This is a genomic window from Streptomyces sp. ISL-94, assembly GCF_018614075.1.
In the GTDB taxonomy this organism is placed as follows: Bacteria; Actinomycetota; Actinomycetes; order Streptomycetales; family Streptomycetaceae; genus Streptomyces.
This window is the reverse complement of the sequence record NZ_JAGGOZ010000029.1, coordinates 126,561-177,149: the sequence shown is the minus strand read 5'-3', so window position 1 is coordinate 177,149 and position 50,589 is coordinate 126,561. Positions and strand designations below refer to the sequence as shown.

Annotated in this window: 46 protein-coding genes and 3 pseudogenes; 25 read left to right on the top strand and 24 right to left on the bottom strand. The window is 74.6% G+C overall.

What is annotated here, in order from left to right; translation table 11 throughout:
• Window positions 1–25: 25 nt before the first annotated feature.
• Complete coding sequence (locus J7E94_RS12185) at window positions 26–1,186, bottom strand: IS30 family transposase (protein ID WP_215014844.1); 1,161 nt, start codon at window positions 1,184–1,186, stop codon at window positions 26–28.
• A 20-nt stretch (window positions 1,187–1,206) separates the two neighbouring features.
• On the opposite strand from J7E94_RS12185, the gene J7E94_RS12180 reads away from it, so the two are divergent.
• Entirely contained in the window at window positions 1,207–1,581 is a 375-nt protein-coding gene (locus J7E94_RS12180) for a hypothetical protein (protein ID WP_215014842.1), read from the top strand.
• Here the strand turns inward: J7E94_RS12180 and J7E94_RS12175 are convergent.
• Window positions 1,544–2,932: a helix-turn-helix transcriptional regulator gene (locus J7E94_RS12175; RefSeq protein WP_215014840.1), complete on the bottom strand. Its 1,389-nt coding sequence runs from the start codon at window positions 2,930–2,932 to the stop codon at window positions 1,544–1,546. The genes J7E94_RS12180 and J7E94_RS12175 overlap by 38 nt on opposite strands.
• A gap of 181 nt (window positions 2,933–3,113) precedes the next feature.
• On the opposite strand from J7E94_RS12175, the gene J7E94_RS12170 reads away from it, so the two are divergent.
• Window positions 3,114–4,460, top strand: a complete 1,347-nt coding sequence (locus J7E94_RS12170) for a M64 family metallopeptidase (protein ID WP_215014883.1) — start codon at window positions 3,114–3,116, stop codon at window positions 4,458–4,460.
• Between the two features lie 12 nt (window positions 4,461–4,472).
• Here the strand turns inward: J7E94_RS12170 and J7E94_RS12165 are convergent, their stop codons facing one another.
• Window positions 4,473–5,303, bottom strand: coding sequence for a DUF1206 domain-containing protein (locus J7E94_RS12165; protein WP_215014838.1), 831 nt, complete (start codon window positions 5,301–5,303; stop codon window positions 4,473–4,475).
• Between the two features lie 9 nt (window positions 5,304–5,312).
• The gene (locus J7E94_RS12160; protein WP_215014836.1) at window positions 5,313–5,969 is read right to left on the bottom strand and encodes a TetR/AcrR family transcriptional regulator; all 657 of its coding nucleotides are present in this window, start codon (window positions 5,967–5,969) and stop codon (window positions 5,313–5,315) included.
• 165 nt (window positions 5,970–6,134) lie between these two features.
• On the opposite strand from J7E94_RS12160, the gene J7E94_RS34460 reads away from it, so the two are divergent.
• From J7E94_RS34460 to J7E94_RS12150, 3 genes are all read left to right on the top strand, one after another.
• Window positions 6,135–6,377: a hypothetical protein gene (locus J7E94_RS34460; RefSeq protein WP_251056510.1), complete on the top strand. Its 243-nt coding sequence runs from the start codon at window positions 6,135–6,137 to the stop codon at window positions 6,375–6,377.
• A gap of 9 nt (window positions 6,378–6,386) precedes the next feature.
• Window positions 6,387–7,703 (top strand): APC family permease, encoded by a 1,317-nt coding sequence (locus J7E94_RS12155; RefSeq protein WP_308344931.1) that lies wholly within the window; start codon window positions 6,387–6,389, stop codon window positions 7,701–7,703.
• Between the two features lie 80 nt (window positions 7,704–7,783).
• Entirely contained in the window at window positions 7,784–8,896 is a 1,113-nt protein-coding gene (locus J7E94_RS12150; RefSeq protein WP_215014834.1) for an agmatine deiminase family protein, read from the top strand.
• An 80-nt stretch (window positions 8,897–8,976) separates the two neighbouring features.
• On the opposite strand, the gene J7E94_RS12145 is transcribed toward J7E94_RS12150, so the two are convergent.
• Entirely contained in the window at window positions 8,977–9,168 is a 192-nt protein-coding gene (locus tag J7E94_RS12145) for a DUF6381 family protein (RefSeq protein WP_215014832.1), read from the bottom strand.
• A 168-nt stretch (window positions 9,169–9,336) separates the two neighbouring features.
• On the opposite strand from J7E94_RS12145, the gene J7E94_RS12140 reads away from it, so the two are divergent.
• From J7E94_RS12140 to J7E94_RS12130, 3 genes are all read left to right on the top strand, one after another.
• Window positions 9,337–10,182 (top strand): class II glutamine amidotransferase, encoded by an 846-nt coding sequence (locus tag J7E94_RS12140; protein WP_215014830.1) that lies wholly within the window; start codon window positions 9,337–9,339, stop codon window positions 10,180–10,182.
• A 191-nt stretch (window positions 10,183–10,373) separates the two neighbouring features.
• On the top strand, window positions 10,374–10,871 hold the full coding sequence (locus tag J7E94_RS12135) for a pyridoxamine 5'-phosphate oxidase family protein (RefSeq protein ID WP_215014828.1): 498 nt from the start codon (window positions 10,374–10,376) through the stop codon (window positions 10,869–10,871).
• Window positions 10,872–10,972: 101 nt separating this feature from the next.
• The gene (locus J7E94_RS12130; RefSeq protein ID WP_215014826.1) at window positions 10,973–11,209 is read left to right on the top strand and encodes a hypothetical protein; all 237 of its coding nucleotides are present in this window, start codon (window positions 10,973–10,975) and stop codon (window positions 11,207–11,209) included.
• 51 nt (window positions 11,210–11,260) lie between these two features.
• On the opposite strand, the gene J7E94_RS12125 is transcribed toward J7E94_RS12130, so the two are convergent.
• From J7E94_RS12125 to J7E94_RS12115, 3 genes and pseudogenes are all read right to left on the bottom strand, one after another.
• The gene (locus tag J7E94_RS12125) at window positions 11,261–11,482 is read right to left on the bottom strand and encodes a helix-turn-helix transcriptional regulator (protein ID WP_215014824.1); all 222 of its coding nucleotides are present in this window, start codon (window positions 11,480–11,482) and stop codon (window positions 11,261–11,263) included.
• Window positions 11,482–11,586, bottom strand: a pseudogene (locus J7E94_RS12120) (DUF2975 domain-containing protein); the annotation flags it as partial. The gene J7E94_RS12125 and the pseudogene J7E94_RS12120, both read right to left, overlap by 1 nt.
• Window positions 11,587–11,620: 34 nt before the next feature.
• Window positions 11,621–12,367 carry a VOC family protein gene (locus J7E94_RS12115; RefSeq protein WP_215014881.1) on the bottom strand — a complete coding sequence of 249 codons (747 nt, stop codon included), beginning with the start codon at window positions 12,365–12,367 and terminating at the stop codon, window positions 11,621–11,623.
• Between the two features lie 377 nt (window positions 12,368–12,744).
• Here J7E94_RS12115 and J7E94_RS12110 point away from each other — a divergent pair, with 377 nt between their 5' ends.
• Complete coding sequence (locus J7E94_RS12110; RefSeq protein ID WP_215014822.1) at window positions 12,745–13,278, top strand: GNAT family N-acetyltransferase; 534 nt, start codon at window positions 12,745–12,747, stop codon at window positions 13,276–13,278.
• A gap of 81 nt (window positions 13,279–13,359) precedes the next feature.
• Here J7E94_RS12110 and J7E94_RS12105 read toward each other — a convergent pair whose 3' ends face one another.
• Window positions 13,360–13,641 carry a hypothetical protein gene (locus J7E94_RS12105; protein ID WP_215014821.1) on the bottom strand — a complete coding sequence of 94 codons (282 nt, stop codon included), beginning with the start codon at window positions 13,639–13,641 and terminating at the stop codon, window positions 13,360–13,362.
• Complete coding sequence (locus J7E94_RS12100; protein WP_251056509.1) at window positions 13,638–14,366, bottom strand: HNH endonuclease family protein; 729 nt, start codon at window positions 14,364–14,366, stop codon at window positions 13,638–13,640. Before J7E94_RS12100 ends, J7E94_RS12105 begins: the two co-directional genes overlap by 4 nt.
• Before the next feature lie 202 nt (window positions 14,367–14,568).
• Here J7E94_RS12100 and J7E94_RS12095 point away from each other — a divergent pair, with 202 nt between their 5' ends.
• Genes J7E94_RS12095 through J7E94_RS12075 form a run of 5 tightly spaced genes read left to right on the top strand, consistent with a single transcriptional unit; the run spans window position 14,569 to window position 27,236 of the window.
• Window positions 14,569–15,435, top strand: coding sequence for a DUF4132 domain-containing protein (locus J7E94_RS12095; protein WP_215014820.1), 867 nt, complete (start codon window positions 14,569–14,571; stop codon window positions 15,433–15,435).
• Between the two features lie 53 nt (window positions 15,436–15,488).
• Window positions 15,489–20,396 (top strand): DNA-binding protein, encoded by a 4,908-nt coding sequence (locus tag J7E94_RS12090; RefSeq protein WP_215014819.1) that lies wholly within the window; start codon window positions 15,489–15,491, stop codon window positions 20,394–20,396.
• Between the two features lie 35 nt (window positions 20,397–20,431).
• Window positions 20,432–21,598: an AAA family ATPase gene (locus tag J7E94_RS12085; protein ID WP_215014818.1), complete on the top strand. Its 1,167-nt coding sequence runs from the start codon at window positions 20,432–20,434 to the stop codon at window positions 21,596–21,598.
• Entirely contained in the window at window positions 21,595–25,455 is a 3,861-nt protein-coding gene (locus J7E94_RS12080; protein ID WP_215014817.1) for a DUF5682 family protein, read from the top strand. Before J7E94_RS12085 ends, J7E94_RS12080 begins: the two co-directional genes overlap by 4 nt.
• Window positions 25,456–25,460: 5 nt before the next feature.
• Window positions 25,461–27,236, top strand: a complete 1,776-nt coding sequence (locus tag J7E94_RS12075; protein WP_215014877.1) for an SWIM zinc finger family protein — start codon at window positions 25,461–25,463, stop codon at window positions 27,234–27,236.
• On the opposite strand, the gene J7E94_RS12070 is transcribed toward J7E94_RS12075, so the two are convergent.
• Entirely contained in the window at window positions 27,155–27,709 is a 555-nt protein-coding gene (locus tag J7E94_RS12070) for an HAD domain-containing protein (protein WP_215014815.1), read from the bottom strand. The two genes, J7E94_RS12075 and J7E94_RS12070, sit on opposite strands and share 82 nt — an antisense overlap.
• A gap of 72 nt (window positions 27,710–27,781) precedes the next feature.
• On the opposite strand from J7E94_RS12070, the gene J7E94_RS12065 reads away from it, so the two are divergent.
• On the top strand, window positions 27,782–28,402 hold the full coding sequence (locus J7E94_RS12065) for a hypothetical protein (protein ID WP_215014813.1): 621 nt from the start codon (window positions 27,782–27,784) through the stop codon (window positions 28,400–28,402).
• Here the strand turns inward: J7E94_RS12065 and J7E94_RS12060 are convergent.
• A complete protein-coding gene (locus tag J7E94_RS12060) occupies window positions 28,386–30,005 on the bottom strand; it encodes a carboxylesterase/lipase family protein (protein ID WP_251056508.1) in 1,620 nt (539 codons plus the stop codon). The two genes, J7E94_RS12065 and J7E94_RS12060, sit on opposite strands and share 17 nt — an antisense overlap.
• Before the next feature lie 176 nt (window positions 30,006–30,181).
• On the opposite strand from J7E94_RS12060, the gene J7E94_RS12055 reads away from it, so the two are divergent.
• Window positions 30,182–30,775 carry a hypothetical protein gene (locus J7E94_RS12055; protein ID WP_215014811.1) on the top strand — a complete coding sequence of 198 codons (594 nt, stop codon included), beginning with the start codon at window positions 30,182–30,184 and terminating at the stop codon, window positions 30,773–30,775.
• A 51-nt stretch (window positions 30,776–30,826) separates the two neighbouring features.
• Here the strand turns inward: J7E94_RS12055 and J7E94_RS12050 are convergent, their stop codons facing one another.
• From J7E94_RS12050 to J7E94_RS12040, 3 genes are all read right to left on the bottom strand, one after another.
• Complete coding sequence (locus J7E94_RS12050) at window positions 30,827–31,858, bottom strand: NAD(P)/FAD-dependent oxidoreductase (RefSeq protein ID WP_215014808.1); 1,032 nt, start codon at window positions 31,856–31,858, stop codon at window positions 30,827–30,829.
• On the bottom strand, window positions 31,855–32,409 hold the full coding sequence (locus tag J7E94_RS12045) for an isoprenylcysteine carboxyl methyltransferase family protein (RefSeq protein WP_215014873.1): 555 nt from the start codon (window positions 32,407–32,409) through the stop codon (window positions 31,855–31,857). Before J7E94_RS12045 ends, J7E94_RS12050 begins: the two co-directional genes overlap by 4 nt.
• A gap of 144 nt (window positions 32,410–32,553) precedes the next feature.
• A complete protein-coding gene (locus J7E94_RS12040) occupies window positions 32,554–33,615 on the bottom strand; it encodes a type III polyketide synthase (protein ID WP_215014806.1) in 1,062 nt (353 codons plus the stop codon).
• Window positions 33,616–33,691: 76 nt separating this feature from the next.
• On the opposite strand from J7E94_RS12040, the gene J7E94_RS12035 reads away from it, so the two are divergent.
• On the top strand, window positions 33,692–34,579 hold the full coding sequence (locus J7E94_RS12035) for a UbiA family prenyltransferase (protein ID WP_308344924.1): 888 nt from the start codon (window positions 33,692–33,694) through the stop codon (window positions 34,577–34,579).
• 71 nt (window positions 34,580–34,650) lie between these two features.
• Here the strand turns inward: J7E94_RS12035 and J7E94_RS12030 are convergent, their stop codons facing one another.
• Together J7E94_RS12030 and J7E94_RS12025 are read right to left on the bottom strand one after the other, a co-directional pair.
• On the bottom strand, window positions 34,651–35,685 hold the full coding sequence (locus tag J7E94_RS12030) for a PHP domain-containing protein (protein WP_215014804.1): 1,035 nt from the start codon (window positions 35,683–35,685) through the stop codon (window positions 34,651–34,653).
• Window positions 35,686–35,763: 78 nt separating this feature from the next.
• A complete protein-coding gene (locus tag J7E94_RS12025; RefSeq protein WP_215014802.1) occupies window positions 35,764–36,243 on the bottom strand; it encodes a MarR family winged helix-turn-helix transcriptional regulator in 480 nt (159 codons plus the stop codon).
• A gap of 128 nt (window positions 36,244–36,371) precedes the next feature.
• On the opposite strand from J7E94_RS12025, the gene J7E94_RS12020 reads away from it, so the two are divergent.
• Both J7E94_RS12020 and J7E94_RS35925 read left to right on the top strand, forming a co-directional pair.
• Window positions 36,372–36,782, top strand: coding sequence for an organic hydroperoxide resistance protein (locus J7E94_RS12020; protein ID WP_215014800.1), 411 nt, complete (start codon window positions 36,372–36,374; stop codon window positions 36,780–36,782).
• Between the two features lie 122 nt (window positions 36,783–36,904).
• Window positions 36,905–37,321 (top strand): FAD-dependent monooxygenase, encoded by a 417-nt coding sequence (locus tag J7E94_RS35925; protein WP_374224428.1) that lies wholly within the window; start codon window positions 36,905–36,907, stop codon window positions 37,319–37,321.
• Between the two features lie 42 nt (window positions 37,322–37,363).
• Here the strand turns inward: J7E94_RS35925 and J7E94_RS12005 are convergent.
• Window positions 37,364–37,740 (bottom strand): annotated as a pseudogene (locus J7E94_RS12005) (DUF6204 family protein).
• A gap of 162 nt (window positions 37,741–37,902) precedes the next feature.
• Here J7E94_RS12005 and J7E94_RS12000 point away from each other — a divergent pair.
• From J7E94_RS12000 to J7E94_RS11990, 3 genes are all read left to right on the top strand, one after another.
• A complete protein-coding gene (locus tag J7E94_RS12000) occupies window positions 37,903–39,186 on the top strand; it encodes a VWA domain-containing protein (protein WP_215014798.1) in 1,284 nt (427 codons plus the stop codon).
• Window positions 39,186–40,001, top strand: coding sequence for a hypothetical protein (locus tag J7E94_RS11995; protein ID WP_215014796.1), 816 nt, complete (start codon window positions 39,186–39,188; stop codon window positions 39,999–40,001). The genes J7E94_RS12000 and J7E94_RS11995 overlap by 1 nt, the downstream gene beginning before the upstream one ends.
• Window positions 40,002–40,099: 98 nt before the next feature.
• Window positions 40,100–41,830 carry a serine/threonine-protein kinase gene (locus J7E94_RS11990; protein ID WP_215014794.1) on the top strand — a complete coding sequence of 577 codons (1,731 nt, stop codon included), beginning with the start codon at window positions 40,100–40,102 and terminating at the stop codon, window positions 41,828–41,830.
• Window positions 41,831–41,922: 92 nt separating this feature from the next.
• Here the strand turns inward: J7E94_RS11990 and J7E94_RS34450 are convergent, their stop codons facing one another.
• From J7E94_RS34450 to J7E94_RS34440, 3 genes and pseudogenes are all read right to left on the bottom strand, one after another.
• Window positions 41,923–44,715: a serine hydrolase gene (locus tag J7E94_RS34450; protein ID WP_251056507.1), complete on the bottom strand. Its 2,793-nt coding sequence runs from the start codon at window positions 44,713–44,715 to the stop codon at window positions 41,923–41,925.
• 216 nt (window positions 44,716–44,931) lie between these two features.
• Complete coding sequence (locus tag J7E94_RS34445) at window positions 44,932–45,174, bottom strand: discoidin domain-containing protein (protein ID WP_308344920.1); 243 nt, start codon at window positions 45,172–45,174, stop codon at window positions 44,932–44,934.
• A 350-nt stretch (window positions 45,175–45,524) separates the two neighbouring features.
• Window positions 45,525–46,235: pseudogene (locus J7E94_RS34440) on the bottom strand (mycodextranase); the annotation flags it as partial.
• 101 nt (window positions 46,236–46,336) lie between these two features.
• Between J7E94_RS34440 and J7E94_RS11975 the strand changes: the two are divergent.
• The gene (locus tag J7E94_RS11975; RefSeq protein ID WP_215014792.1) at window positions 46,337–47,056 is read left to right on the top strand and encodes a lysophospholipid acyltransferase family protein; all 720 of its coding nucleotides are present in this window, start codon (window positions 46,337–46,339) and stop codon (window positions 47,054–47,056) included.
• Here J7E94_RS11975 and J7E94_RS11970 read toward each other — a convergent pair.
• The 3 genes from J7E94_RS11970 to J7E94_RS11960 form a co-directional block, all read right to left on the bottom strand.
• Window positions 46,993–48,561, bottom strand: a complete 1,569-nt coding sequence (locus J7E94_RS11970; RefSeq protein ID WP_215014790.1) for an oleate hydratase — start codon at window positions 48,559–48,561, stop codon at window positions 46,993–46,995. The two genes, J7E94_RS11975 and J7E94_RS11970, sit on opposite strands and share 64 nt — an antisense overlap.
• A gap of 103 nt (window positions 48,562–48,664) precedes the next feature.
• Window positions 48,665–48,880, bottom strand: a complete 216-nt coding sequence (locus J7E94_RS11965) for a hypothetical protein (protein WP_215014788.1) — start codon at window positions 48,878–48,880, stop codon at window positions 48,665–48,667.
• 211 nt (window positions 48,881–49,091) lie between these two features.
• A complete protein-coding gene (locus tag J7E94_RS11960) occupies window positions 49,092–49,523 on the bottom strand; it encodes a GNAT family N-acetyltransferase (protein ID WP_215014786.1) in 432 nt (143 codons plus the stop codon).
• Window positions 49,524–49,992: 469 nt separating this feature from the next.
• Between J7E94_RS11960 and J7E94_RS11955 the strand changes: the two genes are divergently transcribed.
• Entirely contained in the window at window positions 49,993–50,181 is a 189-nt protein-coding gene (locus J7E94_RS11955; protein ID WP_215014784.1) for a hypothetical protein, read from the top strand.
• Between the two features lie 139 nt (window positions 50,182–50,320).
• Window positions 50,321–50,589: serine hydrolase domain-containing protein (locus tag J7E94_RS11950; RefSeq protein ID WP_215014782.1), on the top strand; the 269-nt coding region annotated here is incomplete at its 3' end.

The following is a 50,589-nucleotide window of genomic DNA, read 5'->3' as shown; positions in this document are numbered from 1 at the left end:
GGCGGTTTCTAGCAGTGGTTGCGAATTAGCAGGTCAATGGCTGTGTGAGCCATTCTTTCATGGCTTCGGCGGGGGTCTTGTCGCCGAGGACGAGGCGGGGTCGGCGGTTGAGTTCGCGGGCGACGTCCCGGAGATCGCGGGCGGTATGGACGGACAGGTCGGTGCCCTTGGGGAAGTACTGCCGGAGCAGGCCGTTGGTGTTCTCGTTCGTGCCGCGCTGCCAGGGCGAGTGAGGGTCGCAGAAGTAGATCCGGAAGCCGGTCAAGGTCTCGATGTCCTGGTGCAGAGTCAGCTCGCGACCCTGGTCCCAGGTGAGGGTCTTGCGTATCTGTGACGGGAGGTGGGCGGTCTGCGCGGCGATGGCGTTGCGGACCTGTGGGGCCTTCCAGCCGTGTGGCAGGTGGATGAGCTGAACATAGCGGGTGGTGCGTTCGACCAGGGTGCCGATGGCTGAGCCCTGGCCGCGGCCGATGATGAGGTCGCCTTCCCAATGCCCAGGTATTTTACGGTCGTTGACCTCGGCTGGGCGCTGGTGGATCAGCGTCATGTTCTTGATCTTGTTGGGTGACGGGACGCCTCGTCGCTGCTTCTTGCGGCGGGTGCGGCCGGTGCGGAGCTTGCCGGGTTTGCGGCCGAGTAGGCCGGCGAACAGAGCACGGTAGATCGTCTCCGAGCAGGCCCGCATCGCCGGGTCGCCCGCGTGGGCGCGGGCGAGGAAGCGTGCGATCTGCGGGGGCGACCACTTCTCGGTGAGCTTCTCGCGGATGAGCGTACGGAGCTCCGCGCCGGCACGGATTTTCTCTTCCTTGGGGCGCTGTCGGCGCAACAGGGCCTGGTTGTGTGCCCACCAGGGGTTGTAGCGGCCGTCGGGCTTGCTGTTGCGCTTGATCTCCCGGTAAACGGTCTGGAAGCTCGTCCCGACCGAGGCCGCGATCTCCTTCGCGCTCTGCTGGGTCTGGAGGCCGTCGGCGATGGCGATGCGGTCGTCCTGGGTGAGGAAGCGCGGTGATATCGGGCCGTGGTCGGGAACGATCATGCTTCCAGCATCTATGAACCACAGCGAGCCACAGCTGGTGGAGACCCCGACCACCCGGGCGGCGGCCGCGCCTTTGTGGCCCTCCCGCAGCAGCTCGAAGTACCGCTTCTTGACAGTGGTCGGCAGCTTGTTGGGGGCGTACTTCGTCATCCGAACACTCCTGATCAGAGGTGTTCGCAACCACCGATAGAACTCAAGAGGTCTCCAGCGCCGCCGCCATCGAGGAGACCTGCTACGAGCTGGGCTCGGCCATGGGCGTCGCCATCCTCGGCTCCACCGCGGCCGCCCTCTACCGGGGCAACCTGCCCGTCCTCGACCTCGACGGGCCGAGCGCCGCGGCGGCGCGGGACTCCGTCGGCGAGGCCGCCCACACCGCGGAACGGCTGGGCGGGGCCGTCGGGCAGGCCCTGATCGACACCGCCTCGCACGCCTACACCCTGGCGATCACCCCGGCGTTCCTGCTGGCCGCAGCTCTCGCGGTCGCAGCGGCGGCCACCACCTGGGCGCTCATTCCGCGCGATCTCCAGCCCACCGAGAACCACTGACCCCCTCGGACCGGAACACGGGAGCGGCGGGCGCCGGGCCCAGGGTGGTGGTGCCCGGCGCGGACCGGTGGCCCAGGCCCGTGCGGTACGCGTCCAGGGCCGCCTCGACCCGCCCGGTACGCCGCAGCAGGTCGCCCAGCAGCCGGCACAGATCGGCGAGGTCGCCCGTGGCCCCGCTGCGCTCCAGCAGGGCCAGCGCCTGGACGTAGTGCTCCTCGGCGGACTCGGGCTCGCCGCGCTCCTCGGCCATCAGTCCGAGGAGCCGGTGCGCGCCGCCCGCGTGCACGGCGCCGTGGCTGTCCCCCAGATCCCCCGGAGCCAGCAGCGCCGACAGCAGCGCGGCGGCTTCCCCGTACCGGCCGAGCCGGCGCAGTACGTCGGCCAGCTCGACCTCGACCTGGGCCGTGTAGAGGGCGGCGCGGCGGGCCGACAGCATCTCCCGGGCCGTACGCAACTCCCGCTCGGCCGCCTCCAGTTCGCCGTTCTGGGCTTGGACGTAGCCGCGCATCCAGTGGCAGTGCGCCAGATCGGTCCGCAGCCGCAACTGCCCGTAGATCGCCTGGGCCTTGGCGAGGGAGGCGTCGGCATCTGCCCCCCGGCCCTCGGCGAGGAAGGTCCGCGCCACCTGCCGGTGCATGCCCGCGACCAGCGCCGGATCGCTGACCTGCGGAGCCAGCGCGAGGGCGAGCTCGGCCGCGTGGGCCGCGCGGGCGTGCGCGCCCATGTCGATGTACGGCCCGATCACCGCCGCGTACAGCAGCACCAGCGCCTCGGGGTCGGCCAGCCCGCTCGTGCTCAGCTCGTCGATGGTGGATTCGAGGAGGTAGCAGGCATAGCGCAGCTCGCCGGCGAGCAGGTGCGCGACGGCGCGGCCGCGGATCGGGCGGGCCCGGCGGGGGAGGGGCTCGCCGGCCAGCAGGCGCTCCGCTGCCTCGAAGTGGCCTATGGCTTCGGGTAGTTCCCCGGTCTCCAGGGCGCAGTCGCCGAGTCCCAGTCGTGCCTCCGCCTGTTCGGAGGCGAGTTCGAGGCCTTCGGCTTCGGCGAGCAGCTGCCGGTAGCGGGCGGCGGCCTCGTCGGCGGCGCCCGTGGCGAGCGTCTGCTGGGCGTCGGCCAGGGCGAGCCGCAGCTCGGTGGCCAGGTGGGCCGGGCGGCCGGTGGCGAGTTCCTCGTACGAGGTGTTCAGGCGCCCGGCGAGGAAGCGCAGCGCGGTCTCGGAGGGGCGGACCTTGCCCGACTCCAGCGTGGAGATGTAGGCGGCCGTATATCTGGGCTCTGCCAACTGCCGCTGCGTCATGCCACGTTCGGTGCGCATGCGCTGAACTCTGCGCCCGATGCGGGCCGGTTCGTCCACGAAGTCCCCCTGGTTGCTCGAACTCCCCAGTATTCAGGGGGACCGGGCCATTGCGCACGCCTTCCGCGGCACCTAATTTAAGCAGCCGATTCAGCGTGCTTATCTCGCTGCTTAACCACGTTCCCCGGGGGAGGACTTGATGAGTCCAGCCATGCGCAGTACAGCCCTGCGCCGTCCGGCCATGCGCCGGCCGGCCGCCCGCTCTGCCGTGCGCGGAGCCTTCGCCGCGGCCTGCGCGGCCGCGATGCTGCTGGCCGCCGGCCCGGCGCGGGCGGTCGACGCGCCGCCCAACCCGCGGGTGGAGGTGGAGATACCGGGGCCGGAGCACGGCGGCGAGGCCGGCTCCGGGCACACCTTCGTACCGGCCGCGGGCGTCCGGGCGAAGAGCGCGGGGCGGCTCTCCGAGGCGCAGCGGTCAGCCGACGGCGCCGTCGCCAAGGTGGTCGACAACGGGCCCACCGCCGACCGCCTCGACGTGGTCGTCGTCGGCGACGGCTACACCGCCGCCGAGCTGGACCGGTTCCACACCGACGCCCGGCAGAAGTGGGCCGAGGTGACCGCCGTGGAGCCGTACACCACCTACCGCAACCTGTTCAACGTCTGGACGGTCGACGCGGTTTCCGCCGAGTCGGGTGTCTCCGGAGACCCCGACCGGGCCACGGTCCGCGACACCGCCCTCGGCTCGTACTTCTGGTGCGAGGAGATCGAGCGGCTGCTCTGCATCGACCAGCCCAAGGTCGACGCGTACGTGGCGAAGGCCCCGGCGGCGGACCTCGTCATCGTGCTGGCCAACAGCGCGAAGTACGGCGGCGCGGGCTACAACGAGCGCAGCGCCACCCTCGGCTACGAGGGGATATCCACGGCCTCGGCGGGCCACGCGAAGTCCGGGCAGGTCGCCATCCACGAGACCGGCCACTCGCTCGGCAAGCTCGCCGACGAATACTTCTACACGGGCCTGCCGGACTACGAGAAGTACACCGGCCCCGAGCCCGCCGAGTCCAACACCTCCGCCCTGCCCGCCGGCCGGATGGCCGCGGAGCGGGCCAAGTGGTACCGCTGGCTCGGCGAGGAGTCCCCGGACGGCGGCACCGTCGGCGCCTACGAGGGCGGCGGCTACTTCGCCACCGGGCTCTACCGGCCCACGGACAACTCGATCATGCGGGTCCTGGGCAAGCCCTTCAACCTCCCCGGTGTCGAGGCGATGATCGCCGGGTTCCACCGGCACGCCAGGACGGTCACCCCGCTGACCCCGACCGACCGCACCCTGCGGGCGCGCCACACCGCGAAGGCGGCCGTGCCGGTGCTGGCGGGTGCGGACGGGCGGCAGCTGGTGGTCCGGTGGTACCTGGACGGCCGGGAGCTGAAGAGGTTCGCGGGCCGGACGGAGGTGGCCGTCGCGGAGCTGTGGCTGTTCGACCTGCGCACGCACCGGCTGTCCGTCACGGCGGAGGACCGCACCCCCTCGGTGCGCGACCCGAAGATCGCCGAGACCCTGCGCTCCAGGGTCGAATGGACCGTCAGGCTCTAGCGGTCGCCCGGCTCAGACCCGGCGCCAGCAGGCCAGGGCCCAGCAGAACAGCCCGAACAGCACGAGCCCGGCGGCGACCAGCACGAGGAGCCACGGTCCCGCCGGGGTCTGGGCGAAGGCGCGCAGGGTGTCGTCGAGGCCCTTCGCCTCCGCCGGGTCGTAGCGCACGGCGGCGTACACGACGAAGGCGCCGGCCGCGGCGAAGACGGCGCCCCGGGCCACGCCGCCGGTGACGCCGAGGAACTCGACGGCCTTGCGGACCCCCGCGGGCGTGCCGTACATCGCCAAGTCCTTGCGGAACGTGCGCCGGGCCGCCTGTACGGCGATCACGATGCCGCCGATGGCGATCGCCGCGCCCGCCGCGGCCACCCACCACGGGCCGCCGGGCAGGTCGAGCACCTTGGCCGTCACGTCACGCGACTGCTCGTCGCCGGACCGCCCGCTGCCTGACCCGGCGGCGAAGGACAGCACGGAGAACGCGACGACGGCGTAGAAGACGGTCCGGGCCACCGCCGCCAGCCGCTTGCCGGCCTTGCGGCCGTCCGGGCCGGCCGCGCCGAACACCGCCTCCGACAGCCGCCACAGCATCATGCACACCAGGCCGATTCCGACGGCCCATACGAGGAAACCGCCGAAGGGCTTCTCCGTCAGCTCCTGCAACGCGCCCTCGCGGTCCGCCTCTTTCCCGCCCTCACCGAACGCCACACGGATGGCCAGCACGCCGACCAGCACGTACAGCACTCCGCGCGCCAACAGTCCGCTGCGGGCCACCACCTCCCGGCCCATTCCGCCCGGGGCCGCCGCGGTCCGTGCACCCTCGCGTGTCGCTTCGCCGCTCGTCATGCCACGCGGCTACCCGGGCGCGACGGCTCCATGCCCGCGGGACGACCGTGCGGCCAAGCCGTCGAGGACCAGTCCGAGGCCCAGTTCGAAGCCGCGGTCGTCCAGCTCGGCCAGGCCGGCGCCGGTGGCCGCGGCGCCGGTCAGCGACTCGGCCAGGGCCGGGTAGTCGGGCCGGTACTCCCCGGCCGGGCGGGTGAAGCCCGCGGTGAAGGTCTCCAGCGCCGAGCCGAGGACCAGGTAGTCGATGGCGGCGGCGGCCTCGGCGGCGCGCGCCGGCGTGCAGCCCGCGCGGATCAGGGCGGCGAGCAGCGCGTCGTAGCCGCGCAGGGCCGGGGCCGCCTCGACCCCGCGCCGCGCCGCCGGGGCGATCGCGTTCGGGTGGCGCAGGTACACCTGGCGGTAGCCGCGCGCGTAGGCCGCGATCCCCTCCCGCCAGTCGGGCCCGTCGAGCGGGCTCAGGTCGATCTCCTCGTTGATCAGCTCCGAGACCGCGTCGAGGACGTCGTCCTTCGACGCGACGTGGTGGTACAGGGATGCGCCCCGGACCCCGAGCCGGTCGGCGAGCGTCCGCATCTTCAGCGCCTGGGGGCCCTCCTCGTCGAGGAGTTCGAGGGCCGCGCGCGCGATGTTCCCACGGCTGAGCAGCGGCTGGTTCGGTCGGCCCACGGTGTGATCCCCCTCGTCATCGGCCGCCAGGTTACCCGCACGGAGGACTTCCCAAGGGGTCCGCGTCGGGTTATGGTCCCCGCATTCCCGCAACCTAACAACGTTAGATTTAGCTTGCGGGACGCGTCGGCCGACCGGCGCGTCCTGCCTTGCGAGAGGTGCGCCATGCCCGACCTTGCCCCCGCACGCCCTGAACCGGGCGGCCCAGGTGCCGACACCGACGCCGCCCGCCTCGCGGATCTCGGCTACACCCAGGAGCTCAGCCGCAGCCTGGGCATCCTGGGGAACATCGCGATGGGCTTCGCCGTCGTATCGCCCGTCGTCGCCCTGTACGCCGTCTCGATGGTCGGCACGATGATCGCCGGGCCCGCCTGGATCTGGGCGCTGCCGATCGTGCTCCTCGGCTAGTGCCTGGTGGTGAACGTCTACTCGGAGCTGGCCTCCCAGTGGCCGCTCGCCGGCGGCCCGTACCAGTGGGGCCGGCGGCTGCTCGGGCCGTCCTTCGGCTGGATGAGCGGCTGGGTGTGGCAGTTCGCCGTGATGTTCGGCAACACCACCGTCGCCTACCTGGCGGCCCCCTGGGCCTTCGCCCTCGCCGGGGCGACGCCCACGCCGGGCTCCCTGGTCGCCGCGGCCGCCGGGATCCTGCTGGTGTGCATGCTGGTCAACGCGTACGGGATCAGGATCCTGAGCTGGTTCGTCTCGCTCGGCATCGCCGCCGAGGCCATCGCCTCCGTGCTGGTCGGCTTCGCGCTCCTGCTGTTCTTCCGCGAGCACGGATTCTCGCTGTTCACCGAGACGCTCGGGGCCGAGGAGCTGTCCGGCGGATCGACCGTCGTCGCCTTCCTCGCCGTCCTGGCCGTCGCCGGCTGGGGGTTCATCGGATTCGACGCCTGTGTCTCGACCGCCGAGGAGACCAAGGACGCAGGCCGGCAGGTGCCCCGCGCCATGTGGTGGGCGCTGCTCAGCGTCGGCCTGGTGGTCATCCTCAACGCGATGGCGGTCGCCCTCGCGCACCCCGCGCCGCAGGCCGTCGTCGCGGGCGAGGACCTCGACCCGGTGACCACCGCCGTCACCACCGCCTTCGGGTCCTGGTCCGACAAGCCCTTCGTGGCCGTGGTCCTCGTCGGCTTCCTCGCCTGCGCCATGGCCTCCCAGGGCGGGGCCGCCCGCGGGGTGTACTCGCTGGCACGCGACGGGGTCTTCCCCTTCTCCCGCCAGGTGCGCAAGGTCAACAGCCGGCAGGCGCCCATCGGCGGACTCCTCGCCTCGACCCTCGTCAGCTGTGCGGGGCTGCTGCTCGGCCTGAACGCCACCGCGATCGGCAGCCTGATCGCTTTCGGCACCGCCGCCACTTTCCTGCCGTTCTTCCTGGTCAGCCTGGCCGCCCTGATCGCGCGCCTGCGCGGCACCTGGATTCCCTCCGGTCACATCCGGCTGGGCGGCAAGGGCACCTTCCTGAACGTCCTGGCCGTCCTGTGGACCGCCTTCGAGGTCGCCAACGTGTGCTGGCCGCGGGCCGTCCTCGCCCCGCCGGGAGCCCCCTGGTACCAGATCTGGGCGGGCCTGCTGGGAACCGGCGTGGTGATCACCGCCGGGCTGGTCTACCTGGTGGTCAAGAAGCCGCAGAACGCCCTGCGCGCAGCCCAGGCCCGCGAGGAGAGCGGCCGGAGCGAGCAGAGCGACCGGAACGAAGACGGGCCGGCGGACGTGCTCGCCGTCGACCACACCTGATCCCCCGCTCCCCAGCCAACCCCCCGTCCCCAGGGTCATCCGGCCCTGTCCGCAAGACATCCCACCGAAGGAGAAGTGTCATGGACCTGCCACGAATGACGCGCCGCGGCTTCGGCGCCGCCGCCCTCGCGGCCGCCGCCCTCCCCCTGCTCGGCCGTACCGCCTTCGCCTCGCCGAGCGAGGACCCGCACCACGCATCCGCCGAATGGGAGCCGCACGCCGCCTGCGTGATGGCCTGGCCGTGGGACCGACAGGTCGGGTGGGGCGGGCTGCTCGCCGACGTCCAGGCCGAGATAGCCGGCATCGCCCGGGCCATCGCCCGCTTCGAGCCGGTGGTCATGGTCGCCGAACCGGGCCAGGCCGCGCAGGCGCGCCAACAGTGCGGCAGCGCGGTCACGGTCATCGAGTACCCGGTCAACGACTGCTGGACCCGGGACACCGGCCCGATCTTCGCGGTCAACGCCGGGAAGACCCACCGGATCGGCCTCGACTTCGCGTTCAACGGCTGGGGCAACAAGTACCCGTACGACAAGGACGACTTCCTCCCCGTCGGCGTGTGTGCGTACCTGGGCGACACCCGCAAGCCCGTCGACATGGTCCTGGAGGGCGGGTCCGTCCTCACCGACGGGCAGGGCACCCTCATCACCACCGAGGAGTGCCTGCTCAACCCCAACCGCAACCCCGGCATGACCCGCGCGCAGATCGAGGCCACGCTGCTCGCCTCGTTCGGAGCGAGCAAGCTCATCTGGCTGCCGTACGGGCTCTACCACGACGACATCACCAACGGGCACGTCGACCTCGTCGCCGCCTACCTGGGCCCGGCGAAGATCCTGCTCCACACCCAGCCCGACCCGGCCAACCCCAACCACGCCCGGATGGCCGCCAACAAGGCGGTCCTCGACGCCGCGACCGACGCCTGCGGCCGGCCCTTCCAGGTGGTGGAGATGCACCACCAGCCGCACTTCCGCCAGAGCGGGCTGACCGTCGAGACCTTCAGCTACACGAACTACTACCTGACCAGCGGCAGCGTCGTCGTACCCACGGCCGGGGAGCCGGCCGACTCCCTCGCCCTCGCACAGTTCGCCACCCTCTTCCCCGGGCGCGAGGTCGTCGGCACCAGGGCGCGCGTCCTGGCCTGGGGCGGTGGCGGCGTCCACTGCGTGACCCAGCACGTCCCGGCGGTCGCCGGCTGAGAGCCCGCCGGCCGGTGTCCGCGGCGACGGGGGATCGCGGCGGCCACCGGCCGGTGTCACACGGGGACTGGGCGAAGGGGCTACATGGGGTCCATGCCCCGGTCGTCCATCAGGCCGCTCTCCTGCTCGCTCTGCTCCTGGAGGCGGCGGGCCTTCTCCTGCAGCCGCCGGCGCTCCTCGGGGTCGGTCGAGCGGGCGGCCGCATCGTTGAGCTCCTGGGCCTTGGCACGCATCTGCTGGGACCGGCCGCGGGATTCGCCTGAAACGCTCATGATCACTCCTTGATCCGTGGGGGAGAGCGGGCGGATTCAGCGAACCAGCAGCGCACGGAGCCCGCATCTCGAACGGTCACCGAGCGTGATCCGTCCGGCCGGTCGGGCGCGCCCGACCCCATGGCCTGGCTTAGGCTCGGACCAGGCCGAGAAGGGGATGGTGCTCACATGTGTCGCTGGCTGGCCTACTCAGGTTCGCCCCTGCTCCTCGACGCCGTGCTCTACCGCCCGGAGCACTCGCTCATCAATCAGAGCCTGCATGCCCGGATGGGCGTGGAGACCACCAACGGCGACGGCTTCGGCATCGGCTGGTACAGCGCGGACCGCAGCGGCGACGGGACCCCCGCCGTCTTCCGCGACACCGCGCCCGCGTGGAACAACCGCAACCTGCGCGAGCTGGCCGGCCACGTCCGCTCGCCGCTGTTCTTCGCGCACGTACGGGCCTCCACCGGGTCGGCGATCCAGCAGACCAACTGCCACCCCTTCCGGCACGGGCGCTGGCTGTGGATGCACAACGGGGCGATCACCGACTTCGGCCGGCTCCAGCGGGATCTGTGCATGGCGGTCGACCCGGCCCTCTTCCCCTGCATCGAGGGCTCCACCGACTCCGAGGTGATGTTCTACCTCGCGGTCACCTACGGCCTCGACCAGGACGTGCCCGGGGCGGTCGCGCGGATGGCGGGCCTGGTGGAGCGGCTCGGCAAGGAGCACGGGGTGGCGGACCCGCTCCAGATGACGGTGGCGGTGAGCGACGGGGAGCGCGTCTGGGCCTTCCGGTACTCGACCCGGGGCAGGTCCAGGTCGCTGTTCTACAGCAGCGCGGCCGAGACCGTACGCCACCTCCACCCCGAGCTGGCCTTCCTCGCCGAGGTCTCCGACGCGACGCGGCTCGTGGTGTCCGAGCCCCTGGGAGACCTCCCCGGACTGTGGAACGAACTGCCCGAGGCGAGCTACACGGTGATCCCCGGGGCTCCGGGGGAGGACTACCTCCCCTTCGTCCCGGAGCCGCCCTGACCAGGCCTCGGGTTGCGCGGTGGTGGCGGCCGTCCGATAGTCCACGGTACGGACGCGCGCGAGGAGACCGGGAAGGCGCTCACCATGGCGGACACCGAAGCAAGGGCCGGAACGACCTCCGAGGACAGCGCCGGTGTGGTGGCCGCGGCCCGGGCAGGGCTCGACGACCCGGCGAGGGGCGGGGCCTGACCGTGGATCCGAGCGAGGTCACCGAGGTTCTGAACCGCCCGATCAGCCGGGAGCTCCTGGCGCGCGACCTGACGCGCCTGGCCTATGTCGCCGAGGACGGCACGCCGCGGGTCGTCCCGATCGGCTTCGCCTGGAACGGCTCGGAACTCGTCATGTGCACACCGAAGAACGCCCCGAAGCTCGCGGCCCTGCGGCGCCACCCCGCGGTCGCCCTCACGATCGACACCGAGGTGCACCCGCCGTTGATCCTGCTGATCCGCGGCCAGGCCGAGCTGGATCTCGTCGAGGGCATTCCGGAGGAGTTCCTCCAGTCGTCCGGGTCCTACCGGATGACGCCCGAGCAGCGGGTCGAGTGGGAGACCGAAGTCCGTTCGCTCTACGACGGCATGGTCCGGATCGTCGTCACGCCGACGTGGGCGAAGCTGATCGACTTCGAGACGACCCTGCCCAGCGCGGTCGAGGAACTCGTCCGGCAGCGGGAGGCACGCGAACGCTCCTGACGTCCGGCGAGGGCCGGGACGCGCGCGGCCGGGCGCAAGCGGTCGGCTTTCGCTCCGTGTCGCCGCGCCCGCCGGAGGCCACGACCTGGAACCGTCTGCGCATGACCGAAAGTTCCAGTCCGTACATCTCAGCGGCCCGGGTCACCGTCCTGAGAGTGCATCCCGGCAACCCGCCCTTTCGCATCGTGGAAGTCGACGGGGAAGTCGCCGGCAGGGCGACATCGATGACGGACGTGCTCTTCGTTGCCGCGGCCGCAGGCGTCACCGTCCACGACCTCGACGACCCGGAGGCGGTCCGCTGGGTGGGCGGCGGCAAGTACACCTGGCGCCCGCACTAGGGGCTCTCGGCGGCCCGGGCCGGGCGGTGCCTGTCGTTGCCGCCGGTTCCGTCACCCGTCCGTACCGTCCCCGGGTTCCCAGCGGAGCAGGTCTCCCGGCCGGCAGTCGAGTGCCTCGCAGAGCGCGGCGAGCGTCGCGAAGCGAACTGCCTTGGCCCGGCCGTTCTTGAGCACCGCCAGGTTCGCGGGCGTGATGCCGACGCGCTCCGCGAGCTCGCCCACGGACATCCTCCGCCTGGCCGGCATCACGTCGATGTCGACGGCGATCGGCATCAGATCACCTCGTCCAGCTCTGCCTGCGACTGCGCCGCCTCGACGTCCCGCGCGACCGCCTGGGCCAGCAGCATCCGCAGGACGAACACGACGAGTGCGACTCCAGCCGAGGAGAGGGATGCGCTCCGCGCTGTGGTCCTAGTCCACGTCCGCCGCGAGGGACGTGGTGAGCGTGAACAGTGCTCCGTCCGGGTCGCGCAGCGCCACCCACCGTTCCGTGGCGTTCGAGGTGATGTCCGAGACGGTACGCCCGCCCAGCGACACGGCGGCCTCGACGGCGGGCTTCAGCCGGGGCACGCGGAAGTGGACGTGCCAGCGGGGCCGGGTGTGCGGGGAGTAGGAGGCGAGCTCCACAGGGCCGCTGTTGAGGCGGGCCACGGGCTCGCCGCCCTGCCTCAGGACCACCTGGTCCTCCTCGTACGAGACCTCGCAGCACCCGGTGCGGCCGGTGGCCCACTCCAGTACCGCTCCGTAGAACATCGCCGCGTCGAAGGCGTTCCTGGTGCGCAGCTCCAGCCAGGCAGGCGCCCGGCCCCGGCCCACCCGCCAGTCGCGGGACACGGCGCCCTCCCAGATCCCGAAGACCGCCCCGTCCGGATCGGCGACCAGCGCCGCGCGGCCGCCGGTGGGGAAGGAGACCGGCCCGACCGCGATGGTGCCGGTGCGCTCCCGGATGCGGTCCACGGCCACGTCGGCGTCGTCGACGGCGAAATACGGGGTCCAGGCCACCGCGACCCCCAGGTCGCCCGCCAGCGCCCCGATGCCGGCCACCGGGACCCCGTCCATCTCGGCGACCGAGAAGGCCTCGCCCAGCCGGGCCGGCCGGAAGGCCCACCCCGCGACCGCGCCGTAGAAGCGCTGTGACGTCGCGAGGTCGCGGGCCATCAGACTCACCCAGCACGGGGCCCCGAAGACCTCGCGCGTAGAAAGCTCCACCAGTCGCTCCGTCCCTCGGGGGTCCCCGTCTCATTCTGGTCCTTTTCGGGACGGTCTTCGAGCGAAGCGCGCCCCCGCACGGCGGTGCACCCCCTGATCTCGGAAGCCGGACGCCCCGCGGGCCCCCACGCGTGGCCGGCGGAGGTGCCGGCGCTGCGGGCGCCGGCACCGGCGGCTGGGAGGACGCGCCCTGCGATCCGGCGGCCCTCACCGTGAAGACGTGAGTACGGCTTCGAAGTGACGTGGGGTCCCGCCTCGCGCCACCCCGCGGTCCGGCGGCAGCGGCCGATTACCGCAGGTCCGGCGAATTTCGGCAGGATGGGGGCATGACCGAGATCCGCACCCCCCGACTCCTCCTCCGCCGCTGGACCGACGACGACCTCGTCCCCCTGTCGGAGATCAACGCCGACCCGGAGGTGATGCGCTGGATCGGCGACGGCTCCGTCCTCGACCTGGACCAGACGGCGGAGGCCATCGAGCGCTGGGAGGAGGAGTGGGACGAGGAGGGCTTCGGTCTCTTCGCCGTCGAGCTCCTGGGCTCCGGCGAGCTGATCGGGGTCGTCGGCCTCTCGGTGCCGGAGTACCTGCCCGAGGTGCTGCCGGACGTGGAGATCAGCTGGCGGCTCGGCCGCCAGTACTGGGGTCAGGGCTACGCCTCGGAGGCCGCCCAGGCCACCCTGGAGTTCGCCCTCCAGGACCGGGGCCTGGACCGGGTCGTCGCCATCAACCGGGCGGGCAACGAGGACTCCGAGAACGTGATCCGCAAGCTGGGCATGGTGCAGGAGCGCGACACCACGGACCCCCGTTACGGACACCTCCTCCAGATCCACGGCATCGACCTCACGGAGTACGAGGCCTGATCCGGCCGCCGGCGTCGACAGACGGCGCCGGTCGGACACCGGCACCCGCGCGCCGGTGGCCCGCTGTCCTCCGGGCCGCGCTCAGGCGGGTGCGGTGCCCGGAGCCTGGGCCGCGCCGCCGGCGCGGATCGCGGCGACGGCGGCGGTGTGCAGGGCGGCCGGGTCGCCGTGGTGGGGGAGCGGGCTGCCGGTGAGCGTGTACCACTCGTCGGCGTCCTTGTACTGGACGTCGAAGCGGACCAGATCCCCGGCGACCGCGGTGGTGCGCAGGGTGAGCGGACCGGTGATCACGCCGACCTCGTCGGTCATCGCGCCTCCCGGCCCGGCGAGCACCTCGTCCTGCCACTGCTTCGCCCCGGTCATGACGCGCAGGTGTCCAGCATGGTGGTGAGCATCTTCTTCTCCGGTTCGGTGACGGTCAGGCCGTAGGAGGATTTGACGGTGGTCCAGGCCCGCCCGTACTGGCACCAGCTCGCACGGTCCGGCGGCTGCCACAGGTCGGGGCTCTGGTCGCCCTTGGAGCGGTTCGAGGCGGCGGTCACGGCCAGCAGCTGAGGGCGGGTCAGGTCGTTGGCGAACGCCTTGCGCCGGGCGGCGTCCCAGCCGGCCGCGCCGGACCGCCAGCCCTCGGCCAGAGGCACCATGTGGTCGATGTCCATCGCGGCGGCGTCGGTGACGGCCACCCCGTCGTACAGGCTCTTCCACGTGCCCGACACGGCCCGGCACTCCGCGTCCTGCGTGACACCGGTGCCGTCGCGCTTGAGGACGACCTCGCGGGTGTCGCACTTGTTGCCCTGCTGCGCCCAGTGCGTGAACTTGTCGCGGCTGTACCCGGCCATCGTGCCGACCGGCGCCACCTTCAGCCCGGCCAGCCGGGTGCGTGCCACAGCGGTGCTGACCATGCCCGGCAGCACGTCCCCACCGGTGGGCTTGGCGTCGTCGGCCGGCGGGGAGGACGACCGGGAAGCGGACGGCCTCGCGCCGGTCTCCGCGCCCCCACCCGCTGCGTCCGGGCCGGAACAGCCGGCCACCGCCAGCAGCAGCGCCGCCGCCAGGACCGCACCGGGCACCGGTATCTGACGCGCCATGACCCCACCCCACCATCGAATCCGCCGCCAACGTCCCCTGAACAGTACCCAGAACCGGACAATCAAGCGGACATCCACCCTCCGCCCGGCGTTGTCAGTACCTCTCGCTAGTCTCCCGGCATACCGCAGCTCAGGGGGGCTTTGACCCCGCTGTCAGGCTGCGCGAAAACGGTCGGGACAGGCGGGGAAGGGTTACGGGCTGATGGCATGGCTGGCAGCGGGCGAGGGGTACGAGATCGCCCTGATCGAGGGGCGGGTGGCGGCGCGGTCCACCACCGGCCGGGCGGCGGGACGGCAGTTGAAGACCCTGCCCCGGGCCCTGAAGGACCATCCCGAGGTGGACCGGCTGCGCCGGCTCGCCGCATGGCTCGACCGGCACGCCGCGGCCTGCGTCGCGCAGGTGGACACCTGGATGGTCTCCTCGCTGCCGGTGCCGACGGCGCTGCTCGCCCGGCTCTGGCCCGACGAGGCCTGGCAGGACGCCCTGCGCGACCTGGCCGTCGTCGGCGAGGACCCGGACGAGGCGGGCTTCCTGCGGGACGCCACCGACTCCGGTGAGCTGAAGGTGGTCAACCTCGACGGCGAGACCGTACGGCTCTCCCCGCGCACGGTGACCCTGCCGCACCCGGTGCTGCTGCCCGACCTGGACGACGTACGGGACTTCGCGGCCGAACTGGGCATCGCGCAGCGCGTCGAGCAGATCCACCGCGCCACCTGGCTCAAGCCCGAAGGGCTCGCCGCCACCGCCACCGAGGTACGCGACTACGCGGGCGGAGCCTTCCCCACCCGCTTCAGCCTCGCGGCCCGGGCGACGGCACTCGGCTACCGGGTCTCCGGCGGCTACGCCACCTGCAAGGTCCGTGACGGCGGCCGCGGGACCGAGGCGGCGGTGTGGATCGGCGAGCCCTACTCCGAGGACGAGAGCACCACCGGCGCCCTGAACTGGCACGACGAGGAAGGCCGGGCGCTGCGCCTGGCCGAGGTCGGACCCGTGGCCTGGTCCGAGGGAATGCGGATGGCCGCAGCGCTGTACGCCGGGCGCAAGATCGAGGAGGGCAAGGACGCGTGACCGCCACAACCACTTCTACGGGCACAACCACTACCGGAAAGAACGGTGCGCGCGTGAGCGAGGCCGAACTGCTGCTCAAGGCCGGCGCCGTGCTGCCGTGCGGCACCGAGGACGCGGGACCGTCCGCCGTCGCACTCACCGCCCGCGCCTACCGCCACCCCGCCCTCGGCGAAGACCGCGTCGTCGTCCGGCTCGCCGCGGCCGAACTGGGCCCGGCCGAGGACCTCGCCGCCGGCTTCCTCGGACTGGTCCTCGACGAGGGGGAGCCGCCCGTGGTCGGCCTCGGGCAGCGCCAGGCCCTCGGCTTCCCCGAATGGGTCCTCGTGCACCACCCCGAGGACGGCCACCACGCGCTCGCCGTGGTCCCCGAACTCGACCGGATCGCCCACCAGGCCAAGACCAAGCCCAAGGCCGCCCTCGACGCCTGCCTCGAACTGGCCGGCCGGCTGGCCGCCTCCGTCCCGCACTTCCTGCCCGTCTTCCACGAGCAGGCCGCCCGCACCTTCCTCGCCGTCGAGAACACCACCTACGCCGCGCAGCTGTTCGGCCGTGCCCGCGCCGCCGAAGCCCAGCACGGGCTGGCCGTCGACGAGGACCGCCTCGACGCCGTCTTCCTCGAATTCGCCCTGGCCGGCGCCCTGCCGGTGAAGGTGCTCACCGGCTACGGGAAGCAGCTGGCCCTGCGCGTCACCCCCGCCGAGGCCTACGCGCGCTTCCGCCGCCTGTGCGTCCGCCGCACCGCCGGCGGGATGCCGCCCTCCGCGCAGGCCGCCACCGAGCTGCGCCGCCTCGCCCGCGCCGCGGGCCTCACGGGTACCGAGCCCGAGCAGGACTACCTCGCCGAACTGCTGCCCCTGCCCGCCACCCTGCGCGCCGCGACCGGCTGGTGGAAGGCCCACCGCGGCGCCCTCGTCGCGCTCGCCCGGCGGGTGCCCGCCGTACGCGGCACCCTCCTCACCCTGACCCCGCCCGGCGGCGGCGACAGCGTCGCGCTCACCAGCCTGTGGCTGGAGCTCCTGGAGGAATCCGGCGCCACCGCCGGGCTGGTCTCCGAGGACCTGCCCGCCGAGCAGCGGTGCGCCGACGGCGCCGCCGGCTGGCTCGAACGCTTCCACACCGCCCGCCACGCCGGCTGGGGCCTGCACCCCACACCGCCGGGCCTGCTCGACCTCGTCACCCGCTGCGCGCCCCGGCTGCGTGCCGAACTCGCCCGCCCCGGCCGGGAAGCGGGCCTGCGCGTGGGCGTCGAGGACGCCGACCTCCTCGATCTGCTGCTCACCCTGGACCTTCCCGTCGCCGACCCCGATCCGACGGACCGGCGCCACCGGCACGACCAGCTGAACCTGCGCGACTGGGCCCGCGCCGACCGGCGCCGCGACCTGCTCGCCCTCGCCGCCGACGAGCGCTTCCACCCCGCGTTCCACCGCGCGCTGGACGCCCTCGGAGACGCCGCCACCGGCACCGACATCGTCCGGGCGGTCGCCGCCTCGGCCGGCGGACGCCCGCTGCTGGCCGAGTGGATGCGGGGCGTCGCCCGCGCCTCCCGCGCCGCCGGGCTGCCGGGCATCCCCGACGCCATCCGGCGGCTGACCTGGCTGCCCGCCGAAGCCCTCGCCCTCGCCCCTGAGGACGTGGCCGCCGCCACCGCCCTCGACCTCGCCGAAGCCCTCGCCCGTACGCTGCGCGGCGGCCTCTTCGAGGAACTGGCCTGGCCCGCCTGGGAGAACGCCGTCGCCGAACTCGGCCCCGCCCAGGGCCGGCAGGGCCTGACCGTGGCGGAGGCCTGGCCGTACCTGATCGTCGCCAACCAGGCCCAGGTCCGGGTCATCGACGCCGACTCCACCGTCCTCACCCACGACCTGCGCGTGCCGACCGGCTCCGGGCACCACCTGGGATTCCACTACGTCGACGGCGAACTGCTGGTCTTCTGGTCCTCCTGGTCCACCGGCGAGACCCAGGGCTACTGGCACACGTCACCCGGCACCGTGCTCACCCTGGACACCGACCGCAACCACTGGTCGCTGCGCTCCGAGCACGCCACGCTGCCGCTGCCGGACGGCGGCCGCGCCACCGGCGCCGGCGTCCTGCACCGCGGCGACACCAAGCTGCCGGCCGAGCGGGCCGTGCTGTCCGACGGCACCTCGTACTGGGTGTGGCAGCAGCGGGACGCGGAGAGCGAGCGCGGCTGGTGCGAGTACGATCCCGCGAGCTCCTCCTACGGCCGGCTCTCCCAGCCCGCCTTCCTCGCCGACGCCCTGCACGGCCACCCGGAGACCGCCGTGCTCCCGGCGCACAGCGCCTGGCTGCGCCCGACGCCCACGGTGCCGGGCTCGGTACTGGGCGCCCCCGCCGACGGCGTGCTCGGCTGGCGTGCCGTACGCCTCCCCGGCCACGGCTGGCACGGCTCCGACACCGGGGGCCGCAGCGTCACCGTGCCCGAAGGACGCGACATGCCGGTCGCGGCACTCGCCTTCCCCGGGGACGACCGGCCGCGCGCCCTGTCCCAGCAGTGGCGCGAGCTCAGCATCAGCGACCCGGACGGTGTGGTCACCGCCCGGTCGCGGGGCGACCACCACGGCCGGGCCGCCTTCGCGACGGGCAGCGTGGACCTGCCGCCGCTCTCCCACTGGTACGCCCTGCGCCCGCGCGACACCGAGGGCTCGGCCGCGCTGCGCACCGCCGACCGGGAGACCGTCGCCGACCTGCTCAAGGCGGCCGCCGCCACCGAGAAGTCCGCCGACCTGCCCGGCGTGGTGAGCGCTGCCCTGCCGCCGGTGACCGCCCCCCAGCTGATCGGCGGCATCATCGAGGTGCTCCGCTTCACCCTTGCCCAGCAGAAGGCCCTGGACGCGGTCGCCGACCGCCTCCGGCCGTCCGACCGCCCCGCCGAGGAGCCCGAACAGGGCCCCGCCGACCGTCTGATCGCCGAAGCCCTGGCCGGCATCCTCGACTCCGGCTACTACCGCTGGGGCGCGGACAACGACACCGCCCACCGAACGCTGCGCGACCTCGCCATCGCCTGCGCGGACACCGGCGCCGCCGCCGTGCCCGGCCGGCTCCACTTCGACGTTCCCGCCGCGCCGTACTCCAGCGTGCCGTGGACACCGCTGCTCGACCAGCCCGCCGCCGTCGCCTACCGCGCCGTCACCCTCGGCGTCACCGACGAGCAGCGGGCCGCCCTGCTCACCCTGCTCGGCTCGGTGGACGCCCTCGGCCTGGGCTCCGCCGGGGGATCCGCCGCCCGCTGGCGCCGGGTCATGCTCCACCTCGACCAGCGCCACCTGACCACCCCCGACGGCCGCGAGCGCAACCTCGCCCACCGCTGCGTGCTCCCGCTCGGCGGCGGCGCCGCCCTCGCCCTGACCGAGCACAGCCAGTCCGTCCCCGACGGGCACGAGTTCGGCGCCCTCCTCCACGACCCCGCAGGCCGCTTCGCCGTCCCCGGCCCCTACACGGCGCGCGGCGACGCCCCGCTCGGCGACCGCGAGCGCGGCCCCGGCTGGCTGGCCGCCTTCCTCGGCGCGGCCGCCGCACACGGCCCGGCGCCCTTCCACCCCGAAGCCGCCGAGGAGTTCGCCCGCCTCACCGGGGTCTCCGGCGCCCTCGCCCGGCTCGTCGTCGCGGGACTTCCGCACATCGACGCCTGGCAGCGCAACTTCCTGCCCACCGAGCTGCGCGCCACCCTCGGGCTCAAAGCCGCCGAGGCGGCATCGGCGCGCGACGAGCTCAAGCTCCTCGACCCCGAGGTCCGGCGCGCTGTGGTCGCCGCCCTGCTGCCCGCCGACCCGGCCCGGCTGTGGAGCGACGGCCCCGACGCGGCTGCCGCCGCGCAGGAGTGGAACCGGCGCGTGGGCCGCCGTACGCCGGTACCCGACTGGCTGGCCTCCGAGGCGGCGCGCGCCGTCCGCGGCGGCTGGCCCGCCCACCGGGCCCTCGCCGCACTGCTCGACCCTGCCGCCTCGCCTACGCTCTCCACCGACGTGGCGTGGACCGTCAGCGGCGACCACGCGGAGACCGCCGAGCCCACCGGGGAACCCTTCACCGGCTCCGTCCTGTGCGCGGCCCTGGCCACGGCCGCGTGGCTGGCGCACCGGCTGCCCGCCGGCGACCCCGTACGAGCGGCCCTGCCGCCCGCGCTGACTGCCGTACGCCAGCGGCTCGCCGCGCCCGAACTGCTCCTGAGCTCCGGGAACTTCATCAGCCTGCCCGACTTCCGCAAGGCCGCCGGCACGCCGACCGAGACCACCGGGACCTACGAGCGGTACGGCGCGGTCGTCCTGCCGACCCGCGACAACAGCCCCCGGCCCGCCCTGCGCCCGGCCCTGCTCGACTCCACCGGCTCCGACCCGTACCTGCCGCTGCTGCGGGGCGCCGACCAGGGCATCGGCGGCCTGGAAGCGGCGCTGCGGGCCGCCCACGACCCCCGCTTCGCCGCGCTCCTCGCCGACCCCGGCGCCCCGGCGGCGGGCACCACCGACGCGGACGGCACGTGGTGGCCCCAGGACCCGACCCGCTCCGTGCCCGAGGTGGTGGCGGAGGTCTGCGCCGCGTACGGCCTCGGCGCAGACGCGGCCGCCCTGTACCTCGCGCTGCTCGCCATGCCCGACCCCACCGACCGCAACACCGCGCGCTGGACCGGCTGGAAGCCGGCCCGCCTCAAGGCGGCCCGTGCCGGACTCGCCGCCACCGAGCTCGTGGTGACGGCCGACCGCAGCCGGGCCGGGCGCACGCTGTTCCTGCCGGGCGGCTGGGCCGACATGTCCGCCCCCGTCCTCCCGGTGGAGCAGTGGAAGCTCCCGATGTACGGGCTCATCGCGGGCGCCGGTCCGGTCTGCGGGGTGCTGCTCCCGGGCGAACCGGCCGCGGACCTCTACCGGCGGGCCTGGCAGCGGGTCCGCGAGGGCGACGTACCGCGCTTCGAGGAGCTCAAGGTGAAGCGCACCCGTCCGCGCCGCCGCTGACCACCGCATCCCTACCCGTACCGCAAAGGACCGTCATGACCGTCACCGAACAAGCAGCCGCCCCCGCCGCGGCCCGGCAGGTACTCCCCGCGGAGGAGCGGTACGCCGCCGAACTCGCCTTCCTCGCCGCCCAGGACCCCGGCCCCCGCCCGCCCGGCTGGGCCCTCACCCCGCGCGCCGTCGTCACCTTCGTGTGCGGCAGCGACGGCACCGAACTCGTCCTGCCGGGGCGCCGCCGGGCCGGACTGCCGGCCAAACTGGCCATCGCCCCCAAGTTCGTCGGCGAACGCGCCCTCGTGGAGCGGTGCGTGGTCACCCTCGCCGGAGAGCGCGGCCTGCTGCTCACCGGCGAGCCCGGCACGGCCAAGTCGATGCTCTCCGAACTGCTGGCCGCCGCCGTCTGCGGCACCAGCGCGCTGACCGTGCAGGGCACGGCGGGCACGACGGAGGACGCCTTCCGCTACGGCTGGAACTACGCGCTGCTGCTCGCGCAGGGCCCCACGAGCCAGGCGCTGGTCGACTCCCCGGTGCTCTCCGCCATGCGCACCGGGCGGGTCGCCCGCGTCGAGGAGATCACCCGCTGCCTGCCCGAGGTCCAGGACGCGCTCGTGTCGATCCTGTCCGACCGGCGCGTCAGCGTGCCCGAACTGACCGCCACCGAGGACGCGGTGGTCCCCGCCGCCCCCGGCTTCACCGTCATCGCCACCGCCAACCTGCGCGACCGCGGAGTCTCCGAGATGTCCGCCGCCCTCAAGCGGCGCTTCAACTTCGAGACGGTCGCCCCGATCGCCGACGCGGACGCGGAGGCCACGCTGATCCGCCGCCAGGCGGTGGCGGCCGTGGAACGGGCGGGAGCGGCCTTCGGGGTCGACGACGCCGTGCTCGACGCGCTCGTCACCGTCTTCCGGGACCTGCGCTCCGGGCGCTCCGCCGAGGGCTGGGACGTGGAACGGCCGGGCACCGTCATGTCCACCGCCGAGGCCGTGCAGGTGGCGGCCTCCCTGGGGGTCTCGGCCGCCTACCTGCCCGGCGGGGACGTGCTGGACCTGCTGCCGGGGCACCTGCTGGGTGTCGTACGGAAGGACGACCCGGCCGACCACGGGCGGCTGCTCGGGTACTGGGACGGCCCGGTCCGCCGCCGGGCCGAGGACGGCTCGGCCATGTGGCGCCGCCTGTGGGACCTGCGCGGGAGCCTGCGGTGACGCCGACGACCGATCCGCGGGCCGCCGTCGACGCGCTCGCCGCGTCCCGCACGCCGTACCTGCTGGGGGTACGCCACCACAGCCCCGCGCTGGCCGCGGTGGTCCCGGCGCTGCTGGACGCCGCCGGCGCCGAGGTGGTCTGCGTCGAGCTGCCGGCCGACTTCCAGCCGTGGATCGAGCACCTGGCCGACCCCGAGACCGTCGCCCCGGTCGCCCTGGCGGGCTCGGGCGCGGACGGCCGCCTGGCGTTCTACCCGTTCGCGGACTTCTCCCCGGAACTGGCCGCCATCCGCTGGGCCCGCCGCACCGGCGCGGCCGTCCTCTGCTGCGACCTCCCGCTGTCCGACGCCGGCTGGACCGGCGACGGGCATGCCGCGACCCCGACCGCGGACGTCGTCCCGATCCCGGCTCCGGCCGCGGCGCGGGGCGGGGACGCCGGCTCCCAGCCGGGCTCAGGCCTGGTTTCCGGCGCACGCCCGGAACGGCGGGGCGGCGGTTCCTTCGCGGATGCGCTCACCGCCGCCGGCACGGGGCGCGACGGCGACGACCTGTGGGACCGTGCGGTCGAGGTCCTCGCACCCGGCTGTTCCCCGGAAGCGGTACGCCGTGCGGCGCTCGGCGTCGGCTGGGCCCTGCGCGCGGACGCCGCGGCCGTCCCGGGACGGGACCTGGCCCGTGAGGCCCACATGCGCGAGGTGATCGCGACCGCCTCCGCCGCCGGCCGCCGCGTGGCGGCGGTGATCGGGGCCTTCCACGCACCGGCCCTCGCTCCGCCCGCCCCTGCGGGTTCCACTCCGGCCGACCACGGCGCAGTGCCCGCCGCCGCCGATGGGCGGGCGGGTGCCGGTGCGGCTGCGGCCGCGGGCGTCGCCCCTGGCCGGGGCGGCGAGTCGCCGACCGCGCCCGCTGCCGGCGGCGCCCGCGCCGGGGGCCGCGGTGAGCCGGATCCGGCGCCCGCCGCCGACGGTGCTTCACCTGGCGGTCGCGGTGGGGGCGGCAGGCTTCCGACGCCGCCCGCTGCCGGCAGTACCGCCCCCGGTGGCCCCGGTCTGGTGCCCGCCGCAGGCGGACGGGCAGGCGAGGGGCGGGGCGAAGGGGAGGTCGTCACCTCCTTCGTGCCGTACTCCTTCGACCTGCTCGACTCCCGCTCCGGCTACCCCGCCGGGATTCGGGACCCGCTCTGGCAGCAGGCCGTGCTGCAAGCCGCCGGCGATCCCGGGCGGCTGCGGGAGGCGGCCTCCGTCGCCGTCACCGGCGTGTGCCGGGAGCTGCGCCGCGCCGGGCACACCGCCGGTACCGGTGAGGCCGCCGAGACGCTGCGGCTCGCCTGTGACCTCGGCGCCTTGCGCGGGCTCCCCGCGCCCGGCCGCGGCGAGCTCATCGAGGCCGTCACCACCGTCCTGGGCCAGGGGGAACCGCTCGGCCGCGGCCGGGCCCTGGCCCGGGCCCTGGAGGCCGTGCTCGTCGGCACCGCACGCGGGCGGCTCACCCCGCACGCCCCCCGATCAGGCCTCGGCCCCTCCGTCGAGGCCGAGGTGGCGGAACTGCGCCTGCCCGGCCCCGACGACCCCGCCTCCCGCGAGGTCCGCCTCGACCCGCTGCGCTCCGCGCTCGACGCCCGCCGCGAGGTGCTGCTCCAGCGGCTCCTCGTCTGCGGCGCGTCCTACGGGGAACCCCTCGCGGTGTCCGCCACCGGCGACGCCACCGCCCTCGGCACCAAGTGGCGGCTGTCCTGGACGCCTTCGGTCCCCGCCCGGCTGGACCTCGCCGGGGTCCGCGGGGTCACCGCCGAACAGGCGGCCGCCGGAACCTTGCGCGACACCGCGCGCCGCGCCGCCGCCGAGGGCGGGCCGACCCCGGCCCAGATCCTCGCCGGGCTGGCCGCGGCCGCACGGTGCGATCTGCCCGCGCTGGTCGACGTACGCCTGCACGAGGCGGCCACCGCCCTGCCGCAGGCCGCGACCCTGCCCGAACTCCTCGACGCACTCGACCTGGTGGAGGCCCTGCGGCGCGGGCACCTCCCCGGTGCCTCGCCCGCCGCGCGGGCCACCGCCGGCACGCTCACCGGCGACCTGCTCGAAGCGGCCGTACGCTCCCTGCCCGGTCTCGCCGGCAGCGACGACCCCGCCGACGCCGGCGCCCTCGTGGCCCTCGCCGACCGGGCCGCCGCCCGCCACCTGGGCCTGCGCACCGACGCGGCCCTCACCGAACTGGCCGCCTCCGGATCCCCGTTGATGCAGGGCGCGGCCCTCGCCGTGCGCGTCCTCCTCGACCTCGACCCCGCCGCCCGCCTCGGCGACCGCGCCGCCGGATGGCTCGACAGCGCCACCGCCCCCGACAGCCGGCGTGCCCTGGCCCGCCGGCTCGGCGGACTCCTCACCGCCGCCGGGCCGCTCCTCCAGTCCTCCCCGGCCGCCCTCACCCCGCTCCTCGACCGCGTCGAGCACCTCGCCGACGAGGACTTCCTCCACCGCCTCCCCGCTCTGCGCGGCGGCTTCGACGCTCTTTCCCCCGCCGCGCGCGGCCGGCTGCTCGACACCGTCACCGAGCGGCTCGGCGACCGCATCGACCTCGGGCTCGACGCACCGGCCGCGCTGCTCGCCCTCTGGGCCGCCGCCGACGCCGCCGGCCTCGCCGCGCTCAAGGACCTCCCGCTGCCCGGGGCGCCGGCGCCGGCTCCGGTGCCGGAGGCCCCCGATGCCCCGCGACGGCCGTCCGCCCCCACAGGGCGGCGGCTCGCCCCCGCCGACCGCTGGCGGCTCCTGCTCGGCCGCGAGCGCGACCGGCTCCCCGCCGGCGCCCGCCGCTACGCCCACGCGCTCGACGAGCTGTACGGCGCCGGTCGCGGCGAGGGCGCCGGCGACCTCGACGGCGGCCGGGGGCCCGGACAGGGCGGCGGCCAGGAGGCCTCCTTCCCCACCGCCCGCGAGTGGTCCGAGGAGCTGGAAGCCCTCTTCGGCGCCGACGTACGGGAAGAAGTGCTGGCCGGAGCGGCCGAAGCGGGCCGCACCGACGTACTGACCCAGCTCGACCCTGCGGCCGTACGGCCCTCCGTGGAACTGCTCAGCTCCGTCCTGTCCCTGGCCGGCGGTATGCCGGAAGCCCAACTCGCCCGCCTGCGCCCGCTGGTGAGGCGGCTGGTCGACGAACTCGCCAAGGAGCTCGCCACCCGGCTGCGCCCCGCCCTCTCGGGCCTCGCCACCCCCCGCCCCACCCGCCGCCCCGGCGGCCGCCTCGACCTGGCCCGCACCCTGCGCGCCAACCTCGCCCACACCCGGCGAAAGCCCGACGGCAGCGTGGTCGTCGTCCCGGAGCGCCCCGTCTTCAGCACCCGGGCGAGCCGTGAGGCCGACTGGCGGCTGATCCTGGTCGTCGACGTCTCCGGCTCCATGGAGGCCTCCGTCATCTGGTCGGCGCTGACCGCGGCCGTGCTCGGCGGCGTACCCACCCTTTCCACGCACTTCCTCGCCTTCTCCACCCAGGTCATGGACCTCACCGCCCGGGTCGAGGACCCGCTCTCCCTCCTCCTGGAGGTCCGCGTCGGCGGTGGTACGCACATCGCCGCCGGCCTCGCCCACGCCCGCTCCCTCATCACCGTCCCGAGCCGCACCCTCGTCGTCGTGGTCAGCGACTTCGAGGAGGGCGCCCCGATCGGCGGCCTCCTCGGCGAGGTCCGCGCACTCGCCGCCTCGGGCGCCCACCTGCTGGGCTGCGCCGCGCTCGACGACGCGGGCACGCCCCGCTACTCGGTCCCCGTCGCACGGCAACTCGTCGCCGCGGGCATGCCCGTGGCCGCCCTCAGCCCCCTCGCCCTCGCCCGCTGGGTGGGCGACCGTCTCCGTGGAGAGCCCCGTTGAGCCCGCTGCACCCCCAACTGCCGCCCGTGGCGCCCGAGGTGCTCGCCGAAGCCGTCGAGAACCTCACCGCCCGGCTGCGCAAGAAGCTCGACGCGGCCACCGAGAGCTGCGCGGCGAACGCCGTCCGTGGGGAGGACGGCAGCGTCACCCTCCGCTTCGGCGAGGACGCCGTCGTCACCCTGAGCCCGGGCCCCGGGGGATCCATCGGCGCAGCCGAACAGGCGGTGTGCAGCTGCCTGTTGGCGCCACGCTGCCTGCACCGGGCCGCCGCCCTGGGCGCGGCCCCGCTCGCGGAGGGGGCGCCCGCGAGGGCCGAACCGGTGACGGCCGAGTCCGCCGAGCAGGCCGCCCCGGCCGCTCTCACCGAGGCCCAGCTGGGCGCCGCGGCCGCCCTCTGGCAGGCGGCGGCCGAGGCCCTCGCCGCCGGAGTCACCGCCGGCGGGGCCGTGGTCCAGGCCGAACTGCTGCGCGCCGCCCACACCGCCCGGCTCGCCGGACTGCCCCGCGCCGAGGCCGCCGCGCTACGGGTGGTACGGGGCCTGCGCGCGGCACGGGACCGGCGGGCCGCCCAGCGGCTCGGCGACCTCACCGCGGCGTTCCGCGAACTCCTGCACACCGCCGGACTGCTGGCCACCGGATCCGCAGCCCCCGCGCTCACCGGAACCGCCCGCCGCGCCTACGCGCCCGGCGGCAGCCTCCAGGTGTACGGCCTGTGCCGCGAACCGGTGCTCTCCGCCACCGGATACGGGGGAGTGGTCACCCACCTCCTCGCCCCGGACGGCTCCCGCTACTCGGTCTCCGACGTGCGCCCCGGCGGCCTCGCCCGCGCCCGCGGAGCGGGTTCGGCCTCCGTGGCCCTCGGCGGAGCCACCCTCGACCATGCCGGACTCGCCCGCGGTGGCCTGCGTATCGTCGGCGCGACCGTCTCCGCGGAGGGCCGGCTCGGGGCCGGACGCGAGGTCAGGGCGACCCCGCTGCGCGGTACGCCCTGGACCGGGGAGCCTGCCGCGGCCCTCTTCGCCCGCCCCGCGGCCGAGGCGGTCACCGAGGCCTTCGCCCGCCGGCAGGCCGAACCGGAGGGCGCCGAGCCCGCCCTGCTCGGCTGCGAGGTCACCGTCGTCGGCGCCGCCGGCGAACACCTCCTGGCCCGCGAGGCACGGCCGGGCGCGCCCCTGCTGCGGCTACGGCCCGCGCACCCCCACCCGGAGCTCGCGCACACCGAGAACCTACGCCGCCTCGCCTCGTACCCCGGGCTGCGCCTGCGCGTCCTCGGCCGCCCCGACCTGGACCGGGCCGCCACCCTGCGTCCCCTCGCGGTGGGCCCCGTACCGGGTGCGGACTACACCCTGCGGCTGCCCGAGGAGTGGCTGGACCGCGCGGACCTCGGCTACGACCGCCTCCAGGGCGCACACTTCCCGCCCCGGCAGACCGACCCCGCCCCCGAAGGGGTACCGGCCACCCCCGACCCGCTCGCCGACTCCCCGCTGTGGCGCGTACGCCGCCTCCTGGAGACCGGCGTCGCGGGCGGCCGGCGCGCGGTGGCCGAAGCGGCCCGCGGCACCGAACCCCTCGCCGCCAACGGCCCACTGCGCCGGGCCGGGCTCACGGCGGCCGCGGACCTGTCCGCCGCCTTGGCCGCTGAGGCCGACCGCCGTCCGCGCGACGCCTTCGGCCGCCTCGCCGACCCCTCGGCCGACGCCTACGCCTGGGCCTGGCTGGCGTCGGCCACCCACCTCGCGGCGGCGGAACGCTCCCTGGTCGCCGCCTCCTGGGCCGGCTGACCGAACCATGCCCGCAGTACGCCGAAATCCGCCTCGGTGAGCCCCCGGCCGGGATCCACCCGGTGGAGGAGCGCCCGGCCGGGATGCCGGGCGGACACCCAGGCCCGGTCGGCGCCGGTGATCTCGTCGTCCAGCCATACGAAGTCCCGTCCCGCGGTGTGGGCCAGCAGGGCGGGGGTCTTCCAGTGGATCCCGCCCCGCCCGTCCTCGTCGGAGGGCTCCGGCCAGGCCACCACGGGCAGCTCCGGCAGGCCGAGGCGGGGCGCGACACACTCGTTCGCCTCATCTCCCCACGTCGTGGCCCACACCAGCTCGCACGGCAGCGCCGCCAGCCGCGGCCCGAGCGCCGGATCCACCCGGGCGAGCAGGGGATTGGCGTCGTCCCCGGGCGCCGGGTACGGGCCCGCGCCGAACGGGATGAGCGGCCCGTCGACGTCGAGGAACAGCAGCGGACGCGCGGCGAAACCGGTCATGACGCCACCGTAGCCCCGGGAAAGGGAACCGGGAGCGGTGCGATGCCCTCTTCCTGGCCAAGGGGGATGACCGTGACAAAGAGAGCGGTTTCCGGGACGGCCGGGCGAGTGGCGCCGGCGCTGCTCCTGTGCGCCCTGCTGGCGGCGTGCGGGACCACCACCGGGGGACAGCCGGCGGGTCCGGCGCCGGTACCCGCGCTCACTCCGACGGACTGCGGACTCGACCACACGACGGACGAGACGACGGACGAGGGAAGCGGGGCCTACGCGGGCCCGCCGACGGACCAGGAGACGGGCGGCTACGCCGGCCCGCCGACCGATCAGGAGACCGGCGGTTACGCCGGCCCGCCCACCGACGGCGAGATGGCCAACGGCGGCGGCCCCTGTGGTTCGGCGGACTGGTTCGACATGACCCGGGACTTCAAGGCCTACCTCGACGGGCACCTCACCAAGGGCGACGACGGCCTCCTGGACCGGAACGATGTCAGGGAGGCGCGCGTCCGCAAGGTGAGCGCGATCGGCGAGGCGAAGACCACCTTCTACGTCGGCCTCACGGATGCGGCCCGCAGGGACGAAGCGGCCCGCCGGCTGGCCGAGTTGTTCACCGCCTGGCGGCACGAGGTCTACGGGGACAAGGGCACGGTGACGATCCGCACCCCGGACGGCTCGGTGGTCCTCACCCAGCAGTGGTGACTCCCGGCCACCGCGCGTCCCAGAGGGCGCAGTGGTGCGCGGCCCGCGCGTCCACCGTGCGGACCCCGTCCGGTCCCGGTGCCAGGGACAGCACCGAGCCCGGGGCCCCGTAGCGCGGCCAGACGGGCGCGCCCGCCGCCCCCGGCACGCCGGTCCGGGCGAAGCGCGTCCAGTAGCCGGTCATCCGGTCCGCGAGCCCGCGCTGCGCGTCCGTCAGGGGCGCCAGCGTGAACAGGTAGGGCAGTTCGAAGCCGTGCGAGGCGCCGTACGGCACACCCGGCACCTCTGGCAGGCCGGTGAAGTTGGGCGCGCCGCGGTCGCTGAACAGGTAGGCGTACGTCGGCACGTGCCGGGCCAGCGCGCCGCTGTCCCGCAGCGACGGGCAGGTGAACGAGGCGTCGGACAGCACGGCGGCCCACGCCGCGGCCGGTGTCGGGTACCGGGACACCGGATAGGCCGCCTCGGCGGCCCGCGCGGTGCCGGCGCCGAAGGACCGCTCCAGGCGGGCCCGGTAGGCGGCTTCGCCGCCGATCGGCTCCGCCGCGAGGGTCGGAGCGACGAAGATCCGCATCTCGTCCCGGGTGGTGCCCTGTATCACCGGCACCCGGTGGAACCGTCCGGTCTCCAGGGCCCGGCGGGGATGCAGCGGCAGCAGGGCATTGCCGTAGGAGACGGTGGAGAACGTCTGCGTCAGCTCTGGGGTGGCCAGCGTCCGCGCGTCCAGCCGGCGCAGACAGTTCAGGGTGCCGGGGGTGCCGGGGGTGCCGGGGGTGCCGCCGCAGCCGAGCCGGGCCGCCGCCGCGACGCCGTCCGCGACGGTGCGCGACTGCGGCGCGAAGGGCTCGTAGGCGCCGAGGCCGGGCAGCAGGGACCGCGGAGGCATCGTGGTCGAGCACGATCCGCTCTGCACGATCGCCCGGTGGAAGAGGCCTGCCGAGGCAGGTGAGGTGAGGTGCGCGCAGACGCTGAGGCCGCCCGCCGACTCGCCGAACACGGTGACGTTGTGCGGATCCGCGCCGAAGCGGCCGACGTTCGCCCGCACCCAGCGCAGCGCCGCCTGCTGGTCGGCGAGGGCGAAGTCCGGGGCTCCGCCGAGTTCCGGATGGCCGAAGAGGCCGAAGACACCCAGCCGGTAGTTGACGGTCACGACCACGGCGTCGCCTGCGACGGCCGGCCGCTCGGGCCGGTACTGATCGCCCGAGCCGTTGACGAAGCCGCCGCCGTGGAACCAGACCATGACCGGCCGCGTGCCGCTGCGGCCGGCGCCGCCCGAGGGCGCGGTGACGTTGAGGTGGAGGCAGTCCTCCGAGCCGCTCGGCCCGCCCTGCCCGACCGCGGGCAGCTGCACGCAGTGCGCGCCGGGAGCGCCCGCCTCGCGCACGCCCTCCCAGCGCGGCGCCGGCTCCGGGAGCTTCCAGCGCCGAGCGCCGACCGGGGGAGCGGCGTACGGGATGCCCTCGAAGGTGCTGTACGCACCGTGGTCCCGCCCGCGCACCCGCCCGGCGTCGGTGTCCACGACGGGCCGGGTGGGGTCGGCCGCCCCGGCCACGAGCAGCAGGACGACGGGCAGTGCCATTACGCACCGGCGGCGGAACGTTCTCATGTCGGGCACGGTTGACGCCCTTTCGCCGTGGAGCCCAGGGCGGCCCCCCGTTTGCCCGCCCCGAATGCCGCAGTGGACGGAACTGGGCCTAAATGTAACAAAACGTGCGCTTCCCATGACGCACGATGACCGGCGCGCGATGTGTAGACCCCGCGTGCCGGCGAACGGAGCTTTTCATGAATGACCCCATCACCCTCGCGGCGAACAAACATTTGGACCGCCAAGGGAACCCCGACACCCCCGTACCGGCCGCACTCGGCGCTCCGCCCACCCGGCCCGTACAGATGCACGAGGAGCCGTACGACCCTCCGTACCGGGAGCTGTACGACGCCCCGTACAGGGAACCGCGCGGGCGCATGACCGGCCCCGCGGCGGAACCGGCCGGCACACCTGTGCTGCGGCACGTCCTGCGCTGGTCCGTGGTGCCGGCGCTGCTGGTCAGCGGAGCCCTGCACCTGCCCCGGGACCTGACGGTCCCGCCGGCCGCGGCGCCCGCCGGCCTCCTGCCCCTCCTCGCCACGGTGCTGTGCCTCGGGGTGGGCGCGCTGCTGGCGGTCCGGGACACCACGACGGTGTGGCGGGCCGGGGCTGCCACGGCCGTCGGTGTCGTCGCCCTGCACGTACTGGGCGGCGCCGTGGACTTCGACCCCCTGGCCGGGGCGGTGGGCGGGTCGCAGGCCTGGGCCGGCGTCCTCGCGGTGCTGTGCGCGGCGGTCGGCGCCGTCCTCGCGGGCCTGGCGCTGAGAAGCCGTCAGGAAGACTCGGCCTGACCGAGCCGTGAAGCGAAGCGGCACCCCGCGCCCCCCGCGCGGGGTGCCGCTTCATGTTCCGGCGAGGACGTTCACCGCCCCCGTGAACACGCGCGGGAGCCCGGCCGCCACCGGCACGATCCGCCGTGCGAGCCGGGGCCGGTGACGCGCCCACAGCAGGGATGCGGTGATCGTGCGGTAACTGCGCGACAGCTCGCGCCAGGCCCGCTCGTACGCCTCCGGGCGGCCCGCCCGCACACAGCGCACCAGCTCGCCCGCCGCCGTCACGGCCAGGGTCAGCCCCTCCCCGGTGAGCGCGTCCACGTACCCCGCCGCGTCCCCGACGAACAGCACCCGCCCCGCCACCCGTACGCGAGCCCCTTGGCGCAGCGGCCCGGCCCCGCGCACCGCCGCGCCGGGAGCCGGGGGCAGCCGGGCCGCCAGCAGCGGGAAACGGGCGAGCTGGACGTCGAAGGCCGCGCGATCCGCGGTCAGGACGGCCACTCCGATCCGGTCGGGCCCGAGCGGGGTGACGTAGGCCTCGCAGCGGGCCGACCAGTGGACCTCGACCAGGTCGCTCCACGGTTCGACGGTGTAGTGGCGGCGCAGGCCGTAGCGCGCCGGCCGGCCGGGCAGAGGCGGCGCGGCCAGGCCGAGACCGCGCCGGATGGGGGAGTGCAGTCCGTCCGCGGCGACGAGGTAGCGCGCCGTGAGGCCGGCGGCTTCCACGCACCGGGCGTCCTGGCGGACCTCCTCGACGCGCCGGCGGACCACCCGTACGCCCAGCTGGGCGGCGCGTCCGGCGAGCGCGGCCTGGAGCACCGTCCGGCGGGCGCCGAGCCCGGGGCCGGAGCGGAACAGCCCGTCCGCGTGCCGCCCGCCCGCCCCGTCGACGTAGCGGATGCCGTGGAAGGGCTGCCCGGACACGGTCACGCCGAGCTCCCGCAGGCGGCGTACCGCACCCGGCATCAGGCCCTCCCCGCAGGCCTTGTCGATCGGGGTGGGCCGCGGCTCCACGACCACGACCTCCAGACCGGCCAGGGCGCCGTGGATGGCGGTGGCCAGCCCGGCCGGGCCGCCGCCCGCGATCAGCAGGTCGATCACCGCCGGGAGCCCGCCGCGGGCACGGAGGCGGGCGCGCGCAGGCGCCCGCCGTCCGTCAGCGCGGACTCCTCGCAGCCGATCCGGACGCGCAGCAGCACCAGGTTGAGCACGGTGAAGCCGAGCGCGGTCAGCCAGGCGCTGTGCACGAGCGGCAGCGCGAACCCCTCCACGACGACCGCCGCGTAGTTGGGGTGGCGCAGCAGCCGGTACGGCCCCGCCTCCACCAGCGGCAGTCCGGGCACGATGAGCACCCGCGTGTTCCAGCGCGGTCCGAGGGTGGCGATGCACCACCAGCGCAGGGCCTGGGCCGCCACGGCCAGGGCGAGGGCCGACCAGCCGAGCACGGGCACGAACGGCCGGTCGGCGGCCCAGGGTTCCACCACACAGCCCACCAGCAGTGCGGTGTGCAGGGCGACCATGGCCGGATAGTGGCCGCGGCCGTACTCGCGGCCGCCCTGGGCCAGGCTCCACGCCCTGTGGCGGCGGGCGGTGGTCAGCTCGGCGAGCCGCTCGACGGCGACGAGGCCGATGAGCAGCAGGTACAAGGCCATGGAGGGGGGCATGGCCTCGAGTCCGGAGAGGGACACGGGCAGGGCGAGGCTCACGGGCCCGGAGAGGGGCACCGAGGGGGACGCGGAGAGGGGCACGGAGAGGGGCATGGACATGAGCAGGGGCATGCGATCACCAGTCGTCGGTCACCAGCGGAGCAGGACGAGTTCGGAGGCGAAGCCGGGCCCGAAGGCGAGCATCAGCCCGACCGAGCCCGGCGGCGGCGGTCCTGCGGTCTGGATGCCTCCCAGGATGTGCAGGACCGAGGCGGAGGAGAGGTTGCCGACGGCCGCCAGGGAGCGCCGGCTCGCCGCGAAGGCCGGCTCGGGCAGCCCCAGCGCGTCCGCGAGCGCGTCGAGGATCTTCGGGCCGCCCGGATGGCAGATCCACGCGTCGACGTCCGCGGGCTTGAGGTCGTGCGCGGCGAGGAAGGTCTCGATCTCCTCGGCGACGTGCAGCCTGACCAGGTCCGGGAGTTCGCGGCCGAGGACCATGCGCATGCCCCAGTGGCCGATGTCCCAGCCGAGCAGGTGGGCGGTGCCCGGGTAGAGGCGGCTGCGCGCGGCCACCACCTCGGGTCCGGCTCCGGCGGCGTGCAGGGGGTGGTCGCGGCCCACCGCCAGCAAGGCGCCCGCCCCGTCGCCGAAGAGGGCCCCGGCCACCAGGTTTGCCATCGAGGTGTCCGTGGGCTGAAGGGTGAGCGAGCAGAGTTCGGTGGACAGGAGCAGCGCCGCGTGGCCGGGCCGGCCCGTCAGGTAGTCGTGGAGGTGGCCGACCCCCGCCGCGCCGGCCGCGCAGCCGAGGCCGAAGAGCGGCACCCGCTTGACGGCCGGGCGCAGACCGGCGTGCTCGGCGAGGCGGGCCTCCAGCGAGGGGGTCGCGAGCCCGGTCACCGTCGTCGACATGACGAGGTCCAGCTCCCGGGCCGGCAGGCCGCCGTCGGCCAGGGCGCGGGCGAGGGCCCGGGCGCCGAGCTCCAGGGCCCCCTCGAGGAAGAGGCTGTTCGTCGCGCCGAAGTCGTTCGAGGGCCCGTACCGCTCCAGCGGGAGTGCGAGATGCCGGAACTCCACCCGGACGGAGGCGTGGACCCGGTGCAGCAGGGCCCTGTCGGCGCCGGGCGGCAGGAAGCGCGCCAGCGCTGCCGTGATCTCGGACTGCCGGTGGCGATGGGGCGGGAACACGCTGCTCACTGCCAGGACACGTGTCATTGATTCACCATAGAAAACAACTGACACATCGTTATGAATCAGGCACACCGGGCGCGGCGTCACATAACGTGACACCGTGCCCGTGCGAACCGCAGAGAGCGCAGAGACCGGACGCCCGCCCCGACCTGCCGCCGTCCGTGGCAGCCGTCCGGCCGCAGGCCTGGTGGCGGCCTGCCACCCGGTCCCGGCGGCCGCCGTGACCGTCCTCGCCGCGGCGCTCGCGGCGGCCGCCGGGCGGGGCCTCGCGGGAGGCGCGGTCGCGGTGGTCGCGGTGGCCGCCGGGCAGCTCTCGGTGGGCTGGTGCAACGACCGCGCCGACCTGCGGCGCGACCTGGCCTCCGGCCGACGGGACAAGCCCCTGGTGGCCGGCACGGTGTCACCCGCCGCCGTGTCCCGCGCGGCGGCCCTGGCCCTGCTGGCCTGCGTCCCGCTCTCGGTGGCCGGCGGGCTCCTCGCCGGCGCCGTGCACCTCACCGGGGTGGCGGCCGCCTGGGCGTACAACCTGCGCCTGAAGAGCACGGCCGCCTCCTGGCTTCCGTACGCCCTGGCCTTCGGCCTGCTGCCGGCCTTCGTCACCCTCGGCCTGCCCGGCGCGCCCTGGCCGCCGCCGTGGCTGACGGCTGCCGCGGCCCTGCTCGGCGCCGGCGCGCACTTCGCGAACGTGCTGCCCGACATCGAGGACGACCTCGCCACCGGGGTCAGGGGCCTCCCGCAGCGGCTCGGCCCCCGGTACGCGGCCGCGCTGGCCGGGCTGCTCGTCCTCGGCTCGGCCGCCGTCCTGGTCCTGGGGCCGCCGGGGCCGGTGACGGCGTACGGCTGGATCCTGCCGGCCGCGACGACGGTGACGGTGCTCCTCGCGTCCCGCCGCCCCGCGAGCCGGCTCCCGTTCCTGGCGGTGCTGGCCGTCGCCGGGGCCGACGTCCTGCTGCTGGTGGTCCAATTGCGCGGCCACGCCGGTCTCTAGTGCTGTGGCCGGAAAGNNGGCGAGGTGCCGTGCTGGGCGCCGCGCCCCGGTGAACCATTCCGGCCACAGCACTAGGGTGGGCGCCGGGTGCGGGTCCAGGCCAGGAGCTGCTCCGCCGACCAGGTGTTGACGATGCGTTCGGGCGGGACGCCGCACTCCGCGGCCCGTTCGCAGCCGGTGATCTGCCAGTCCAGCTGGCCCGGAGCGTGCGCGTCCGTGTCGATCGAGAAGAGGGCGCCGGCCGCCACGGCGAGGCGCAGCAGCCGCCGGGGCGGGTCGAGCCGCTCCGGCCGGCTGTTGATCTCCACGGCGGTGCCGGCCTCCGCGCACGCCGCGAAGACGGCCTCGGCGTCGAACTGCGACTCGGGCCGGCCCCGTCCGGTCACCAGCCGTCCCGTGCAGTGGCCCAGCACGTCCATCAGGGGATTGCGTACGGCCGCCAGCATCCGGCGGGTCATCGCGCCGGAGTCCATCCGCAGCTTCGAATGGACGGATGCGACGACGAGGTCGAGCTGTTCCAGCAGCTCCGGCTCCTGGTCCAGCGAACCGTCGTCCAGGATGTCGCACTCGATGCCGGTGAGGAGCCGGAAGGGCGCCCAGGTCTCGTTGAGCTCGGCCACCACCCGCAGCTGTTCGCGCAGCCGCTCCGGGGAGAGCCCCCGGGCGATCGTCAGCCGCGGCGAGTGGTCCGTGAGCACGGCGTACTCGTGTCCCAGCTCGGCCGCCGCCCGGCCCATCGCGTCGATCGGGCTGCCGCCGTCCGACCAGTCGGAGTGCACGTGGCAGTCCCCGCGCAGCGCCGCACGCAGGGCGGTGGCGGCGGGCGTGGCTTTCGGGCCGTCGGGGTGGGCCGCGGCCTCGTCCTCCAGTTTCCGCAGATAGGCCGGCACCCCGCCGGCCAGCGCCTCCCGCACCGCCTGGGCGGTCTTGGGGCCGATGCCCTTGACGGCCTCCAGGGAGCCGGCCCCGACCCGTTCGGCCGTCTCGCGCTCGCCCATCCGTTCGAGGGCGGCCGCCGCTGTCCGGAAGGCCCGCACCCGGTAAGTGGGTGCCTGTGAGCGCTCCAGCAGGAAGGCGATCCGGTCCAGCGCCGCAACCGGGTCCATCGCGTACCTCCTGGTGCCAGTGTGGCAAGGGAGCCGGGCGGCGTCCTGTCAGGGCGCGTTGTGGCGGGGCGGTTCCCGTCAGACCGCATCTTGCGGGACGGCGGCGTCGAGGGCGGCGGTGAGGCGGTTCAGGCGGCCCTGGAGGTCCAGGATCTCGGCCAGGCCGAAGCCGGTCGCGGCGGCGATCCGCCGTGGCACCTCCACCGCGCGGGCGCGCAGCGCGGCACCCTCCTCCGTGAGGTGGGCGTGTACGGACCGCTCGTCCTCGGCGCTGCGCTCGCGGCGCACCAGGCCGGCTGCCTCGAGCCGCTTGAGCAGCGGGGACAGCGTTCCCGAGTCCAGCCGCAGGTGCTGCCCGATCTCCTTGACCGGCAGCTCGCCGTGCTCCCACAGCACCAGCATCACCAGATACTGCGGGTAGGTGAGCCCGAGGTCCTTGAGGATGACGCGGTAGAGGCCGCCGAAGGCGCGGCTCGCGGCGTTCAGCGCGAAGCAGATCTGGCCGTCCAGGCGGAGGAAGTCCTGGTCGGGGTGGGTGGCGGTCGGCTGCTCGGTCATGACGCCCAGTGTACCCGGAGCGGACTTGCGGGGCATTGAATTGTGCACAACTGAATTGCGTGCTCTACTGGTGGAGCGCGGTCGACGACCGGCCGCCGCACCGGTTCATTTCTGCGAGAGGACCTCTCATGGACGCGCTGTACACCGCTGTCGCCACCGCCAACGGCCGCGAGGGCCGCACCGTCAGCTCCGACGGTCAGATCGACCTCGCCCTCGCCATGCCCCCGGCGCTCGGCGGCAACGGACAGGGCACCAACCCCGAGCAGCTCTTCGCCGCCGGCTACGCCGCCTGCTTCGCCAGCGCGCTCGGCCTCGTCGGCCGCCAGGCCAAGGCCGACACCAGCGAGGTCTCGGTCACGGCGGAGGTCTCCATCGGCAAGGACGGCGCGGGCTTCGGCCTGGGCGTCACCCTGCGCGTCGAGCTCCCCGAGTCCCTGGCGGGCGAGACGGGCGCGCTGCTGGTGAAGCAGGCGCACGAGGTCTGCCCGTACTCCCGCGCCACGCGCGGCAACATCGCCGTGGACCTCGTGATCGAGTAGAGCCCCGCCGGCGCGGAGCGCGACCGGGGCGGCGTGATCGGCCGAGGATGCCGCACGCGGGGCGGGCGGCCACCATGGAGGGACACAGCAGTCGTACGGGGGCCGCATGCCGGGAGGCGCCCATGGCGCACGCCTGCGCAACGGACGTACTGGTCGCCGGGGCCGGCCCGGTCGGGCTGACCGCGGCAGCGGAGCTGCGCAGGCGCGGCGTCTCCTGCCGGATCATCGACCGCCTGCCCGCCCGGCTTCCGTTCGCGACGAACTCGCCCTGGCGGCCCGCGAGTCCTCCGGAGGCCGGATGGAGGCCTGCGCCCTGCTCGCCGCCGACGCCCCGTCAGCGCCCGACGGGCTGCCGGCCTACCGCGACAGCGCCGGCGAGTTCGCCCGCCTCTACGCGGCCCGGCAGCCCACGGCCTTCGTCATCCGCCCGGACGGCCAACTCGGCGCCCGCCTCTTCCCGCCCACCCCGCAGGCGCTGCGCGCCCACCTGGCGGCCACCTTCTCCGCGCCCGAACAAGGCTGACCCGCTGACCCGCTGACCCGCTGACCCGCTGACCCGCTGACCCGCTGACCCCGGCCCGTCAGGAGCGGCCGTCGGCCCGGGCGGCCTTGGCGGCCTGCTCCCGGCGCTGCCGCTTGCCCAGCGGGGCCAGCGAGAGGTCCTCGGCCTGCGACGTGAGTTGCTTGAAGCCGTACCCGCGCTCGGTCAGCCGGCTCTCCGCCGCGAGCTCGGCGCGGGCCGTCGCGTCGAGGATGTCCTCCTCGGCCTCGCCCGAGTCCAGGAAGCGGAAGGTGAAGAAGGGCCGGGCCGCGAGGTCGTACGTCAGGTGCCCCTCGGCGGTGAAGCGCGCGTGCAGCATGTCGTGTTCGGACGCGGCGGCGAGCAGCTCGGACCGCTGGTCGGGCGTGAGCCCGTCGAAGGACCGCGGACGGTGATGCGAAAAGTACGGGAACTCATCCCCGCACCCTAGATCGCACTGTTCGTCCCCGCACCGGGATAACGGCTCCCGAACCCTCAGGCCGCCAAGCCCGGCGCCGGGAGGAAGCGGCGGCGGCCGTCCGAAAGCCGGTGCCCCCAGCCCGTTTTGGATTGGCGCACGATCCTCAATACGATCCGGCGATGATCACAAGAAAACGGCTGGCGACCGGGGCGTGCGGCCTGCTCGCCGCCCTGGCCGTCGGGCTCTTCCCGGCGAGCGCCACCGCCGCCGACGGACCGACGGCGAAGGAACCCCCGAAGGTCGATCTCGTCCTCGACGTCAGCGGCTCCATGCGGGCCACCGACATCGACGGGCAGTCCCGGATGGCCGCCGCCAAGCAGGCCTTCAACGAGGTCATCGACGCGGTGCCCGACGAGGTCCGGCTCGGCATACGGACCCTCGGCGCCACCTACCCCGGCGAGGACAAGGCGCTCGGCTGCAAGGACACCAAGCAGCTGTACCCGGTCGGGCCGTTGAACCGGACCGAGGCGAAGACCGCCGTCGCCACCCTCGCACCCACCGGCTGGACGCCGATCGGCCCCGCCCTGCTCGCCGCGGCCCAGGACCTCGACGGCGGCGACGCCACCAAGCGGATCGTGCTCATCACCGACGGCGAGGACACCTGCGCCCCGCTCGACCCCTGCGAGGTGGCCCGCGACATCGCCGCCAAGGGCATCCACCTCGTCATCGACACCCTCGGCCTGGTCCCGGACGCCAAGACCCGTGCCCAGCTCACCTGCATCGCCGAGGCCACCGGCGGTACCTACACCTCGGTGCAGCACAAGGACCAGCTCTCCAGCAGAGTCCGCCAACTGGTCGACCGGGCCGCCGATCCCGTCGTCAACCCGGTGGCCACCGAGGGTGCGAAGCAGTGCGCGAACGCCCCGCAGCTCAAGCCCGGCCTGTACAGCGACCGCGAGACCTTCGGCGAGCACCGCTGGTACCGGGTGGACGTCCTCCCCGGCCAGGAGCTGCGCGCCTCGGTCAGCATCGCCGCCGACCGCGCCGTCAACAACGACTACGGCGTCCTGCTGCGCGCCACCACCCTCCACGGCCGCGAGATCGTACGCGGCTCGGAAGCGGGTGACGGGCGTACCGACGTCCTCTCCACCGGGCTGCGCTACCCGAAGGCCGAGACCGACGGCGCGGACGACGACGCGGACGCGAAGCCGGCGGCGGAGACCGTCTGCATCCAGGTCAGCAACTCCTTCTCCGCCCCCGCGTCCGTCAAGACCACACCGGGCATGCCCGTCGAGCTGACCATCGAGCTGGTGGACGGCCCCGACGAGGCCTCCGACGCCGCCGCCTTCGGCCTCGGGCGCGGCTGGTGGCTGCTGGCCGCCCTGGCGCTCGTCGGGCTGCTGGCCGGCCTGGTGTGGGGCTGGATCTCGCGCTGGCGCGTCTCCGTCTGGAGGACCAACTGATGCGTACCGTACGCACACTGACCGCCGCCCTGCTCGCCGCGGCCGCCACCCTCGCCGCGGCGGGCACGGCCGTGGCGGGCACGGCCGCGGCGGCCACCCCGTCGGCGGGCTCCACCCCCACCCCGAGCGCCGGCTCCGGAAAGGGCGAGCCCGCTCCGACCGAGGCCGGCACCGGCTTCCGCACCGCCACGGCGTTCCGCCCCGGACAGCAGGCCACGGCCGGCGCCTCCACCGGCGACTACCTGTACTGGGTGCTCCCCATCGACGCGCAGCAGCGCGTCACGGTCAACGCCAAGGTCACGCTGCCCGAATCCGCCTCCCGGCACGGCGCCGCGACCTGGCGGATCGACGTGTACGACGGACTGCGCCGCCGGCAGCCCTGCACCTACGGCACGCAGAACCAGGCCGCGGCCAAGGAAGCCGCCTCGGTCGAACTGTCCTGCACCCTGCGCACCGTCCGAGCCGCGGCCGAGCCGTGGGCCAACGATCCGCTGCCGGGCAGCTACTACGTCCGCCTGACGGTCGTCGACCTCCCCGAGGAGGACCTCGGCCTGCCGGTACGCGCCGCCGTCGAGGCCGCGGTGAAGGAGATCGGCGGCTCCTCCGCCGTCGACGGCTCCCTCTCCGCACCGCTGGTCCCCGCCACCGTCACCGGACCCCTGCGCGAGCCGGAGGACGGCTGGTCCGGCGGCTGGTGGTCGGACCGCTGGCTCTGGACCGCGGCCGGCGGGGTGCTCGCCGCCGCCGCGGGCATCTTCGGCTACTCCCTGACGCGGGGAGCGGGCCGCCCGTCCCGGGTACCGCCCCGCGCCTGAACGGGCACGAGGCCGCGGCCGTACGGACTCCCGTACGGCCGCGGCCGCTCCACGTACGTCTACGGCGGGCGCACCATTACGGAAGGCAAGGGGAATTGATGAACGGGGACGTGGGGGCCGGAGTCTTCCAGCCGTTGGAGGCGGACGATCCGCCGATGGTCGCGGGCTACCGCATAGCCGCCCGGCTCGGCTCCGGAGGCATGGGCAAGGTCTACCTGTCGCACACGCCGGGAGGCCGACCGGTCGCCATCAAGGTGATCCGCCCCGAGTTCGCCGAGGACCCCGAGTTCCGGCGGCGGTTCCGCCGGGAAGTGCAGGCCGCCCAGCGCGTCCAGGGCCTCTACACCGCCCCGGTCATCGACAGCGACACCGACGGCCCGGGCCCCTGGCTCGCCACGGCCTACGTGCCGGGTCCCACCCTCTCCGCGGCGGTGGCCGAGCACGGCCCGCTCCCGGGCCGCACCATCCTGATGCTGGTCGCCGGGATCGCCGAGGCCCTCCAGGTCATCCATGGCGCGGGCATCGTGCACCGGGACCTCAAGCCCTCCAACGTGCTGCTCGCCGCCGACGGCCCCCGCGTCATCGACTTCGGCATCGCGCGCGCCGCCGACGCCACCTCGCTCACCGCGAGCGGGGTCGCCATCGGCACCCCCGCCTTCATGGCTCCCGAACAGGCCGCCGGCCGCGAGGTCAGCACGGCCACGGACATCTTCGCCCTCGGCCAAGTGGCCGCGTACGCCGCGCTGGGCGCGCCCGCGTACGGGGAGGGACCCTCGCACGGCGTTTTGTACCGGATCGTCCACGAGGAGCCCGACCTGTCCGGGCTCCCCGCCGAGCTGCGGCCGCTGGTCACCCGCTGCCTCGTGAAGGACCCGGCCGGGCGTGCCTCGCTGACCGAGATCCTCGACCTGTGCCGGGCCGCCGCCGACCAGACCCAGCTGCGCAGGCCGGAGGACTGGCTGCCGGGAGGGGTCGCGGCGGGCATCTCGAACCGCGAGGAGGTTCCCGCGCCGGTCCCGCCGACCCCGGCCCCGGCTGTGGCCCCGGCCCCGACCGCGCCGGCCGCGTCCCCCGCGGCGCCCGTACCGGCGCCGGCACACCCCGCGGGGGCGGCGGGAGCGGGCCACCACGTCACGGCTCCGGGCCGGCCGGTCACCGCGGCCCGCCCCCACGGATACGGCCCGCCGGGGTCCTTCGGGCCGCCGCAGCCCGCGTACGTCCCGCGGCCCGCGCCCATGCCGGTGCCCATGCCCATGCCGATGCCGATGCCCCCGAAGCAGCGCAACCGGACCGCGATCATCCTGGTCTCGGTCTTCGGCGGCCTGTTCCTGCTCCTCGCGGGCTGCGGTGCCCTGCTCAACGCCATCGGCCAGGACACCTCCGGGACCGGTGCGTCCGGCGCCACCCCCACGGGCACGGCCAAGGGGCAGCCGCGCCCCGACCCCAAGCCCGCCACGTACAACGACTACAAGCTCACCTCGGGCTACCACCTGCAGTTCGCCGACGACCCGCTGGAACCCCACGACAGCAACAAGGACGACTTCTACTATTACTGCGCCTTCCAGGAGTGCGGCTTCGGCGCGTACGAGGCCAAGCTCGCACGGCTGGACAGCGGAGCCGAGGGCTCACTCCAGGCCTGCCGTCAGGAGACCCGGTTCGCCAGCCGGATCCCCGTCGAGGCGCTCAACAAGGGCGACGCGATGTGCGTGAAGACCGCAGAGGGGAGCATCGCGCTGGTCGTCTACAAGGGCAGCTCGGCGAAGAACGAACCGAGCACGTACGCCACCTTGGACGTGACGGTCTGGCGCGGCGCGGCCCGCAAGGACTGACGACCTCCGGCGCGTACCGGGCCGGGCCGGGCCGGGCCGGGCCGGGTGCCGCGTGTCCCGGCCCGGTACGGCGCCCCCGAGCGCTCGCCGTCCTAGCGGAGGCGGGTGAGCCTGGTGCCGAACGAGGGCTCGGCCAGCGCCGCCTGCACCGCCACCGGCACGCTCTTCGCCCCGTCCCCGTCGCCCACCGTCAGTACGCCGACCTCTGTCCCGGCCCTCGCGGTGTGCGGCACCGGCGACGCGCCCGCTCCGAGCGAGAGCCGCAGCTGCTGGCCCGGTACGCCGACCACGTTCAGGTCCTTGGTGGCCACCAGCGGCATACGGCCGCCGAGCCCGTCGTCGACGTACCCGACGGTCTGGCCCTTGCGGATGACCGGGGCCGCCGCGAGTGCCTCCCGTACGGCCTCGATGATTTTCTTGCTGTTCGCCTTCACCAGGATCAGGCTGTTCGCCGCGTCCGGGTCCGGACCGTCCGCGTGCTGGTCCATCAGCGTGCCCAGGATCAGCGGGGTCTCGTCGCCGACCGACTTGTACGCCGCCCACATGAGCGCGCCGCCGGCAGGCGTGCTGGATCCGGTCTTGATGCCCCGGATGCTCAGGCCGTTGGCCGTGAGCAGGGTGTCGTTGTTGTTGTAGATCGGCTCGGGCAGCCCCTTGACCGTGGCGTTGGGCATGGCGACGACGGCCCGGAACGCCTCGTCCTTCATGATCGCCTCGGCGAGCCTGAGCTGGTCGGCGGCGGTGCTGACCGTGCCCGCGTCGAGGCCGCTGGGGTCGGTGTAGGTGGTGTCCTCCATACCGAGCTCCCGGGCGGCGGCGTTCATCTTCTCGACGAACGCCGCTTCGTTGTCACTGCCGGTGTCCCAGCGGGCCAGCAGCCGGGCGACGTTGTTGCCCGACGGGATCATCAGCATCTGGAGCATGTCCTGCTGGCTGAACCTCGTCCCGGCGGTCAGCCCCTTGATGCGGGACTCGTGCTCGGAGGCGCCGTCCGCCACGGCCTTCGCGTCGACCGTGATGTCGGGGCCGGGGTCGCCCTTGCGTAGGGGGTGGTCCTTGAGGACGACGTAGGCCGTCATCACCTTGGCGACGCTGGCGGTCGGGACCGGCTTCTGCTCGCCGAAGGTGCCGATGTCGCCGGAGCCGGGGACGCGGACGGCTCCCTGGCCCTTGGCGGGCCAGGGGATGCCGAACTGCCCGGGGAGGGTGTGCACGGTCCCGGCGGCCACGAGCTGCGGGGCGGGGAGGGGGCGCAGCAACTGGGCGCCCGCGAAGGCGCCGGCGAGGAGGAGCAGGACCGGCGTCCACACCTTGACGCGGCGCACCGCGGTCCGGCGGGGGGTCTCGGGCGGGGGAGCGGTGTTGGTGAGCTCGGCGAGCAGCTCAAGCGGGGCCGCTGCCGCTGCCGCTGCCGCTGCCGCGGGCTTGGCGGGTGCGGCGGGCGCCGGTGCGTGAGCCTTGGGTGCGGCGGGCGCCGGTGCGTGAGCCTTGGGTGCGGCGGGCGCCGGTGCGTGAGCCTTGGGTGCGGAGGGTGCGGAGGGTGCGGAGGGTGCGGAGGGTGCGGAGGGTGCGGAGGGTGCGGGGGCCGTGCGGGGTGCGGAAGTGTCCAGTTCCTTTGCGGGGGTCGCAGATGCCGCAGGACCCGCAGGACCCGCAGGCGCCGTGCGGGGCGCTTCGCCGGGGTCCAGGTCCTTCAGTGCTACGAACCGACTCGTCCGCTCGGCGTCGCTCTCGTCTCCCCGTGCCCAGGAGGGAACCTTCCGGCCGCCCCCAGACGGGCCGACCGCCTGCGCCGCGGCGCCGCGTTCCTCGCCAGGCTCGACGCCCACCTGCAATGCACCGTCGGGGGCTTCCTCGACCTCGCCGCCCTCGGCCCCTGCGGCGTCCACCGGTTGTGATGCCGCCTGCGAACCGCTTCCGGCAGCCTCGTCCGCCTCGTCCGCCTCGTCCGCCTCGTCCGCCTCGGCGGGGCCATCCTGCGCGCTCTCCGCCGCCGTTCCGGCTACCACCGGGGGGGCCGTGGCGTGGCCTGCGCGCGCGGGCTCGCCGGCCGCCGGACGCGCAGCGCCGTCCGTGTCCCCCGGTTCCGCTGGCGCCGCAGTCTCAGCGTGCTCGCTGTTCCCGGCCGCGGTCTGGGAGGTGGTGTCGGTCGTCTCGACCGGGGTCGCGGCCTCGCCTGCGCCCGCCGGTTCGGCAGCGCCCGGACGCGCAACGTCGTCCGCGTCCTCCGGTTCCGCTGTCGCCGCCGTCTCAGCGTGCTCGCTGCCCCCGGTCCCGGTCTGGGGGCCGGCGTCGGCCGTCTCGACCGGGTTCTCGGAGCCCTCGGCGTCGGCGGGTTGGGCCCCTTGAGGGCCCTTGGCCTTCGCCGCGACTCGTGGCTCGGTGCTGTCTGTGCCACCGGCCTCGCGTTCCGCTGGGGTCTGGGCCTCGTCCGCCGGCTCGGCGGCCGCCGGGGCCCCGGTCACGTCCGTGTCCACCGGTTCGGTGTGCTCTGCGCCCTCGGCGTCGGGTGCGCTCGGGAGTTCGGCCTCGGCACCGGCCTCGGCACCGGCCTCGGCACCGGCCTCGGCACCGGCCTCGGCACCGGCCTCGGCACCGGCCTCGGCACCGGCCTCGGCACCGGCACCGGCACCGGCCTCGGCACCGGCCTCGGCACCGGCACCGGCACCGGCCTCGGCACCGGCCTTGCCCTCCGCCTCGGCACCGGCCTCGGCACCGGCCTTGCCCTCCGCCTCGGTGCCGGACTCAGCGCTGGCACCGGCCTTGCCCTCCGGCTCGGCACGGGGGTCGGGCTTCGGCGCGTCCCGCTGCGCGGGAGCAGACGCCGCTGCGGGTTCCGTCTCCGGGGTGTCCGAGGAACCGCCCGCCACCGATACTGCCTTCATCCCAGCCCCGCCTTGCCGCTCGCACCCGGCGGCCGCCCGCCACCGTCGTGCGGGGGCGGGCGGCCTGCCGGTCTTGCCGATTCCGTCCGGTGACGCCCGCCGCGGGGCCCCACCGGATTCCTAGAGGTCCGCCGTGCCCGATCCGTTCCCGCGGCCGGAACCTGTGACCGTACGGTCATACTTCCAACTGCGGCCGGGACACGCGGACCACGCGGACTACGCCTCCACCTGCGCCAGCTGTCCCGCCGGCCAGCCCGTGTTCCCGGTGAAGGTCAGCCGCAGGTAGCGGGCTTCCGCCGCCGACAGGGGGACGGTCACCGTGTTGCCGCCCTCCGTGAAGGTGTATCCGGCCGATGCCTTCAGCGTGGTCCAGGTGGAGCCGTCGGTCGAACCGAGCACCGACAGGGTCTGCGTACGGGTACCCCACGGGACGGGCAGCTTCTGCACCAGGAGGCCCACCGTCCGCTCCGCTCCGAGGTCTACGGTCAGCGCCTGTTGGTGCTCTCCCAGTACGTATTGGTGTTGCCGTCGGTGACATGGGCGGCCACGCACCGCCCGGTGTCGGACGCGGTTCGCCCCTGAGCGAGGTCGGTGCCCGCCGGGGGCGTGCCGGCGGGATGCCGTCGGCGGGGTACACCTCGAACTCGGAGACCTGGCCCGCCGCCCAGCCGGTGTTGCCGGTGACGTTCAGCCGGACGTGGCGGGCGGACGCAGCGTCGAAGGTCAGTGTCGCGCTGTTCCCGGCCGCACGGTCGAAGACGACACCCGAGGAGCCCTTCAGGGTGGACAGGTGCTGCCGTCGATGGAGCGCCCTGCGCGCGCCCGGCGTCGACCGCGGCCTGCATGCCCGCCGTGGAGTCGGCGGCGCCCGTGGGGTCGGCGCCGAAGTCCGCGACGGCGTCGAGTGCGCCCGCCGGCCTGGCCGCGGCGGCCGCGACCTGTTCGAAGTCGGCCAGGTCGATGGTGAACGCCGGCGACTGCGCGGTCGAGGTCACCTGGATCCGGATCCTGGTTCCGATCGGGTAGGTAGTGCCGAGGAGAGTACGGGACTCGTCGTAGAAGTGGTGCGGGTCGGTGTCGCCCGGGTTGTTGTTGAAGGGGTAGCCCCCGTAGTGCCAGCTGTACTTGGAGGTGACCGGCAGGGTCCTCCCCGGCCGGCCGTTCACCTGCACGTCCAGGGCGGCGTCACGCCCCTTACCGTCAGCGCTGTCCGGGAGGCTGTAGCGCAGGGACATCGCGTTGGCGGGCTGGGTGAGTGCGAACTCGGCGTACTGCCCGACGGCGTTCAGCGTCACGGCCTGCCGCCCCGAGGCCTCCGACGGGAGGTGCCCGTAGAAGCGGTCGGGGCCTATGAGCGTGCCGTTGGAGTGCGCGTACTCGGCCTCCACCTCGGTGAACGGGACGTCCGCGCCGCGGCCTGCGATGCCGATCGGCGAAGGGGCGGGCACTCCGGCGGCGTACGCGGCGGGGGGCGCGAGAGCAAGTCCGAGCAACCGCCGACACCCTGAGCACGGCGCCACCCGGGCCGTGAGTACGCCTACTCATGACCGCGCCCCCGGGCCGGTCGACCATGGACACCGCCACCACCGCGCACCACCGCGCCACCCGAACGGGGTAGTCCATGCTCAGCCGAATCGCCGCTGCCGTCGTCCCCGCCTGCGGGCGGCTGAGGGTCACCGCCGACCCCGGCGCGCGGCCCGCCGCGGGCGGCATCTTCGCCGCCAACCACACGTCGCTCGCCGACCCGGCCGTGGTGGTCGCCGCCCTCCGCCGGTACGGGATCGAGCCCGTCATCCTCGCCACCAGCGGCCTGTGGCGGGTGCCGCTGCTCGGGCCCGCCCTGCGCCGCGAAGGGCACATCGCCGTCCACCGGGGCACCCGCCGCGCCGCCGATTCCCTCGACGCGGCGGCCGTGGCCCTCGCCTCCGGCCGCAGTGTGCTGCTCTACGGTGAGGGTCGGCTGCCGGGTCGCCGCGACGCCGGGGAGTCCGCCCCGGGTCCCTTCCGCAGCGGCCTGGCCCGGCTCGCCGCCGCGACGGGAGCCCCCGTCGTGCCCGTGGGCCAGGCCGGCGCCCGCCGCCTGTGCTCCGGCAGCCGCGCCAAGCAGCTCGCTGGGGCCGCCACCGCCCCCCTGCGCAGGCCTGGCCTCCACGTGCACATCGGCGCCCCCCTCCGGCTCCCCGACGGTCTGGCGGAGGCGACGGACCGGGCCCGCGAGGCCGTCACCGACGCCTGGCGGACCGCGGCCCTCGCCCTCGGCGAGCCGGTGCCGGCCGGTCAGCGCCGGTGCAGCGTCTGCAACGCCTCCACCAGCACCTTGGGGTTGTGCTGCCCCTTGTAGACGGGCGGCGGCTGCCGGTCGAGGCCGAGCAGGCCGGCCACCGCCGTCCACGCGGTGCGCACGGAGTACTCGACGGTGAAGACCACGTCGTCGGGCACCTCGGCGTACTGGCCGATGAAGGCGAGGTTGGTCGACCCTGCAGGGACCACCCGCGGCCGGTCACCCTGCGAGCGGACCAGGAACTGGCTGGTGATGTAGGGCATCAGGGCCGGGATCACGACGGACTGGTCGAGGATCTGCGGACGCTGCTCGAAGCGCAGGTGCTGGAGCACCTCGTCCAGGATCTCCCGGCCGGTGCACTGTGACATGGGCTTCCTGACGAAGTCCCCCTCGCGCCCTGGGAACAGCGCGTACCCCCACCACACGAAGGTGTCCTCGGGCTGACCGCGGAAGTGCGGCTGGTGGTTGAGGACGATCGTCAGCAGCCAGCGGGAGTCCTTGAAGGTGATCAGGCCCCCCTTCCCCGCCTCGCTGCCGCTGAACTCCTGCATCAGCTTGAAGAACGTCGGATCCTTCGTCGTGACCGTGAAGGACTCCCAGGTGGAGTCCTCGACGGAGGAGTCGAAGACCGAGGGGTTGCCGAGACCGGGCCGCTTGGCGGCGAGGGCCTCCCACAGCCGCCAGGAGCCGGACTGCCGTGAAGTGTCCGGAGCGGGCGGCGCCGTGTCCGTGGTGCCCAGCGTCGAGTCCGCGGTCATGGATCCGTTGGTCACCATCACGAGGTCACCCGGGCCCACCTCGGTCCGGCCGCTCCGTCCGTCGCGCTGCCACTCGACCGCCTCGACGGTCAGGGCCTTGCCCGCGGCCAGGCGCAGGTCGGTGACGCGGGTGCCGAGCTGCACGGTGACGCCCTGGTCGGTCAGCCACTTCAGCAGGGGCCGCACGATGGAGTCGAACTGGTTGAACCTCGTGCGGTAGATGCCCGACATCGTGTCGAAGGTCTTGAAGAGGTGGACGAACCGGTTGAGGTAGCGGCGGAACTCGATGGCGCTGTGCCACGGCTCGAAGGCGAAGGTCGTGCACCACATCCACCAGAAGTGGGTGGTGAAGAAGTCCTCGCTGAAGCAGTCGGTGATGCGTTTGCCGTCGAGCTGGTGCTCCGGTGTCGCGACGCAGCGGACGAGTTCGAGCCGGTCGCGCTCGGAGAAGGTCATCGAGTGGGCGCGGACCACTGTGCCCTCGGCATCGACCAGGCGGGCGTGGTCGTCCCAGGCGAACTCCTCGTGGAAGGCGAAGGTGTCCTCGGTGACCGACTTCGACGGGTCGTCCAGGGACGGGATCGACCCCAGCAGGTCGTACGTACAGTCGAAGCGGATCTCGAACATGCGGCCGCCGCGCATGGTGTAGCCGTCCTCCGGCGAGCCCGCCGCGTCCAGGCTGCCGCCTTCGCGGTCCTGTTCCTCCAGGATGACGATGTCGCGGCCGTCGAAGCCGCCGTCACGGATCAGGAACGCCGCCGCGGACAGCGAGGCGATCCCGCTCCCCACCAGATAGGCCTTGGCCATTCCGGTACCTTTCTCGACCGCCAGGGGAGTCCTGGACGGCTCCGACAGTACCGATTTATCCCGTTCTACGGGTGTATGGCGCGTCCGTGGAGAGGTCGGCGGGTCAGGGATCCTCCTCGCGCGTGCCTGTCGGCCGCCGCCGCGGTGAGTCCGCCGAGGCCGCCGCCGCGGTGACGATGATCCCGCGCAGTTCCTCGCGCCGGGTCAGGTCCGCGAGGGCAGCCAGGTCGGGCCGTACCGCGCGGACGGCGGCCTCGTCCGGCAGCACCGCGAGCAGATCGCCCAGCGCGCCGGTACGCAGTGCGGCCTCGGGCCGCACCCCCAGGGCCTCGGCCAGCCCCGCCGGAACCGGAACCTCGGTGCCGGGAGCGGCCGGGAAGCCCAGGGTGATGCTCCCGTCCGCCGCGGCGTGAGCGGCGAGCGAAGGCGTCTACGATCTGGATGCGCATGCCGCGAACGTAGCCGGGCCAATCGCACCAGGGGGAAGGCCAATTCCGGGAAGTGGCCTGCCGGCCGGTGCCGGTGGCCGCTCAGGTCAGGGGCTTCTCGAAGCTGAAGGCGGTCACGGCCAGCCGCTCGCGGAAGTAGAAGCGGTGGGCGTCGGTCCGCTGGGTGCCGGAGTCCAGGGTCAGCGCGGTGCAGCCCGCGGCCCTCGCGTGCTCCTCCAAGTGGGCGAGCAGCGCGTGGCCGACCCCGCCGGACCGGGCGGCGGCGGAGGTGACCAGGTCGTCCACGTAGAGCTTGCGCACCAGGTAGGTGTTGGCGACGATCCGCCAGCCGGCCGCGCCCACGCATGCACCGTCCGCGTCGTAGGCGGCGGTGAAGCGCAGCCCCTGGCTCTGCCCCTCCGCCAGGATGGAGAGGAACAGCTCCTCGGTGAGGTGGGGGCGGAGCTCGGTCAGCACGGGGAGCAGGTCTTCGGTCAGCCGCGAGTCGCTGGGGTCAAGGTCGATGATCTTCATGGGGCCAGCGTAAGGGCGTCCCTCGCGCCACAAGCATCGGCGGCACGGGCGGCACGGGCGGCACCGGCGGCATGGCCGGAGCCCGCGGGGAACCGGGCCCGCACCCTCGGGCCGCCCCCGGACGGGCTTCCGCCGTCACCGCGCCGTGGTGGGCCGCCGCGATCGAGCGGACGATCGCCAGCCCCAGGCCGTGCCCCGCACCGACCCGTCGCTGCGCCCGGTAGGAAGGGCTCGAAGAGCCGGTCGACGGCACCCGCGTCCACCGGCGGGCCGGTGTTCCCGGCCTCCAGCGCGAGACCGTCGCCGTCCCGGCGGCCGGCCGGCCGGCCGCACCTCCCCGCCTGGGAGACGAGATCCTCCCGCTCAAGCGGGGCCGACTCGCCCCGCGGTACGCGCAGAGCGGTGCCCCTGCCGTCCGCATGACGGACACCGGGCACGGTTGTCAGACCCCCCACTTACTCTTGATCACGTGAGTCCGACCCCTGAAGCCCCTGACAGCCCCAGCCGCGAACGTCCCCTCGCCGAGATCAACGCCGACATCCGCGGCCTCTTCGCCCGCGCCGAAGGACGCCTGTCGGACGCGGAGCGCGTCCGGCACGCGGCGCTCCTGGAGCAGTGGGCCGCCGCGATAAAGGCCTCGGTGGTCCCCGCCGCGTAGCGCCGTACCGCCTCGTGTCGTACCGCCTGTCGTACCGCCTCGTGTCGTACCGATGAATCCGCGAGCCGGCGGCAGTCTTCCTTACGGGCAACGCGCCGGCCCCTTCTCCCGGCGCACCGCACGTGAGAGAAGGTGGACCATGAGCGACCTGCACGGCCTCCTGAAGGCCCATGTCGACAACGGCTCGGTGCCCGGCGCGGTGGGCCTCGTGGCCCGCGGCGAGGACGTCGAGGTGGCGGCCGCCGGCTCCCTCGACACCGCCGGCACCGCCCCCATGGCACGCGACTCCCTCTTCCGGATCGCCTCCCTCACCAAGCCGGTGACCGCCGCGGCCACCATGATGCTGATCGAAGACGGCCTGCTCTCCCTAGTGCTGTGGCCGGGAGGGTTTGCCGGGGCGCGGCGTCC

Excerpts from the sequence above, each read along its gene's own strand:
- J7E94_RS12185 (WP_215014844.1), bottom strand. The coding sequence starts at position 1,186 with ATGACGAAGTACGCCCCCAACAAGCTGCCGACCACTGTCAAGAAGCGG.
- J7E94_RS12170 (WP_215014883.1), top strand. The coding sequence starts at position 3,114 with ATGCGCCGGCCGGCCGCCCGCTCTGCCGTGCGCGGAGCCTTCGCCGCG.
- J7E94_RS12165 (WP_215014838.1), bottom strand. The coding sequence starts at position 5,303 with ATGACGAGCGGCGAAGCGACACGCGAGGGTGCACGGACCGCGGCGGCC.
- J7E94_RS34460 (WP_251056510.1), top strand. The coding sequence starts at position 6,135 with ATGCCCGACCTTGCCCCCGCACGCCCTGAACCGGGCGGCCCAGGTGCC.
- J7E94_RS12150 (WP_215014834.1), top strand. The coding sequence starts at position 7,784 with ATGGACCTGCCACGAATGACGCGCCGCGGCTTCGGCGCCGCCGCCCTC.
- J7E94_RS12145 (WP_215014832.1), bottom strand. The coding sequence starts at position 9,168 with ATGAGCGTTTCAGGCGAATCCCGCGGCCGGTCCCAGCAGATGCGTGCC.
- J7E94_RS12140 (WP_215014830.1), top strand. The coding sequence starts at position 9,337 with ATGTGTCGCTGGCTGGCCTACTCAGGTTCGCCCCTGCTCCTCGACGCC.
- J7E94_RS12130 (WP_215014826.1), top strand. The coding sequence starts at position 10,973 with ATGACCGAAAGTTCCAGTCCGTACATCTCAGCGGCCCGGGTCACCGTC.
- J7E94_RS12125 (WP_215014824.1), bottom strand. The coding sequence starts at position 11,482 with ATGCCGATCGCCGTCGACATCGACGTGATGCCGGCCAGGCGGAGGATG.
- J7E94_RS12115 (WP_215014881.1), bottom strand. The coding sequence starts at position 12,367 with ATGGCCCGCGACCTCGCGACGTCACAGCGCTTCTACGGCGCGGTCGCG.
- J7E94_RS12110 (WP_215014822.1), top strand. The coding sequence starts at position 12,745 with ATGACCGAGATCCGCACCCCCCGACTCCTCCTCCGCCGCTGGACCGAC.
- J7E94_RS12105 (WP_215014821.1), bottom strand. The coding sequence starts at position 13,641 with ATGACCGGGGCGAAGCAGTGGCAGGACGAGGTGCTCGCCGGGCCGGGA.
- J7E94_RS12100 (WP_251056509.1), bottom strand. The coding sequence starts at position 14,366 with ATGGCGCGTCAGATACCGGTGCCCGGTGCGGTCCTGGCGGCGGCGCTG.
- J7E94_RS12095 (WP_215014820.1), top strand. The coding sequence starts at position 14,569 with ATGGCATGGCTGGCAGCGGGCGAGGGGTACGAGATCGCCCTGATCGAG.
- J7E94_RS12085 (WP_215014818.1), top strand. The coding sequence starts at position 20,432 with ATGACCGTCACCGAACAAGCAGCCGCCCCCGCCGCGGCCCGGCAGGTA.
- J7E94_RS12070 (WP_215014815.1), bottom strand. The coding sequence starts at position 27,709 with ATGACCGGTTTCGCCGCGCGTCCGCTGCTGTTCCTCGACGTCGACGGG.
- J7E94_RS12060 (WP_251056508.1), bottom strand. The coding sequence starts at position 30,005 with ATGAGAACGTTCCGCCGCCGGTGCGTAATGGCACTGCCCGTCGTCCTG.
- J7E94_RS12055 (WP_215014811.1), top strand. The coding sequence starts at position 30,182 with ATGAATGACCCCATCACCCTCGCGGCGAACAAACATTTGGACCGCCAA.
- J7E94_RS12045 (WP_215014873.1), bottom strand. The coding sequence starts at position 32,409 with ATGGCCTTGTACCTGCTGCTCATCGGCCTCGTCGCCGTCGAGCGGCTC.
- J7E94_RS12040 (WP_215014806.1), bottom strand. The coding sequence starts at position 33,615 with ATGACACGTGTCCTGGCAGTGAGCAGCGTGTTCCCGCCCCATCGCCAC.
- J7E94_RS12030 (WP_215014804.1), bottom strand. The coding sequence starts at position 35,685 with ATGGACCCGGTTGCGGCGCTGGACCGGATCGCCTTCCTGCTGGAGCGC.
- J7E94_RS12025 (WP_215014802.1), bottom strand. The coding sequence starts at position 36,243 with ATGACCGAGCAGCCGACCGCCACCCACCCCGACCAGGACTTCCTCCGC.
- J7E94_RS12020 (WP_215014800.1), top strand. The coding sequence starts at position 36,372 with ATGGACGCGCTGTACACCGCTGTCGCCACCGCCAACGGCCGCGAGGGC.
- J7E94_RS35925 (WP_374224428.1), top strand. The coding sequence starts at position 36,905 with ATGGCGCACGCCTGCGCAACGGACGTACTGGTCGCCGGGGCCGGCCCG.
- J7E94_RS12000 (WP_215014798.1), top strand. The coding sequence starts at position 37,903 with ATGATCACAAGAAAACGGCTGGCGACCGGGGCGTGCGGCCTGCTCGCC.
- J7E94_RS11995 (WP_215014796.1), top strand. The coding sequence starts at position 39,186 with ATGCGTACCGTACGCACACTGACCGCCGCCCTGCTCGCCGCGGCCGCC.
- J7E94_RS11990 (WP_215014794.1), top strand. The coding sequence starts at position 40,100 with ATGAACGGGGACGTGGGGGCCGGAGTCTTCCAGCCGTTGGAGGCGGAC.
- J7E94_RS34450 (WP_251056507.1), bottom strand. The coding sequence starts at position 44,715 with ATGAAGGCAGTATCGGTGGCGGGCGGTTCCTCGGACACCCCGGAGACG.
- J7E94_RS11975 (WP_215014792.1), top strand. The coding sequence starts at position 46,337 with ATGCTCAGCCGAATCGCCGCTGCCGTCGTCCCCGCCTGCGGGCGGCTG.
- J7E94_RS11970 (WP_215014790.1), bottom strand. The coding sequence starts at position 48,561 with ATGGCCAAGGCCTATCTGGTGGGGAGCGGGATCGCCTCGCTGTCCGCG.
- J7E94_RS11960 (WP_215014786.1), bottom strand. The coding sequence starts at position 49,523 with ATGAAGATCATCGACCTTGACCCCAGCGACTCGCGGCTGACCGAAGAC.